This is a genomic window from Aminobacter aganoensis (assembly GCF_014206975.1).
Classification (GTDB): Bacteria; Pseudomonadota; Alphaproteobacteria; order Rhizobiales; family Rhizobiaceae; genus Aminobacter; species Aminobacter aganoensis.
Genome location: NZ_JACHOU010000025.1, coordinates 1 through 55,507, shown reverse-complemented (window position 1 = coordinate 55,507; position 55,507 = coordinate 1). Strand labels below are relative to the sequence as shown.

59 protein-coding genes and 1 pseudogene (1 of these 60 cut by a window edge) are annotated in these 55,507 nt (G+C 62.4%); 29 read left to right on the top strand and 31 right to left on the bottom strand.

What is annotated here, in order from left to right; translation table 11 throughout:
- On the top strand, window positions 1-63 hold the 3' end of the coding sequence (locus GGR00_RS26220; protein ID WP_246441653.1) for an MFS transporter. The gene continues 1,158 nt to the left of window position 1, outside the view; 63 of the gene's 1,221 nt are visible here — the last part of the coding sequence; its start codon lies off the left edge, out of view; the stop codon is at window positions 61-63.
- An 84-nt stretch (window positions 64-147) separates the two neighbouring features.
- On the opposite strand, the gene GGR00_RS26215 is transcribed toward GGR00_RS26220, so the two are convergent.
- The 7 genes from GGR00_RS26215 to GGR00_RS26185 all read right to left on the bottom strand — a co-directional run bounded on the left by GGR00_RS26215 (window position 148) and on the right by GGR00_RS26185 (window position 3,472).
- The gene (locus GGR00_RS26215) at window positions 148-297 is read right to left on the bottom strand and encodes a hypothetical protein (RefSeq protein ID WP_184702288.1); all 150 of its coding nucleotides are present in this window, start codon (window positions 295-297) and stop codon (window positions 148-150) included.
- 76 nt (window positions 298-373) lie between these two features.
- The gene (locus GGR00_RS26210) at window positions 374-664 is read right to left on the bottom strand and encodes a DUF6522 family protein (RefSeq protein ID WP_184702287.1); all 291 of its coding nucleotides are present in this window, start codon (window positions 662-664) and stop codon (window positions 374-376) included.
- A gap of 18 nt (window positions 665-682) precedes the next feature.
- Entirely contained in the window at window positions 683-913 is a 231-nt protein-coding gene (locus tag GGR00_RS26205; protein WP_377865301.1) for a hypothetical protein, read from the bottom strand.
- A complete protein-coding gene (locus GGR00_RS26200; RefSeq protein ID WP_343065650.1) occupies window positions 910-1,245 on the bottom strand; it encodes a metal-sulfur cluster assembly factor in 336 nt (111 codons plus the stop codon). The genes GGR00_RS26205 and GGR00_RS26200 overlap by 4 nt, the downstream gene beginning before the upstream one ends.
- On the bottom strand, window positions 1,242-1,775 hold the full coding sequence (locus GGR00_RS26195) for a DUF2249 domain-containing protein (protein ID WP_184702281.1): 534 nt from the start codon (window positions 1,773-1,775) through the stop codon (window positions 1,242-1,244). The genes GGR00_RS26200 and GGR00_RS26195 overlap by 4 nt, the downstream gene beginning before the upstream one ends.
- A 15-nt stretch (window positions 1,776-1,790) precedes the next feature.
- On the bottom strand, window positions 1,791-3,146 hold the full coding sequence (locus GGR00_RS26190; RefSeq protein WP_184702280.1) for a hypothetical protein: 1,356 nt from the start codon (window positions 3,144-3,146) through the stop codon (window positions 1,791-1,793).
- Window positions 3,147-3,211: 65 nt separating this feature from the next.
- Window positions 3,212-3,472 (bottom strand): DUF2249 domain-containing protein, encoded by a 261-nt coding sequence (locus GGR00_RS26185; RefSeq protein WP_184702278.1) that lies wholly within the window; start codon window positions 3,470-3,472, stop codon window positions 3,212-3,214.
- 283 nt (window positions 3,473-3,755) lie between these two features.
- On the opposite strand from GGR00_RS26185, the gene GGR00_RS26180 reads away from it, so the two are divergent.
- The 16 genes from GGR00_RS26180 to GGR00_RS26105 all read left to right on the top strand — a co-directional run bounded on the left by GGR00_RS26180 (window position 3,756) and on the right by GGR00_RS26105 (window position 17,195).
- Entirely contained in the window at window positions 3,756-4,184 is a 429-nt protein-coding gene (locus GGR00_RS26180) for an Rrf2 family transcriptional regulator (protein WP_184702276.1), read from the top strand.
- Window positions 4,185-4,224: 40 nt separating this feature from the next.
- Entirely contained in the window at window positions 4,225-4,683 is a 459-nt protein-coding gene (locus GGR00_RS28725; protein WP_377865306.1) for a YbaN family protein, read from the top strand.
- A 587-nt stretch (window positions 4,684-5,270) separates the two neighbouring features.
- Window positions 5,271-6,578 carry a bifunctional sulfur transferase/dioxygenase Blh gene (blh, locus tag GGR00_RS26170; RefSeq protein ID WP_184702272.1) on the top strand — a complete coding sequence of 436 codons (1,308 nt, stop codon included), beginning with the start codon at window positions 5,271-5,273 and terminating at the stop codon, window positions 6,576-6,578.
- On the top strand, window positions 6,569-6,919 hold the full coding sequence (locus GGR00_RS26165; RefSeq protein WP_377865297.1) for a metalloregulator ArsR/SmtB family transcription factor: 351 nt from the start codon (window positions 6,569-6,571) through the stop codon (window positions 6,917-6,919). Before blh ends, GGR00_RS26165 begins: the two co-directional genes overlap by 10 nt.
- The gene (locus GGR00_RS26160; protein WP_184702270.1) at window positions 6,916-7,344 is read left to right on the top strand and encodes a YeeE/YedE family protein; all 429 of its coding nucleotides are present in this window, start codon (window positions 6,916-6,918) and stop codon (window positions 7,342-7,344) included. Before GGR00_RS26165 ends, GGR00_RS26160 begins: the two co-directional genes overlap by 4 nt.
- Before the next feature lie 4 nt (window positions 7,345-7,348).
- Entirely contained in the window at window positions 7,349-7,780 is a 432-nt protein-coding gene (locus tag GGR00_RS26155; protein ID WP_184702268.1) for a DUF6691 family protein, read from the top strand.
- A gap of 33 nt (window positions 7,781-7,813) precedes the next feature.
- The gene (locus tag GGR00_RS26150; RefSeq protein WP_184702266.1) at window positions 7,814-9,544 is read left to right on the top strand and encodes a SulP family inorganic anion transporter; all 1,731 of its coding nucleotides are present in this window, start codon (window positions 7,814-7,816) and stop codon (window positions 9,542-9,544) included.
- A 633-nt stretch (window positions 9,545-10,177) separates the two neighbouring features.
- Window positions 10,178-10,510 carry an ArsR/SmtB family transcription factor gene (locus GGR00_RS26145; protein ID WP_184702264.1) on the top strand — a complete coding sequence of 111 codons (333 nt, stop codon included), beginning with the start codon at window positions 10,178-10,180 and terminating at the stop codon, window positions 10,508-10,510.
- 12 nt (window positions 10,511-10,522) lie between these two features.
- Entirely contained in the window at window positions 10,523-11,041 is a 519-nt protein-coding gene (locus tag GGR00_RS26140) for an arsenate reductase ArsC (RefSeq protein ID WP_184702262.1), read from the top strand.
- An 8-nt stretch (window positions 11,042-11,049) separates the two neighbouring features.
- Window positions 11,050-11,469, top strand: coding sequence for an arsenate reductase (glutaredoxin) (gene arsC, locus GGR00_RS26135; protein ID WP_184702260.1), 420 nt, complete (start codon window positions 11,050-11,052; stop codon window positions 11,467-11,469).
- 17 nt (window positions 11,470-11,486) lie between these two features.
- Entirely contained in the window at window positions 11,487-12,581 is a 1,095-nt protein-coding gene (arsB, locus tag GGR00_RS26130; protein ID WP_184702258.1) for an ACR3 family arsenite efflux transporter, read from the top strand.
- 10 nt (window positions 12,582-12,591) lie between these two features.
- Complete coding sequence (gene arsH, locus GGR00_RS26125; protein WP_184702256.1) at window positions 12,592-13,347, top strand: arsenical resistance protein ArsH; 756 nt, start codon at window positions 12,592-12,594, stop codon at window positions 13,345-13,347.
- Window positions 13,344-14,405, top strand: coding sequence for an ArsO family NAD(P)H-dependent flavin-containing monooxygenase (locus GGR00_RS26120; RefSeq protein ID WP_184702254.1), 1,062 nt, complete (start codon window positions 13,344-13,346; stop codon window positions 14,403-14,405). The genes arsH and GGR00_RS26120 overlap by 4 nt, the downstream gene beginning before the upstream one ends.
- Before the next feature lie 537 nt (window positions 14,406-14,942).
- Window positions 14,943-16,196: an MgtC/SapB family protein gene (locus GGR00_RS26115; protein ID WP_184702253.1), complete on the top strand. Its 1,254-nt coding sequence runs from the start codon at window positions 14,943-14,945 to the stop codon at window positions 16,194-16,196.
- A 157-nt stretch (window positions 16,197-16,353) separates the two neighbouring features.
- On the top strand, window positions 16,354-16,503 hold the full coding sequence (locus GGR00_RS26110) for an osmotically inducible protein OsmC (RefSeq protein ID WP_184702252.1): 150 nt from the start codon (window positions 16,354-16,356) through the stop codon (window positions 16,501-16,503).
- A complete protein-coding gene (locus GGR00_RS26105) occupies window positions 16,500-17,195 on the top strand; it encodes a VIT1/CCC1 transporter family protein (RefSeq protein ID WP_184702250.1) in 696 nt (231 codons plus the stop codon). Before GGR00_RS26110 ends, GGR00_RS26105 begins: the two co-directional genes overlap by 4 nt.
- Window positions 17,196-17,283: 88 nt before the next feature.
- On the opposite strand, the gene GGR00_RS26100 is transcribed toward GGR00_RS26105, so the two are convergent.
- Together GGR00_RS26100 and GGR00_RS26095 are read right to left on the bottom strand one after the other, a co-directional pair.
- A complete protein-coding gene (locus tag GGR00_RS26100; protein WP_184702248.1) occupies window positions 17,284-18,042 on the bottom strand; it encodes a universal stress protein in 759 nt (252 codons plus the stop codon).
- 151 nt (window positions 18,043-18,193) lie between these two features.
- Window positions 18,194-18,487, bottom strand: a complete 294-nt coding sequence (locus tag GGR00_RS26095; RefSeq protein WP_184702299.1) for a c-type cytochrome — start codon at window positions 18,485-18,487, stop codon at window positions 18,194-18,196.
- Between the two features lie 321 nt (window positions 18,488-18,808).
- On the opposite strand from GGR00_RS26095, the gene GGR00_RS26090 reads away from it, so the two are divergent.
- On the top strand, window positions 18,809-21,196 hold the full coding sequence (locus tag GGR00_RS26090) for a phosphoketolase family protein (protein ID WP_246441650.1): 2,388 nt from the start codon (window positions 18,809-18,811) through the stop codon (window positions 21,194-21,196).
- Window positions 21,197-21,225: 29 nt separating this feature from the next.
- Here GGR00_RS26090 and GGR00_RS26085 read toward each other — a convergent pair whose 3' ends face one another.
- From GGR00_RS26085 to GGR00_RS28395, 10 genes are all read right to left on the bottom strand, one after another.
- On the bottom strand, window positions 21,226-22,995 hold the full coding sequence (locus GGR00_RS26085) for an acetate/propionate family kinase (RefSeq protein ID WP_184702244.1): 1,770 nt from the start codon (window positions 22,993-22,995) through the stop codon (window positions 21,226-21,228).
- Window positions 22,996-23,114: 119 nt separating this feature from the next.
- Window positions 23,115-23,492 carry a hypothetical protein gene (locus GGR00_RS26080; RefSeq protein WP_160787801.1) on the bottom strand — a complete coding sequence of 126 codons (378 nt, stop codon included), beginning with the start codon at window positions 23,490-23,492 and terminating at the stop codon, window positions 23,115-23,117.
- Window positions 23,493-23,506: 14 nt separating this feature from the next.
- Window positions 23,507-24,199 (bottom strand): ABC transporter ATP-binding protein, encoded by a 693-nt coding sequence (locus GGR00_RS26075; protein WP_009450594.1) that lies wholly within the window; start codon window positions 24,197-24,199, stop codon window positions 23,507-23,509.
- A 1-nt stretch (window position 24,200) separates the two neighbouring features.
- Window positions 24,201-25,169 (bottom strand): ABC transporter permease, encoded by a 969-nt coding sequence (locus GGR00_RS26070; protein WP_343065649.1) that lies wholly within the window; start codon window positions 25,167-25,169, stop codon window positions 24,201-24,203.
- A 119-nt stretch (window positions 25,170-25,288) separates the two neighbouring features.
- Window positions 25,289-26,167, bottom strand: a complete 879-nt coding sequence (locus GGR00_RS26065) for a TniB family NTP-binding protein (RefSeq protein WP_091523759.1) — start codon at window positions 26,165-26,167, stop codon at window positions 25,289-25,291.
- Window positions 26,164-27,363, bottom strand: coding sequence for a Mu transposase C-terminal domain-containing protein (locus GGR00_RS26060; protein ID WP_175556740.1), 1,200 nt, complete (start codon window positions 27,361-27,363; stop codon window positions 26,164-26,166). Before GGR00_RS26060 ends, GGR00_RS26065 begins: the two co-directional genes overlap by 4 nt.
- 548 nt (window positions 27,364-27,911) lie before the next feature.
- The gene (locus GGR00_RS26055) at window positions 27,912-28,646 is read right to left on the bottom strand and encodes an AI-2E family transporter (protein WP_184702240.1); all 735 of its coding nucleotides are present in this window, start codon (window positions 28,644-28,646) and stop codon (window positions 27,912-27,914) included.
- A gap of 258 nt (window positions 28,647-28,904) precedes the next feature.
- Window positions 28,905-30,413, bottom strand: coding sequence for a catalase (locus GGR00_RS26050; protein WP_184702238.1), 1,509 nt, complete (start codon window positions 30,411-30,413; stop codon window positions 28,905-28,907).
- A gap of 47 nt (window positions 30,414-30,460) precedes the next feature.
- Window positions 30,461-30,703: a hypothetical protein gene (locus tag GGR00_RS28400; protein ID WP_246441648.1), complete on the bottom strand. Its 243-nt coding sequence runs from the start codon at window positions 30,701-30,703 to the stop codon at window positions 30,461-30,463.
- Window positions 30,681-30,908, bottom strand: a complete 228-nt coding sequence (locus GGR00_RS28395) for an SDR family NAD(P)-dependent oxidoreductase (RefSeq protein WP_343065648.1) — start codon at window positions 30,906-30,908, stop codon at window positions 30,681-30,683. The genes GGR00_RS28400 and GGR00_RS28395 overlap by 23 nt, the downstream gene beginning before the upstream one ends.
- Before the next feature lie 296 nt (window positions 30,909-31,204).
- Here GGR00_RS28395 and GGR00_RS26040 point away from each other — a divergent pair, with 296 nt between their 5' ends.
- The 5 genes from GGR00_RS26040 (at window position 31,205) to GGR00_RS26015 (ending at window position 36,799) form a co-directional block, all read left to right on the top strand.
- Window positions 31,205-31,777, top strand: coding sequence for an NADPH-dependent FMN reductase (locus GGR00_RS26040; RefSeq protein WP_184702236.1), 573 nt, complete (start codon window positions 31,205-31,207; stop codon window positions 31,775-31,777).
- Window positions 31,778-31,780: 3 nt separating this feature from the next.
- Entirely contained in the window at window positions 31,781-33,160 is a 1,380-nt protein-coding gene (locus tag GGR00_RS26035) for an FAD-dependent oxidoreductase (RefSeq protein ID WP_343065647.1), read from the top strand.
- Between the two features lie 121 nt (window positions 33,161-33,281).
- A complete protein-coding gene (locus GGR00_RS26025) occupies window positions 33,282-34,703 on the top strand; it encodes a dihydrolipoyl dehydrogenase (protein WP_184702234.1) in 1,422 nt (473 codons plus the stop codon).
- Between the two features lie 321 nt (window positions 34,704-35,024).
- Window positions 35,025-36,371: a sulfite oxidase gene (locus GGR00_RS26020; protein ID WP_184702232.1), complete on the top strand. Its 1,347-nt coding sequence runs from the start codon at window positions 35,025-35,027 to the stop codon at window positions 36,369-36,371.
- A gap of 11 nt (window positions 36,372-36,382) precedes the next feature.
- Entirely contained in the window at window positions 36,383-36,799 is a 417-nt protein-coding gene (locus GGR00_RS26015; protein WP_184702230.1) for a hypothetical protein, read from the top strand.
- A gap of 91 nt (window positions 36,800-36,890) precedes the next feature.
- Here the strand turns inward: GGR00_RS26015 and GGR00_RS26010 are convergent, their stop codons facing one another.
- Genes GGR00_RS26010 through GGR00_RS25990 form a run of 5 tightly spaced genes read right to left on the bottom strand, consistent with a single transcriptional unit; the run spans window position 36,891 to window position 40,654 of the window.
- On the bottom strand, window positions 36,891-37,085 hold the full coding sequence (locus tag GGR00_RS26010) for a hypothetical protein (RefSeq protein WP_184702305.1): 195 nt from the start codon (window positions 37,083-37,085) through the stop codon (window positions 36,891-36,893).
- A 14-nt stretch (window positions 37,086-37,099) separates the two neighbouring features.
- Window positions 37,100-37,792, bottom strand: coding sequence for an ABC transporter ATP-binding protein (locus GGR00_RS26005; protein ID WP_184702228.1), 693 nt, complete (start codon window positions 37,790-37,792; stop codon window positions 37,100-37,102).
- 1 nt (window position 37,793) lies between these two features.
- On the bottom strand, window positions 37,794-38,927 hold the full coding sequence (locus GGR00_RS26000; protein WP_184702226.1) for an ABC transporter permease: 1,134 nt from the start codon (window positions 38,925-38,927) through the stop codon (window positions 37,794-37,796).
- On the bottom strand, window positions 38,924-40,057 hold the full coding sequence (locus tag GGR00_RS25995; RefSeq protein WP_084496653.1) for an efflux RND transporter periplasmic adaptor subunit: 1,134 nt from the start codon (window positions 40,055-40,057) through the stop codon (window positions 38,924-38,926). The genes GGR00_RS26000 and GGR00_RS25995 overlap by 4 nt, the downstream gene beginning before the upstream one ends.
- A gap of 18 nt (window positions 40,058-40,075) precedes the next feature.
- Window positions 40,076-40,654, bottom strand: a complete 579-nt coding sequence (locus GGR00_RS25990) for a TetR/AcrR family transcriptional regulator (RefSeq protein WP_184702224.1) — start codon at window positions 40,652-40,654, stop codon at window positions 40,076-40,078.
- Window positions 40,655-40,822: 168 nt separating this feature from the next.
- Here GGR00_RS25990 and GGR00_RS25985 point away from each other — a divergent pair, with 168 nt between their 5' ends.
- The 4 genes from GGR00_RS25985 (at window position 40,823) to GGR00_RS25970 (ending at window position 45,514) form a co-directional block, all read left to right on the top strand.
- Window positions 40,823-41,746: a LysR family transcriptional regulator gene (locus GGR00_RS25985; protein ID WP_009450588.1), complete on the top strand. Its 924-nt coding sequence runs from the start codon at window positions 40,823-40,825 to the stop codon at window positions 41,744-41,746.
- Between the two features lie 185 nt (window positions 41,747-41,931).
- Window positions 41,932-43,167: a chromate efflux transporter gene (chrA, locus tag GGR00_RS25980; protein WP_184702222.1), complete on the top strand. Its 1,236-nt coding sequence runs from the start codon at window positions 41,932-41,934 to the stop codon at window positions 43,165-43,167.
- A gap of 116 nt (window positions 43,168-43,283) precedes the next feature.
- Window positions 43,284-45,245: a heavy metal translocating P-type ATPase gene (locus GGR00_RS25975; protein ID WP_184702220.1), complete on the top strand. Its 1,962-nt coding sequence runs from the start codon at window positions 43,284-43,286 to the stop codon at window positions 45,243-45,245.
- A gap of 35 nt (window positions 45,246-45,280) precedes the next feature.
- Entirely contained in the window at window positions 45,281-45,514 is a 234-nt protein-coding gene (locus tag GGR00_RS25970; protein ID WP_137390480.1) for a hypothetical protein, read from the top strand.
- On the opposite strand, the gene GGR00_RS25965 is transcribed toward GGR00_RS25970, so the two are convergent.
- Window positions 45,505-46,284 (bottom strand): acetoin reductase, encoded by a 780-nt coding sequence (locus tag GGR00_RS25965; RefSeq protein ID WP_184702218.1) that lies wholly within the window; start codon window positions 46,282-46,284, stop codon window positions 45,505-45,507. The two genes, GGR00_RS25970 and GGR00_RS25965, sit on opposite strands and share 10 nt — an antisense overlap.
- A 292-nt stretch (window positions 46,285-46,576) precedes the next feature.
- Here GGR00_RS25965 and GGR00_RS25960 point away from each other — a divergent pair, with 292 nt between their 5' ends.
- Window positions 46,577-47,965: a mercuric reductase gene (locus tag GGR00_RS25960; RefSeq protein WP_184702216.1), complete on the top strand. Its 1,389-nt coding sequence runs from the start codon at window positions 46,577-46,579 to the stop codon at window positions 47,963-47,965.
- Between the two features lie 35 nt (window positions 47,966-48,000).
- Window positions 48,001-50,352, top strand: a complete 2,352-nt coding sequence (locus GGR00_RS25955) for a heavy metal translocating P-type ATPase (RefSeq protein ID WP_184702214.1) — start codon at window positions 48,001-48,003, stop codon at window positions 50,350-50,352.
- 50 nt (window positions 50,353-50,402) lie between these two features.
- On the opposite strand, the gene GGR00_RS25950 is transcribed toward GGR00_RS25955, so the two are convergent.
- The 6 genes and pseudogenes from GGR00_RS25950 to GGR00_RS25925 form a co-directional block, all read right to left on the bottom strand.
- Window positions 50,403-50,633, bottom strand: coding sequence for a hexameric tyrosine-coordinated heme protein (locus GGR00_RS25950; protein ID WP_009450582.1), 231 nt, complete (start codon window positions 50,631-50,633; stop codon window positions 50,403-50,405).
- A 96-nt stretch (window positions 50,634-50,729) separates the two neighbouring features.
- The gene (locus GGR00_RS25945; RefSeq protein ID WP_009450581.1) at window positions 50,730-51,374 is read right to left on the bottom strand and encodes a DUF924 family protein; all 645 of its coding nucleotides are present in this window, start codon (window positions 51,372-51,374) and stop codon (window positions 50,730-50,732) included.
- Between the two features lie 92 nt (window positions 51,375-51,466).
- Entirely contained in the window at window positions 51,467-53,416 is a 1,950-nt protein-coding gene (locus tag GGR00_RS25940) for a heavy metal translocating P-type ATPase (RefSeq protein ID WP_040672527.1), read from the bottom strand.
- Between the two features lie 86 nt (window positions 53,417-53,502).
- Window positions 53,503-53,724 carry a heavy-metal-associated domain-containing protein gene (locus GGR00_RS25935; protein ID WP_009450579.1) on the bottom strand — a complete coding sequence of 74 codons (222 nt, stop codon included), beginning with the start codon at window positions 53,722-53,724 and terminating at the stop codon, window positions 53,503-53,505.
- A 360-nt stretch (window positions 53,725-54,084) separates the two neighbouring features.
- Window positions 54,085-54,789, bottom strand: a complete 705-nt coding sequence (locus GGR00_RS28720; protein WP_425287023.1) for a hypothetical protein — start codon at window positions 54,787-54,789, stop codon at window positions 54,085-54,087.
- Between the two features lie 79 nt (window positions 54,790-54,868).
- Window positions 54,869-55,342, bottom strand: a pseudogene (locus GGR00_RS25925) (Ros/MucR family transcriptional regulator).
- Between the last annotated feature and the right edge of the window lie 165 nt (window positions 55,343-55,507).

Genomic DNA, 55,507 nt, shown 5'->3' with positions numbered 1-55,507 from the left:
TTCCTTACCGAGGTGCGCCGTGCCCCTGTGATGGGCGAGGAAGTAGTGCCTAGAGGCAGGTAACTTCTCTCTGGCTTGTGCAGTGAGAGAAGACGCACGCCGCCCTCTACAGGCGATGCTCCGCAAGATCTCGTTGCCACCAGGATCCTACACAAAGCTCATGACAACGATCGCACCGACGACGATAAGCACGAGACCGGCGATCAGCATGGGCAACAGGGTGCTGTTGGAATTATCGTCTCCGGCTTGATCGCCCGGAGCGTGAGTTCGCTCGTCACCATTTCTATCTTTAGACATGGTCGCTGCTTTCTCGCTTTGTTGGACGGCTGGCTGTCTAATCGACGGCATTGGGTATTTTGCGGTTCGTCCCGCATCACCTCCCAGGAATACGGGCGGATGCGGGCATCGGACGATCCCCGAAATCGACCCCCAGCCGCTGGATGATCCTTCCGGCCTCATTCACCACGAGCCTGAAACGGCGGTTGTCGGTAAAGAACGTCAGACGGAAACAGCCTGCATCCTCGCCTGTTCCCCGCTCGCACAGACTGGTGATGCAACCTTCGCGCATCATCTCCTGAACGGCTTCCGCCTTCAGCTTCAGTCCCTTCGCGATCACGGCCGCGTCGACCAGTACCTCGCCATCGCCGAATTCGATGCTTGTCATATGCTCCACTCCCCGCGGCTACCATTCAAGATGCCTGGTCTGACGATGCAGGAACACGTCGAAACGGCGCGCCATCTGGGGCTCCGCATTGCGCAGCCTCGCGCAGGCGCGCCCTGCCAAGCGACATGCGGATTCGACATTCCCGGTCTTCGCCAGTTCTCCGAGGCTGTCGAGCAGGATTGCGGCGAGCTCAGCGGCGGTTGCTTGCTTGGTCGAAGGTAAGTCCATATCCGCAGCGCGCTCCGTCACCATCCGCCTCCGCCCCTGATTCCGAGATGCTCCTTCGCCTCGTCGGTCATCATTTCAGGCGTCCATGGCGGCTCGTAGGTCAATGCGACATCGACAAATTCGATCCCGGACACGCTCCAGGCACCGTCTCGCGCGCCTTCCTTGAGATAGTTCGTCGCTGGACATCCTTTGGTCGTGGTCGTCATCACGATGTTCGCAACGCCGCCATCCGCGATGCCAACGAAATAGATCAGGCCGAGGTCGACGATGTTGTATCCGAGCTCGGGATCGATCACGAGCCGAAGCGCTTCACGCACCTGTTCGGCAAGCGCGTCGTTGGCCTCGACTGTCACGCCGCCGCCTCCCGACTGGAGCCGACGCGGACGAGGATTCTGTAAGTGGCGCCGTCGCCCTCGAATGCGCCCTGCCATTGATGGCCTCGCTTGGCGAGTTCCGGCATAAGGAATACGGGCTCGCGGCAGAGCAGCGCCGACAGGACCTCGCCCTCGTGCATCTTCTCGAGCGCAGCAAGAATGCGCACCATCGGTTCGGGCGGATCGAGGTCGCGGTTGTCGAGCGTGAGCGCCGAATCGGGCCAGACGCCCTCTGCTGGCGTCGCAACGACATCGGCCTCCGTCGCCGCTTCGGTAGTGGCTTCCGGCGTAAAGAGCACTTCCCATTCGCCGTCTTCCAGCTCTTTCAGCTCATGGGAGAAGCCTTTCGATCCAAGCACATGCAGCAGAGGCACCGGCTTAAAGGTCGCAAACAGGCGAAGGCCCTGTCCCGCCGGCAGAGTCGCCACCGCGGCCGTGATCTGTTCGAAGGGTTCTTCTCCAGCGCGCAGGGCGGGCCGAACGTCGAGATCCACGTATTTGACGGTCATCAGATTTCTCCTCGGCTATCGGGGTTGCGTAAGGGAAAGAAGCAGGCGCGGCCTGCGCACGCCCTCGGGAAAGCGCGCCGGGACAGGGACGTTGTCGAGAAAGCGCGTACGCACGAACTGAATGCAAAGGCCGACTGTTGCGAGCAACATCGCGCCCGCGCAGACGCGGAAGAGTGTCGCCTGGTCGCACAGGAGCGCCACCGTACCGGACCAAACGGCTATAAAGTAGACAAGGAACCACGGAAAGGCGACGCGCTCCGTGACCAGATCCTGGACGCGCGGCGTCGGTCTCTTGCCAAGAACCGGACCGTAGCATTCGAGCCAGGTCATGAACGCGATGATCTTATAAAGCATTGCAAGTGCGAGACCGCTCAGCCATCCGAAAGCAGTGATGAACGCTATGGCTCCGCCATGGCGTGGCAGGACACCCAGCAATGCAAGGATAAGTGTCAGCACCACAGCCGACGCGAGCGACGCGAGCGCAAAGCCGGCCATGCGGCTATTGAGTTCGATTACCCGCCGCTTGCGCGCCCGGTAAAGGTGAATCATGTCTTTCCAGTAAAGCGCCGCACAGGCGAGTCCGAGCGTAGCGGCTGCTATCAGGACGAAATCGAGATTGCCGTCCATCCAGATAGCGCCGACCCCTCCCAGGATCAGCAACGTGAGCGCGGCAGTTCCGAGACAAAATGCCGCTCGCGTGCTCGTGCCGTCGAGTTCAGGCGCGAGCATGAACATGGCCAGCAGGCGATAGCTGACGCCCATGGCGGTAAAAGTGAGCCAGCCGCCAAGTCCTGCAATCGCATGCACCGGCACGCCTTGCGAGGCGATGGCGAGGAGTGCTGGGTTGGAAATGACGCCGCCAAGCGTGAGTGCGAAGATGATGCCGAGCAGCGCGGTGGCGGCGATGCCGGCCAGTCCGACGGTGACGAAACGTGCAGGTACCGGCAGCGGGCGCGCCGCCCAAAGTGTGCGGCCCAGGTTCCAAAGGGCGAGCGAAAAGCCCGCGCCCAAAAGGATGCTGGCGGCTGGGAAACAGCTATGGGGAACGGAAATGACCCCGGCCAGTTGGAGGAAACCTGCAAGCAGCGCCGTCAGCCCAGCCAGCAGTAGCGCCAGTGTGGGCAGCGGCAGCCAATCGCTGTACAGAGGCCGCGCGACGAGTACCGGCACGAACTGGAATAGCGCACCGAGCATCAGCAGACTCAGCCACCCGATCGCAATGAGATGCACCAGCGCCAGCGTCTCCGGCGCATGGATCGGCGCTACGGGAAACCCGAATCCTGCGGTCATCAATCCTTCCGCGACAATCAGCGCGAGGAGCGCGACCGCAAAATAGGACATCGACCATCTCGACAGGGAAGCGCCCACCATCGGGGATTCTCCTTCGCCTGGTGTTGGTGCGTCGCGCCGCCTCCCTCTCGCGACGCACCGTCGCGTCAGGCCGCCTGCTTCTGCTTGCCGATCTCGACGCGCCAGACGTCCGGCCCGCGCTCCAGATAGATCCAGGAGAACTGGCCGGGATATTCAGCCTCGAGTTGGTAGTAGAGCGGCTTGGGATCGTGGTCATTGACGAGGACGAAGGCTTTTCCCGGCTGCAACTCGTCTACCAGCTGGAAGATCTTCTGGTGGCGTTGCGCAGGCACGAGCATGCGCACGTCCACCGTGTTTGCGTCGGATGTTTGAGGGGTGTTCGACATGGGGTCTGGCTCCATGGTCGCGTCTTCCGAACAGCACACCGCGATCGCGACCGCCCCGGAATGCCGAGTGGGGAAACGGCCCGCCTGTCACCCTGACCGTTGTCGACACTCTTGCTTGTGAAAGATATATTGTCAATGTATCTTATGTCGCTGCTCGATCAGGTGGCGGAGCCAATGAGCGCTGAGAAGTCTGTAGACGGACTGCTTGAATCGCATGCTCGTCACAGGCATCTAACCGCACTCGACCGCCAGCGGCCTGGCCGTCGTAACACGGGAAAATTCTATGCGATTGACCAACTTTTCCGATTATGCCTTGCGCGTGCTCATGTATGCCGGCTCGAAAGACAGCCGTCTGATCACGATCGACGAAACGGCGCGCTTCTACGGCATTTCACGGGCGCACCTGATGAAGGTGGTGAACGCTCTCACCCGCGCCGGTTATCTCAAAGCGGTGCGCGGCCGTTCGGGGGGGCTCATGTTGGGTATGGCCGCAGGCGAGATACTGGTCGGGGACGTCATCCGGCGGACCGAACCGGACTTTGCCCTGGTCGAGTGCTTCACTACCGGAAACCGCTGTACCATCACCAATTGCTGCCGCCTGCGACGCGCGCTGCGCGAGGCGCTGGAGGCGTTTGTCACCTCGCTAGATCGCTACACGCTCGCAGACCTGATCCTTAGCTCGGAAGAATTCGGCATTGCGCCGGCGGCCTGAACAAAATGCTGCGCCGCTGGCGCGAAGCGCCGTCCGGATTATGTGGGCGGGACTCGGGCTGCTTTGCGTTTGTTTGGGACTCCTCGGCATCCTTGTGCCGCTGCTGCCATCGACGCCGTTCCTGCTGCTATCGGCTTGCTGTTTCGCCCGCGGATCGCCTCGCCTGCATCGTTGGTTGAACGAGCATCCCCGCCTCGGACCGCCGATTGAACAATGGAGCAGGCACAGAGCGATTTCCGGCCCGACCAAGCGCAACGCGATGATCGTGATTTTCGCAGTACCGCGCGCCTCCCTCCTCATTGGTGCGCCGTTTTATGTGGTGGGCCTCCAATGTCTCGTGCTGGCTTTTCCGGCGATCTTCATCCTGACCCGACCGCTGCCGCCGGAGGGCGACGCAGCTCGGCCGCGGCCACTGTCCGCCTGGGCGGCAAAAGCAGACGCCGATTCCCCCCAATCGGAGCCGCATAGACACAGAACGGCATGGGTTCCCATCGAATAGGACCGCTTCCGGCTCAGCTCAGCCAGTCGGCGGTGGGCGGTTTCTCGAGTGCGCTCCCCTGTTGATCCAGGCCAAAGCGCTCACGATAATCTGACTGATGTCCCCTAAAGGCGCCGTTTCCCGCCTCTCCGATCTCGCCGCAGGCACATCGCCATCCCATTTCCCAATAACACGCCCGGTTTCGTTGCCTGCGGTGCTAACCTGTCACGCGCTTGTCGGCGCGTTGAGATCCCGCCATTGGAATCGCTGATGGAAGCGACACGTCTTCATTATCGTCTCGCGGCTCAGCCCGAATATCCGGGCCGCTCGCGGCGGCTGTTCCCCTCCACGAAAACGAAATGTCGGACGGCGGCATAGACTTCCACGGCAAACATCCCGGCCGACCCCCAAAGGGGCCAACCTAGCCAATGGACGGTTTTTACTCCGCCCGCACAGCCAACATGACGGCGCTCCAATGGCCTAGTTTGTCACCGCCCTGCACAGACCCGGAAGGAACAATAACAACTTATCTATTGCGTTTTATCGCAATCGTTTTTACATGGGCGAAAGTAAATTGGCCGTAGCGGCCGAGTATGCAGGAGAGATACATGAAACAGATTTCCGACAAGCTCTTCATTGCCCCGCAACTCACCGCGGCCGACATCCGGGTGGCCAGGGCGAATGGCATTGCGGCTATCATTAACAACCGCCCGGACGACGAGGAAACGGGCCAGCCGAGCGCGTCCGCGAATCGCCGGACCGCCGAGGCGGCGGGGCTCGGCTACACGCATATCCCGGTCGTGCCTGGCCAGATCAACAAGGACCATGTCATCAATTTCCAGCTGGCGCTGAAAAGGGCGGATGGGCCGGTGCTCGCCCATTGCAAGACCGGCACACGCTCGGCGACACTCCACGCGATCGGCGAAGTGCTCGAAGGGCGTATGGCCCGCAGCGACATCTTGCCGCTCGGCCAGCGCCTCGGCCTGGATCTGTCAGGCGCCGTCAAATGGCTCGATGCCAACCAAGCCCGTCGCGAAAGCACTGTGCCCGACGTGAAGGCGTTCTTCGACAACCGCACCTTCTCGGTGCAATATGTCGTCTCCGATCCGGTCACCAAGCAGTGCGCCATCATCGATCCGGTGCTTGATTTCGACGAAAAGTCGGGCGCGACGGCGACGATCAATGCCGACCGCATTCTCGGCTACATCGAGAGCAAGGGGCTGACGGTCGAGTGGATTCTCGACACTCATCCCCATGCCGACCATTTCTCCGCCGCGCGGTATCTCAAGGACAAGACCGGCGCGCCGACCGCCATTGGCGAGAAAGTCGTCGAAGTGCAGAAGCTCTGGAAGGGTTTTTACAACTGGCCTGACTTCCCGGCAGACGGCTCGCAGTGGGACAAGCGTTTTGCCGAGGGCGAGCGGTTCAAGGTCGGGACGATCGATGCGAAGGTGTTGTTTTCGCCAGGCCATACACTCGCCTCCATCACGTATGTGATCGGCGATGCGGCCTTCGTCCACGACACGCTGTTCATGCCGGACTCAGGGACCGCGCGGGCCGACTTTCCCGGCGGGAGCGCGGCGCGCCTTTGGGATTCGATCCAGCAGATCTTGGCCCTGCCGGACGCAACCCGCATTTTTGTCGGTCACGATTACCAGCCAGAAGGTCGCGCACCGCAATGGGAATCGACCGTCGCGGAGGAGAAGGCAGAGAACACGCACATGTCGAAATGCCGGACGAAAGACGAGTTTGTTGCAGTTCGCGAGAGGCGCGATGCGACCTTGCCCATGCCCAAGCTGATTTTGCACGCTCTGCAGGTGAACATGAATGGCGGTCGCCTGCCCGCGCCTGAGGCGAATGGCAAGCGCTATCTCAAATTCCCGCTCGACGTGCTGGAGGGTGCGGCATGGGACTGACCGCCATGACACGCGAACTGTCGCAAGAGACGGCCGAGATGGTCGAAAATGCCGGCGAGGCGGCGGACTTCCTGAAGAAGCTCGCCCATCCCTCGCGGCTGATGATCGTCTGCGCACTCGTTGATGGCGAGCGCTCGGTACGCGATCTCGAAGACACGCTCGGCATCCGCCAGCCGGGCCTGTCGCAGCAGATCGCTGAACTGCGCGAGGCTGGCTTCATAGTCGGCCGCAAGGAAGCGAAGCATATGTTCTACCGGCTCGAAGACGGCCGGGTCGCTGAATTCGTCTCCATGATGCACGTCATGTTCTGCGCCAAGCCGCGCGAAGGATCCAATCCATGACCGGATTTACCCCACTCGCCTCGCTCATCGGCGGCATGATGATCGGCCTGTCGGCTGTGCTGCTGATGCTGTGGGAAGGCCGCATCGCGGGCATTTCCGGGATAGCAGGACGCCTGCTGCCGCCCTATCGCGACAGCGCGTTCCTGTCGCGTTTCGGCTTCGTTATCGGCCTCGTTACGGCGCCGATTGCCATGATCGCGGTCGGCGATGTCGAGGTGAGCCAGACGGTTTCATCCAACATTCCGCTAATGCTCGGAGCGGGCCTCCTCGTCGGCTTCGGGTCGGTCTGGGGCAATGGCTGCACGTCGGGTCACGGTGTCTGCGGACTCTCGCGACTGTCGACCCGCTCCTTCGTCGCCACCGGCATCTTTATGACGACGGCCATCATCACTGTCTTCCTCATCCGCCACGTCATCGGAGCCTGAGCCCATGTCATTCCTCATCAATCTCGCGCTTGGCCTTCTATTCGGCGTTGGCCTCCTCGTCTCCGGCATGTCGGACCCAGCGAAGGTATTGAATTTCCTCGATCTGGCCGGCACCTGGGACGCCTCCCTTGCCTTCGTCATGGGCGGCGCAGTTCTCGTCGCGTTCGTCGGCTACCGACTGGTTCTCGCCCGCGGCGAACCGATCGCCGGCGACCGTTTCCACCTGCCGACGCGCAACGACATCGACGCGCGCATTCTTGCCGGCCCGGCGCTCTTCGGTATCGGCTGGGGGCTTGGCGGTTTTTGCCCGGGTCCAGCGCTGACCGCGCTTGGGCTCGGCGCGACTGGAACCCTCGCCTTCATCCCCGCCATGATCCTCGGCATGTGGGCCGCTCGCCTTCTTGGCGAAGGCAGCGCGTCACCCCGTACCGTCTGAAACGCGCAAGACAAAAATCGAAAGACCACGACAATGAGCCGGCTGGCAGATTATCTGCCGATCCTTGATTGGGGTCGGCGCTATTCCCGCGCGACCCTGACCAACGACATGGTCGCAGCGATTATCGTTACTATTATGCTGATTCCGCAATCGCTCGCCTATGCGATGCTGGCAGGCCTACCGGCCGAGATCGGGCTCTACGCCTCGATCTTGCCGCTGGTCGCCTATGCAGCGTTCGGCACCAGCCGGACGCTTGCGGTGGGTCCAGTGGCCGTCGTCTCCTTGATGACCGCCTCTGCCATCGGGGAGATCGCAGCTCAGGGCACGCCCGCCTATCTTGCTGCCGCCATGCTGCTGGCCTTCCTGTCCGGCGCTATGCTGATCGCTATGGGCTTGTTCAAGTTGGGCTTTGTCGCGAATTTCCTGAGCCACCCGGTGATTTCCGGCTTCATCACCGCCTCGGGACTGCTGATTGCGGCCGGCCAGCTCAAATATCTGCTTGGCATCCCTGCCGGCGGCCACACCTTGCCGCAGATCGCGACCGGCCTCGTCGAGAATATCGGCTCGATCAATTTGCCGACGCTCGCCATCGGCACGTCGGTGCTGGCATTTCTCTACTTCGTGCGACTGCGCCTCAAGCGCGTCTTAGTCGCGCTCGGCCTTTCGGCGCGCATGGCCGACATCACGACCAAGGCCGGACCGGTTGCGGCCGTTGCCGCGACGATCCTCGCCGCAACGATGCTCGACCTCGGCCCGCAGGGCGTCGCGCTCGTCGGCGCCATCCCGCAAGGCTTGCCCGTCCCTGCTTTGCCTGTCTTCGATCTCGAACTCATCCGCATGCTCGCCGTCCCTGCTCTGCTGATCTCGCTGATAGGCTTCGTGGAATCGGTCTCGGTCGCGCAGACGCTGGCCGCCAAGCGCCGCCAGCGCATCGTGCCGGATCAGGAACTGATCGGGCTTGGCGTGGCCAACATCGCCTCGGCGATCTCGTCGGGCTATCCGGTCACGGGCGGCTTTGCCCGTTCGGTCGTCAATTTCGATGCCGGCGCTGAAACGCCTGCCGCCGGCATCTACACCGCCATCGGCATCGCGCTCGCCACATTGTTCCTCACGCCGCTTCTCGCCAGCCTTCCGCAGGCGACACTGGCTGCAACGATCATCGTCGCTGTCCTATCGTTGGTGAACGTCGCCGCCATCCGTCGTGTCTGGGCATATTCCAAGGTAGACTTCTCGGCCATGGCCGCGACCATTCTCGGCACGCTGTTTGTCGGCGTGGAGATCGGCGTCGTCATGGGCGTTGTGCTATCGCTGCTGCTCCATCTCTACCGCACTTCGCGCCCGCACATGGCCGTCGTCGGCCAATTGTCCGGCACCGAGCACTTCCGCAATGTCGAGCGCCACGTGGTGGAAACATCACCTGAAATCCTGTCCGTGCGGGTTGATGAAAGCCTTTATTTCGCCAATACCCGCTATCTGGAAGATCGTATCGCCGCGCTTGTCGCCGAGCGGCCGCAGCTCAAACATGTCGTGCTCATGTGCTCGGCCGTGAACATAATCGATGCCTCGGCGCTCGAAAGCCTTGAGGAGATCAATCATCGCCTGAAGGACGCGGGCATCACTTTCCATCTGTCCGAAGTCAAGGGGCCAGTGATGGACAGGCTGAAGCGGACCCATTTCCTCGAATGCCTGACTGGCAAGGTATTCCTCAGTCAGTATGACGCGCTGCGATGCCTGGACACAACTGATCGGCCAAGCACGAGATGAACTCAATGCAACCGTGCGGGCACCCCTCACCGCGACCGTCGCAGCCAGCAAGTCAACCGATCCACGAATCCTTAGTATTGACCGTTCGAGCGGTATTTTTGTGTGTCACGAAATGCGTTTTCGGTCCCTTGGAAGTGGAAATGAGCGACAGTCTGGTGAAACGCAGCGGAGGGCGATCAGGCCTTCCGTGTCGAACAGCTCTCGTTGCCGTGCCGATCGGGCGTTGCCCTCGAGGCCTGCGAGATGCGTCTGTGCCTGGGCAGGCAGAAGGTGAGACACTCCTTGTTTGGTGCAGATGAGTTGATCCTGGCTCTTCATCATCGTCCACGCGAAGCGGTGATGGGTGTTGATCTCGATGCGAAACATCAGTGCGCGCAGCGAGCGTGGCGCTCGCCTGTTCAGCGACCCGCGCCACAGTCGCCCGCGCAACACTGAGGAGGAATGCTTTACCCAGCGGTTCGGACGGGCTGCCGTACCTCAGCTAGCCTGCGGGCGATTTCCCCACCGAGGGCATCGCACTGCTGCTGGCCGAAGAGGCGGGGACCTGTCTTTCTTTTGAGGCAAACCAGGCCTTTTCGTCGGCAGCGTCTCATGCTATCTACCGCGTGTCGTTATATCGAGAAGGGCAGATTTATGGACAAGAAAGCGTCTCTGGCCGCCTTAGCCGCGTTGGGGCAGGAAACCCGCCTGGACATTTTCCGCCTCCTTGTGCGAGCGGGGCCAGAAGGGGTTGCAGCGGGAGAGATTGCGACGCGAGTGGGAGCGGTTCAGAACACGACATCCTCCCATCTGAAGATCCTGACGCATGCGGGCCTCATCCGCCCCGAGCGGGATGGCCGGACCGTGCGCTACGTCGCCGACATGACCGGATTCCGTGACCTGCTCGCTTACCTGATGGAAGACTGCTGCAACGGCGCGCCCGAACTCTGCCGTCCAGTCATCAATGCCGTGACCTGCGATTGTTAGGAGCGATTTTCTATGTCCGACAGGCTCTACAACGCACTCTTCCTCTGCACAGGAAACTCCGCCCGCTCGATCCTTGCAGAAGCGATCCTGCGGAATCTCGGCGCTGGGCGCTTCCAGGCCTTCTCGGCCGGATCGCAGCCGAATGGCGAGGTCCATCCGTTTGCCATCGAACTCCTTCGGAACCTGAAGCTGGATACGTCTTTCGCGCGTTCGAAATCCTGGAACGAGTTCGCGGCGCCCGGTGCTCCGAAGATGGATTTTGTCTTTACCGTCTGCGACAACGCGGCAAACGAATCCTGCCCGGTCTGGCCCGGACAGCCGATGACAGCGCATTGGGGCATTCCGGATCCCGCCGCCGCTGAAGGCACGGATGCCGAGAAGCACCTTGCTTTCGCCGATGCCTATCGGCAGCTATCGAACCGCATTTCCGCCTTCCTGGCACTGCCGCTAGCTTCGATCGACCGGATGTCGCTCCAGTCCAGGTTGCGCGAGATCGGAAAGCTCGAAGTCTCGGCGGCCGCAACAGCATGAGACCCGGCATGGACGTGATCATCTACCACAACCCCAAATGCGGGACCTCGCGCAACACGCTTGCGATGATCCGCAATGCAGGAATCGAACCGCATGTTATCGAGTACCTGAAGACACCGCCGACGCGAGAGCTGCTGCGTCAGCTGGTGGAGCGGATGGGCACGTCGCTCCGCAGTATCCTCCGCGAGAAGGACACGCCTTACGGGGAGCTCGGCCTTGGCGATCCCGCCCTGACAGACGAGCAGCTGTTCGATGCGATTGAGAAGCATCCGATTCTGATGAACCGTCCGATCGTCGTCTCGCCGAAAGGCGTGAAGCTTTGCCGCCCGTCCGAGACGGTCCTCGACCTCCTACCTGCCCAGAAGGGCGCCTTCGCCAAGGAAGATGGCGAGCAGGTGACCGATGCGGCAGGCAACAGGCTCGCCTGACAACCACAGGAATTCCGATGTCGAACGCAACACCTCCGGCACGCCGGCTGTCCTTCCTCGATCGCTACCTCACGGTCTGGATCTTCGCGGCGATGGCGCTCGGCGTCTTCCTCGGAACCGCCTTCGAGACCCTTCCGGCCTCGCTCGACGCCATGTCGGTCGGCACGACGAACATCCCGATCGCCATCGGCCTAATCCTGATGATGTATCCGCCGCTCGCCCGGGTGCGTTACGAGGAGCTGCACCGCGTCTTCGCCGACAAGCGTGTGCTGGTCCTGTCGCTGGTCCAGAACTGGATTATCGGTCCAACGCTGATGTTCGGGCTCGCGGTGATCTTCCTGCGCGACCACCCCGAATACATGACGGGCGTGATCCTGATCGGATTGGCGCGCTGCATCGCCATGGTGCTGGTCTGGAACCAGTTGGCCAAGGGCGACAACCAGTATGTCGCTGGCCTCGTCGCGTTCAATTCGATCTTCCAGATCCTGTTCTTCTCGACCTATGCCTGGTTCTTCCTGTCCGTCCTCCCGCCGCTGTTCGGCCTGGAAGGCAGCGTTGTCGACGTCGGCTTCTGGACGATCACCAAGGCCGTCCTGATCTACCTCGGCATCCCCTTCGCAGCCGGATACCTCACGCGGCGCTTCCTGATCTCCAGCAAGGGGAGCGATTGGTACGAGGGCGTGTTCCTGCCCAGGATCAGCCCGATCACGCTCGTCGCGCTGCTCTTCACCATCGTGGCCATGTTCAGCCTCAAGGGCGGCGATGTCGTGCGGCTACCCTCCGATGCGCTTCTGATCGCCGTTCCTCTGGTGATCTACTTCGTCGTGCAGTTCGTCATCAGCTTCCTGATGGGCAAGTTGATCGCGGCTGACTATCCTCGCACGACGGCCATCGCCTTCACGGCCGCAGGCAACAATTTCGAACTGGCGATCGCGGTTGCCATCGCCGCTTTTGGTCTTGCTTCCCCGGTCGCGTTCGCGGCGGTCATCGGACCGTTGGTCGAAGTCCCCGTGCTTGTACTGCTGGTGCACGTGGCGCTCAGGTTGGGCAGGCGCTGGTTCGCCGATACTGCGCCTGATGCAGTGCCGGCGGCCGCGACAGCCAGACCGTAGGAGCCGCACCATGCGTTTGCGTGAACTCAATGATCCCGACCATCTGCCGGCGCTCGATCTCAGGTATGCCGAGGATCGGCCCGGCCTCGGACTGGGGCCGGAGGAGCACGCCCCGCGAATCCTGCTGCTCTACGGCTCGCTGCGGCCGCGTTCCTTCTCGCGGCTTTCCACGGAAGAAGCTGCGCGCCTGCTCCGCTTTTTCGGTGCCGAGGTGCGGATCTTCGATCCGTCCGACATGCCGTTTCCCGACCAGGTGGCGGGCGACGACCATCCGGCGATCCGCGAACTGCGAGAGCACGCGATCTGGTCGGAGGGAATGGTCTGGTGCAGTCCCGAACGGCACGGTCAGATAACCGGGCTGATGAAGGCGCAGATCGACAATCTGCCACTTAACATGGGCGGCATCCGCCCGACACAGGGGCGCACGCTTGCGGTGATGCAGGTTTCCGGCGGCTCGCAGAGCTTCAACGCCGTGAACACGCTGCGCCTGCTCGGCCGCTGGATGCGGATGATCACCATCCCCAACCAGTCGAGCGTCGCCAAGGCCTATCAAGAGTTCGACGGAGACGGACGCATGAAGCCGTCGGCCTATTACGAACGTATCGTCGACGTGATGGAAGAACTGGTCCGGTTCACCATTCTCACCCGTCCACATGCGGCGCGCCTCGTCGACCGCTACTCGGAGAGGAAGGCCGCAGGGCAGACGATCGATCCAACCACCGACCTTTCTGCGATTGCGATCATGCCACAGAAGCGCTCCGCATGAATGAAGCCGATCATGATGTCGTCGTGATCGGAGGCGGTCAGGCAGGCCTCGCTGTCGCCTATTACCTGCGTCGCGCGGGAATCGATTTCCTCGTGCTCGATGCCGAGGACCGCCCCGGCGGCGCGTGGCTTCATGCCTGGGCCTCCCTGCGTCTGTTCTCGCCAGCGACCTACAGCTCGCTTCCCGGCTGGCCGATGCCGCCGAGCCGCTCTGATGGCTTCCCGACCAGAGACGAGGTGATCGACTACCTGACGCGTTACGAGCAACGCTATGCGTTTCCGATCGAGCGGTCATGTCACGTCGAAACCGTGGAACGGGATGGCGAACAGCTCTGTCTCCGGTTGAGTGATGGGCGGACCTTCACCGCGAGGGCCGTCGTCAGCGCAACGGGAACGTGGAGCGCACCCTACATTCCCGATGATCCTGGCCGCGAATTGTTCAGCGGCGTTCAGCTCCATTCGGCAGAATATCGCAGTCCCATCCCCTTCGCTGGCAAGCGGGTGCTGGTTGTTGGCGGCGGCAACTCCGGGGCGCAGATTCTCGCCGAGGTCAGCGCGGTCGCAGAGACGGTCTGGGTCACCATGAAGGACCCTGTATTCCTGCCCGACGACGTCGACGGGCGCGTCCTGTTCGAGCGCGCCAGCGCGCGCGGGGACTTCGACCCGGCTTCAACCACGACCTTGGGCGACATCGTCATGGTTCCTCCGGTGAAAGAAGCGCGAGACCGCGGCGTGCTGAAATCGGTCCGCCCCTTCGTTCGCTTCACGACGGACGGCGTCGTGTGGGCGGACGGAACGGAGACGCATGTCGACGCCGTCCTGTGGTGCACCGGATTCCGTCCGGCGACAGGACACCTTCGGTCGCTTGGCGTGGTCGGTTCCGATGGCCGCATCGAAGTGGTCGATCAACGTGCGGTCGAGGAACCGCGGCTTTGGCTGCAGGGATATGGAAACTGGACGGGTGCCGCGTCAGCAACGTTGATCGGCGCGGGCCGCACGGCCCGGGAACTGGCACCTTGCATCAAGGCTGCCCTTCAGATGCCCGCATCTTTCATCTGAGGAAATAGCGGCGCCCTGCCGGCTCGTACGGGCCGGTGTCTTGCGTGCGCGACGACGAACTGCGGGCTCGAGATTTTTTTGTGTCGCCGCATCGCTGCGACCAAGCGACCGGGAACCGTCGGTCACCAGGGATACGGTGCCTACGGCGTTCCAACCCCACGAAACAGCTTCGGGTGCATGCGAGCATGCTCGTTCACCGCGAGCCACGGAACGCTTGACGACAGGGTCGATACAGTCGAGAGCATTCGTCAACAACCGCACAGAGAGCGAGGTCCGGTGGATGTTCGAATACCTCGCATGCTATTGCACGTGTGACGTGAAGTTGTTCGGGAGCCGCCCTGTACCGGTCGACGCCGACCCACTCGGTCGGCCTGGTTCCGGTGTCCAACGTGAGGTAGTCTCCAAGCTTGGTATCCGCAGTATCCAGACCTTGGATCACCGCGGCTACGAGACTGGGCGCACCTCGGGCTCTGTGTCGTCGGGCCTCATCATGCGCTGGGCACGCGACCAGTTGTCGATTTTCGCCGGCTGACGCAGATGGACCAGTTGATCGCCCAACTCGGCCTCGCACTTGCTATCGGCCTGCTGGTCGGCCTGGAGCGGGGCTGGCGCGAGCGTGACGCGCCCGACCGCAGCCGCACCGCTGGTCTCCGGACGTTTGGGCTGGTTGGTTTGCTCGGTGGAATCTTCGCTGCGCTCTCCGAGGCGCTCGGCTCCGGGGTGCTGATCGCTGGCTTCCTCGGCTTCGCCGCGATCTTCGCGTGGTTCTCGGCGCGCGAAGCCGAGCACGACCAGAACTTCAGCGTGACGGGCGTCGCGGCTGGCCTGATCGTCTTTGCCCTCGGCGCGCTGGCCGTGGTCGGTGAAACGCGCGCTGCCGCTGCCGGCGGCGCGGCACTCGCCGCCGTCCTCGCCAGCCGCGAGGTGCTGCACGATTTGCTGCGGCGCCTGACCTGGATCGAACTCCGCTCGGCAATGATCCTCGCTGTCATGACGGCCATTGTCTTGCCGTTGCTGCCCGATCGGGCGATCGATCCCTGGGGCGGCTTGAACCCGTTCGAAATCTGGTTCTTCACGGTTGTCATCGCGGCAATTTCCTTTGGCGGTTACGTTGCGGTGCGAGTTCTCGGCCAGACACGTGGCCTGCTCGTCGGTACGCTCGCAGGTGCCGTCGTGTCGTCGACTGCCGTGACGGTGGCACTGGCCCGCATGGCAAAGGCAGAGGGCAATGCGTTGCCGCTCGCCGGGGCCGCCGGACTTGCAGCGCTGATCTCGATCCTGCGAGTCTTAGTTATCGTCGCGATCATCGCACCGCAGGTCCTAGGGTGGATCGTGGCACCGGCGCTCGCCGCCGCGATGGTCCTCGCGACAAGCGGAGCTGTGTTGCTGGTTCGCAACGGCGTTCATCCGACAAGGGAGAAAGGAGGCGAGCGCAATCCGTTTGAGCTCGGCTCGTTGCTTCTTTTCGCCGCTTCATTTGCGGTCGTCTCAACCGTGAGTGCGGCTCTCGCCAGCCGCTTCGGGGAGGGGGGACTTCTGATGACCTCGGCGGTGTCGGGCGCATTTGATGTCGATGTCGCCGTGTTGAGCGCACTGCGTCTTGTCGAGCAGACGGCAGCCATCAATACCGTGGGCGGAGCGGTGCTGGTGGCGCTCGCCGCAAATGCAATCGGCAAGCTGTTCCTGTCGATCCTTGCCGGCCCCGTCCGCTTCTCTCTGCCGCTTGCCATCATCACGCTGGCCGCGGCTGCGGCGGCCGGTGTCGCTTTCTGGCTCGGGATGGCCGTCTGACAGGATGGGGCGGGCTCCGGCTCAGTTGAGCAGACAATCAACCTCGGCCGTTGACGCGCGCCATGGGGTGATTCAGATCAACATCTTCGGCTATCTTTTGAAGTACACGATGATCGGCGCGCGTCGCACTTGTCGTGCTTAGGAAAGAGGTTGAGTGATGCTCGAATACAAGGTCGAACCCCGCCGGGTGAATGCCCACGGGTCTATCGCAGGGGCAAAGACCGCGCAGATCCACCTTGAAACGGATCCCGCTGGTCAAACTGATGCCTTCAACCCTGAAGAACTGATCCTGGTATCGCTCGCATGAGCAGGGTGCACACAGAGAAGCATCTCGTCTCGCGGATCGGATGGTTGCGGGCTGCCGTGCTCGGCGCAAATGACGGCATAGTTTCCACGGCGAGCCTCATCGTCGGCGTTGCCGCCGCGGCACAGGGGACTTCGGAGATCCTGGTCGCGGGAATCGCCGGGCTGGTCGCCGGATCAATGTCGATGGCGGCAGGCGAGTATGTGTCGGTGAGTTCGCAGTCGGACACCGAGCATGCCGACCTCGCTCGGGAACGGCTGGAGCTGGAAACACAGCCTGAATTCGAGAAGAAGGAACTCGCGCAGATCTACGTCCAGCGCGGCTTGTCGGATGAACTTGCACACCAAGTCGCGGAACAACTGATGGCGAAGGACGCGCTCGCCGCTCACGCCCAAGATGAGCTTGGAATCTCCGAGACGACAACGGCACGTCCGGCCCAGGCGGCATTGACGTCGGCAGCAACTTTCGCCGTCGGCGCGGCTATGCCGCTGGCCATGGTAATTCTGGCGCCGGCCGCTTCGCTGGTCTGGGCGGTTTCAGCCGCCTCACTGCTGTTCCTGGCGCTTTTGGGAGCGATCGGCGCAAAGGCGGGCGGGGCCAACGTCATGCGGGCCACATGGCGGGTCACTTTCTGGGGGGCATTGGCGATGGGGCTCACCGCAGGAATCGGCGCGCTGGTCGGTCAGGCCGTGTGAGCGATGCTGGCGGCGGGCATCGGACCAACAACTGACCTTTGATCGCGAGCGCTAGTCAGTTGAACGATTAGCTTGAACCGATTCCGACCTAATAGGACATCATCACAGGAACGGGACAGTTTTCGAGTATCGAGCGGGTCATCCCGCCCCATACAATTTGACGCAGACGCGAATGCACGAATGCTCCCATGACCAGAAGTTCCATCTGCTCGCTGGCAAGAAACGAGCGTATCGGCTCGCCCTCGTCGTCGCCCGGCGGGTTCGCGACCACCGCGATTTTGGGCTCAATGCCGTAGAGCCTGAGATAGTTGCCTAGCTCATCGGCTGATTGCAGTCCCTCCGATCCCTTGGTGTCCAGAACCGTCGCGATGCTGACCTGATCGGCCATCATCAACAAGTCGATGCTGTCACGAACCGCGCGCGCGGCTCTTGCACTCCCGTCCCAGGCGATGGCCACCTTGGCTGCTATTGGCCGACGCTCCTTCTGGGTTACAAGCACGGGTCGGCCAGTGTCGAAGATCGCGTGCTCGATCGCCGGACGGGCCCACGAGCGCGATGGCTCGGTCGCCGGAAGGATTGTCAGATCATGAACACGTGCCAATGCGATGAAGCGCTGGTAGCGCCCTTCGAAGGGCGAGTGGGCATGTTCAAGCGCCACAGCCACGTCCTTTTCAGCTGCAAGCTGGCGAACCGACCGCGCGGCCTCTTCAGAGGCCTGTTCGATCCTGTCCTCCTCTTGTTCAATCCAGATCGAGGAGGAGCCAAGCGTCAGCGGGAATGGCTGCAGCAAGTCTGGAGCGAACACGTAGACCGTGAGCGTCGATCGGTAAGCCAAGGCCATGTCCATTGCACGGGTCAACGCCGGAGCTGACGCGGAGCTATCCGCATCTACGCCAACAAGGAGGCTTCGCAGACGGCATGATTCCAAGGCCATGTCCTTCCAGTTCTATCGTTTTGCAGCGCTATCGCTCCTGCATTGAGGCCTGGGCGGCCGAGCTTCAGTCGCCGAGGCTGCTGATATAGGCAAGGATAGCCTGGATCTGTTCCGGTGTTGCAACGAATTCGGGCATGTCGGGATGCCCCGTGGAGATGCCTTCGGCAAATGCTTCCTCGAGCGCATCAATGGGGTAGCGCTGCGAAAGCGTCCTGAATGGTGGGGCGTCGGAATGACTGCTCTCGCTGGTTCGATCCATGGCATGGCAGCGCGCGCAGTTGAGTTCCACCAGCGCCTTTCCCTCGGCAATGTTGTCCGCCCCGGCCGACGTCGCGACAAGACCGACAAGACTTGCCATTCCGACTATTTTGAGCAACCTTTCGGACACTGACCCAGCTCCCTGATCGTGATTTCAGTCTCGTAGCACGAAAGAATGCTACCTGTTCATTGACAATCACCTTGATAAGCTTCCTGTGTTGATTTCGATCAACGCTCGGAGAAATCTCAGCTATATCTCAGACGTCGCACGTCCTTGAGCTGTTGTCCAAGTGATCGATACGCAGCGTATAGGAGGTCGACGGACGTACCCAGCAAGATGAACGTGGGACAAAGCTTACCTTCGGGTCGGGAAGCGTTGGCCTAATCACTGGTCGGAATGCGAGCGCGGAGTGACTTCAGGATGGCAGACGTCAGTGACACCCAACTCGGTCTAATTGATCGCTACTGGCGAGCCGCCAACTACGTATCTGTCGGCCAAATCTACCTGATGGACAATCCCCTACTTCGAGAGCCTCTTGCGGCCGAACACGTTAAGCCACGCCTTCTCGGCCACTGGGGAACGACACCTGGCTTGAATTTCGTCTATGTGCACCTGAACCGCGTCATCAAGGAGCGGGATATGGACGTCCTCTACATCTGCGGGCCCGGCCACGGCGGACCGGCGATGGTGGCGAACATCTATCTTGAGGGCTCCTACAGCGAGATTTATCCGGAGATCACGCAGGACGAGGCCGGATTGCGAAAACTGTTCCGCCAGTTCTCGTTTCCTGGCGGTATACCCAGCCACGTCGCCCCAGAGACGCCGGGTTCGATCCACGAAGGCGGCGAACTCGGCTACGCGCTTGTCCATGCCTTCGGCGCCGCTTTCGACAACCCCGACCTCATCGTGGCCTGTGTCGTCGGCGACGGGGAGGCGGAGACGGGACCGCTGGCGGCAGCCTGGCACTCCAACAAGTTCCTCAACCCAAAGGTGGACGGCGCGGTCCTGCCGATCCTCCACCTCAACGGCTACAAGATCGCCAATCCCACGCTGCTGGCACGCATGGACGATGACGAGCTCCGCAGCCTGTTCATCGGCTATGGCTATGATCCCATCTTCGTCGAGGGCCGTGATCCGGCACCCATGCATAGGGCGATGGCCGAGGCGCTTGATGAGTGCATGGATTGCATCCGCGCGATTCAAGACGGGGCGCGGACAGAAGGCTGGTCAGGCGAGCGGCCGCGCTGGCCCATGATCGTCCTGCGCAGCCCGAAGGGATGGACTGGGCCTAAGGAGGTCGACGGCAAGAAGGTCGAGGACTTCTGGCGGTCGCACCAGGTTCCGGTGTCCAACGCCCGAGGCGATGTCGACCACCGCCAGATCCTCGAGGACTGGCTGCGCAGTTATCGGCCGGAGGAACTGTTCAATGGCGACGGTCGCCTCCTGCCGGAACTCGCTACACTTGCTCCCGATGGTGACAAGCGCATGGGAGCGCTGCCGCATGCCAATGGTGGAGTGTTGAAGAAGGACCTCATCCTGCCGGAGTGGAAGAACCTCGCCGTCGATGTCCGTCGGCCCGGGGAGACGATCGTCGAGACGACCCGCTTCATGGGCGTCTATCTGCGCGAGGTGATAAGCCTCAATGCGGAGGCGAGGAATTTCCGTCTGATGGGACCGGACGAGACCGCCTCGAACAGGCTCGATGCAGTCTTCGAGGTCACGGATCGGGTCTGGATGGAGACGATCGAGCCCTACGACGTGCACCTCGCGCGCGAGGGCCGGGTGATGGAGGTTCTGTCGGAGCATCTTTGCCAAGGGTGGCTGGAGGGTTACCTGCTGACCGGGCGGCATGGCCTATTCTCCTGTTACGAGGCCTTCATCCACATCGTGGATTCTATGGTCAATCAGCATGCCAAATGGCTCAAGGTCTCCGCCGAGTTGCCGTGGCGCAAGCCGATCGCGTCGCTTAACTATCTTCTGACCTCGCATGTCTGGCGCCAGGACCACAATGGCTTCAGCCACCAGGATCCGGGCTTCGCCGACTTCGTCGCCAACAAGAAGGCCGACACCGTCCGCCTCTATTTTCCTCCGGATGCCAACACCCTGCTCTGGGTTACCGACCACTGCCTGAGAACCTGGAACCGGATCAACGTGATCACGGCCGGCAAGCAGCCTCAGCCGCAATGGCTCACCGCCGAGCAGGCGGAACGCCATTGCGAGGCGGGCGCCGGGATTTGGGAATGGGCTTCCACATGCCCGGCTGGCGAGGAGCCCGATGTGGTAATGGCCTGCTGCGGCGACGTGCCGACACTGGAAATTCTCGCCGCCGTCGATCTGCTGCGCCGCGAGCTACCCGATCTCCGGATCAGGATTGTCAATGTCGTCGACCTGATGACGCTGCAATCTCACACCACCCACCCGCACGGGTTCACCGACGATGAATTCGACGCTCTCTTCACAAAGGACAGGCCCGTGATCTTCGCCTATCACGGCTATCCGTACCTCATTCACCGCCTGACCTATAAGCGGACCAACCACGACAATTTCCACGTCCACGGGTTCCAGGAAGAAGGCACGACCACTACCCCCTTCGACATGGCAGTCATGAACGAGCTCGACCGCTTCCATCTGGTCATGGCCGCGGTCAGGCGGCTGCCGAATCCTGGCATGGGCGGCGAACGAGTGGTCGAGCGGTGCGAGCAAGCGCTGGCCGAGCACGCGTCGTATGTCCGGCAATACGGTGAGGACATGCCTGAGATCCGGGAATGGAGCTGGCCCTATAAGACTGCCGCCTATGCGGGAGATTGATGGCGTCTGGCGACAGCCACTCCGTTGCGTCAAACCTGTACCAGTTCGCCCGCTGCAGCCACTTCGATCCCTGCAGCGTTGGCCTCATCGGTGTCGATGTGCACTTCCGTGAAGGTGTCCTTGCCCACCCGTACCAGAGTCCGGCCGAAGGTCAGCGTGCGATCTTCGTCGTTGACGCGCACGTCGACATATTCGCCGTCCTCGATCCCCAGTCGAGCAGCATCGGCGGGATTGGTATGGACGTGCCTTGCCGCGATGATGAGGCCGTCGGTGGTGAAGCTTCCGGCAGGCCCCTCGATCGTGACCTGCGGCGTAGCTTCAAGCCTGCCGCTGTCCCGCACCGGCACGTCGATACCGAGCGCGAAGCTGTCGGTGCGGGAAACTTCGATCTGCGTGCGTTGGCGCAGCGGTCCGAGGATCGCGATACGTTCGAGCCTGCCCTTAGGACCGACGAGCGTGACCCGTTCTTTTGCGGCCCAGTGGCCGGGCTGCCGCAAGGGCGTCGCCTGGTCGAGTACGTAGCCCTTGCCGAACAGGGCATCGACCGCTTCGCGCGCGAGGTGGACGTGCCTGGCCGAGACCGCGATGGGCAGGCGTAGCCCGTCACCGGACTTTCCGGCAGCGAGCGCCGCCGCCGTCTCGCGGGCGATCATGAGCTGCTCAGCGGTCTCAGTCACGAAGACGCGGACACGCGAACCGTAAGCCTGGATCTGCGGCGCCGCGCGGTCTGACAGGTTCACGGCCATGTTGCGGTCGTGGTCAAGCTGCAAACCCATGAAGTCCAGCCCGTCGCAGATGCGCCGGCGCATGGAGGGAGAGTTCTCGCCGATGCCGCCGGTGAAGACGATCGCGTCCAGTCCTCCCATCGCTGCAGCATAAGCCCCGACATACTTTTTGGCGCGGTATGCGTAGATCTCGATCGCGAGTTGGGCCTCGGGGTCGCCCTTAGCCGCCCTGTCTTCAATGTCGCGCATGTCGGACGAGCCTGCCAGCCCCTTCAGCCCGCTCTCGTAATAGAGCGCATCCTCGATCTCCTGCACCGAAAGCTGAAGTTCGCGCGACAGAAAGCCAAACGCGCCTGGGTCCACGTCACCGGAGCGGGTACCCATCACCAGCCCCTCGAGCGGCGTCATGCCCATCGAACTGTCCATGCTGTGCCCGCGGTTGACGGCGCAGATGCTGGCGCCGTTGCCGAGATGAATGCTCACCAGTTGGAGGTCGGAAAACGGCCGGCCGATCTCTTGGGCCGCCCTCTCGGCCACATATTTGTGAGAGGTACCATGAAACCCGTAGCGGCGCAGACCGGCATCCCGCCACCTTGCCGGCACCGCATAGGTGTTTGCGAAGGCTGGGTTGCCGAGGTGGAAGGCCGTGTCGAACACGGCCACTTGGCTTATGTCCGGCCATAGGCCGCGGCAGAGCCTGACTGCTTCCAAGTTCGCCGGGTTGTGCAAAGGAGCCAGCGGTGTCAGGGCTTCGATGGCCTCGACTGTCTCGTCGTCTAACAGTGTCGGCGAGGTAAACCTTGCGCCGCCATGGACGATCCTGTGCCCGACAGCGTCGATTGCGTCGAGCCCGAAACGCTTCAGCGCGGCCGGAACCCCTTTCAGCGCTTCGCTGGGACTATCGAATTCGACCGCACCCCGCTCGTCGGTTTCTCCATGCCGAAAACGGCATTCGCATCCTCCGGCCCGAAAGCGCTCATAAGAACCCTTGAACACTTCGTGTGTTTCAGTCGTCACGCTGAAGATGCCGAACTTGAGGCTGGAACTGCCGGCGTTAAAAACAAGTACCTGCATAGTTGCCCTGTCATTTAGTGGTTAGGTTTGCCAAAGGTTAGTTCGATCCAACTTCGCCATATCGCGATACTGGACGTAGCGAATGCCTGTCGACTCGCCAGCACAGTCGTCGCGCACCACTATCGTGGCCATCGGATCTTTACCGCAACTGTCGAAATGGCAACCCAGATGCCGAGCCGCAGGACCATCGCGGCCATCGTGCGGCTCTCGTAGGCCCCGCCGCGCCAGACGTGCCAAAGGAAGAAAACGAAGACCACGGCCGTTGCCGCCGCGATACCGATGGACAGGGCAGGCGCCCAGGCCGTGCCGCGCCATAGTCCGATCCCTGCCAGCAGATAGGCGAAGCCCGCCACGAAATTGAACCACAGCACGAAGGGAACCACCGCTCCCATATCAGCGCCGCCGAAGAGCGCGCGGCCGCCCGAAATGACGGTAGCCAGGCCAAACACGATCGCCACAACTGCGGTGATAGAATGGGAAAGTGGCCTTGCGGTCATGGTGTCCTCCGGTGTCACGCGTCGGCCAGCCTGCCGTCGCGCAGGTGGACCAGGCGGTCGAAACGGTCAAAAATCTTCTCGTCATGGGTGACGGTGACGATGCAGGCTTCCTGCTCGACGGCAAGCTTGCGCAGAAGGTCCATCACCAGTCCGGCCCGCTTGCCGTCGAGCGCGGCGGTCGGTTCGTCGGCCAGGATGATGCGGGGACGGTTGGCCAGCGCCCGCGCAATGGCCACTCGCTGCGCCTCGCCACCCGACAGGAGCGCTGGCTTGGCCGCGGCGCGGTGGTCGACCTCGAGATAACCGAGCAGATCGCCGGCACGCGCGCGACCCTTCTCAACCGACCAGCCGGCGAGGTCGAGGACCACGGCGACGTTCTCCTCCGCAGTCAGGAAAGGCAAAAGGTTATGGGTCTGGAAGATGAAGCCGATCTTGTCGAGCCTGAGCCTCCTCAGGTCGCGCCGCAGCCATTGCCCGTCGAACACCGTCTCGCCGTCCAGCGTCACCTTGCCCGCCGATGGCGCCAGGATGCAGCCGATGACGTTGAGCAGCGTGGTCTTGCCCGAGCCGGAGGGGCCAAGAAGAGCGATCACCTCGCCGGCGCGAACCTGAAGGTCGACGTCGCGCAGCGCATCGACACGGGTTTCGCCGTCCCCAAAATGCTTGGCCACACCCTTCACGTCGATCAGGATTTCGCCGTCCGTCATGTCAGCTCCCCAGAGCCGTGGCCGGATCGACCTTCATTGCCGCCCGTACGCCAAGACCCGAGGCGGCGATGCAGACGGCGAAGATGATCCCGGCAAGAACCATAGCGTTGAACGGCTCCAGCACCACCCGGCGGGGAAAATAGTCTTTCACGGTCAGGATTAGCACCAGGCCGATCCCCCAGCCCGAAGCGCCGAGGATCAGCGCCTGCTGCACGATCAGCGCGACGATGGTGCGGTCGGGGGCGCCGATCAGCTTCAGCGTGGCGATCTGTTTCAGCTTCTCCATGGTCATCGTGTAGATGATGAGCGCGATCACCACCGCTGAAACGCTGAGCAGGATGCCGAGGAACAGGCCGATCTGGCGGCGCGCCAGATCCACCACCGAGGACAGAAGGATTTCTTCCTGCTCGGCCTGCGTCAGAGCTGCCAGATGCTTCCACTGCCGCACCGTTGCGGCGAGCAGATCGACGTCGGCGCCGGGCGCCATGCGAGCAATGACGGCGGCGACGGATGCGGACTTGACGGAAACGACCCCACGCGCGGCCTGTACCCGCTGGGCGGCCGGGTCGAGTTCGGTCTGGAGCGCCATCGCATCGGAAAGCGTCACATAGACCGCCGGATCACCGCCCGCGTTCATCGCCCCCTCGACCAGCCCGACCACGACGAAGCGGTTGCGTCCGAGACGGATCGTCTCGCCGGTCAGAAGGCCTGTCTTGCGGTCTGCCACCAGTTCGAAATGGCTTGTGCCGATGCCGCGCCCCTCGGCGATGCGCTGCGGGCCGCCGGGATGTTCTGGTTCATAGCCGATGACGTAGAGCCGCAGCGAAGCACCGGCATGGGCAGCCTCGATGTTCTGGAAATTGATCGCGCCGGCTTCGGCCACGCCGGGCATCCGCGCCACGGCATCGCGCGTGGTCAGCGGGATGTTCGAGGCTTCAGCGAACGGCCCCATGGTGCCGCTCTCGACCACCCAGACATCTGCTGTCGATTTACACTTCAATCTGGGGCTCTGGCACTCTGCGCGAGAAAGTTACACTCCAATTGAGACTCAGGGCAGGGGAGTCTCAATTGGAGTGTAACGTCTGGCGGCTATGCGAACGCTGCTTCCTTTTCCAGGGCAGGCCTCCAACATCCAATGCTTTCATCGGTGATGCGCTCGATACCGTCCTTGATCGCCTCGATTGCAAGTTCGTTTAATATCTCGAACACCCGAGCCGTGATGCCGTCACCGAGGCGAGAAAGATGGCGAAGGCTTTGGCTCGATAGACCCGATGGAAGTCTGAGCGGCAGGCTGCGCAGGATCGCGGTTACCAATTCCTGGAACTCCTCATCTGCCTTCCACCTGGGCAGTACGAACTGATCCAGCCGTCGGGCCAGTTGGGTGTCGCCGGCAATAGCGTCTCGCGCTTCCGACACGCCAAGGCAGACAAGCGAGGCTTTGATCTCGTTACTCAGATATCGCAGAAGCTGCAGGATCACGCGCTGTTCCCTCGGAGTCCCAGCGAGAAGGTTATGAACCTCGTCAAACACCAGAACGCGCACATTGTTGCTTTTCAGCAGGAGGACGGTTCTGATCTCAAGTTCCATGAGGGTCAGGCGTTCGTTGATGCTGGCTCCCATTGCCATCAGCAACTGCCCATATATCCGGCGCTCTGTTGGGCGCGACGTCAATGTAATTGCCAGCACCGGCATGCTCTCCACGCCGGTGCTGTGGTTGATGGTGGGCGGATGATCGCGCTTGAACTTCTCCACGAGCATGGTCTTGCCCATGCCGCTATGACCATAAATAGCGAGGCCGGGTGGGCGTGTTGTTGGCGGATGATCGCATAACGCATCAAGATGCCGCAATACCCGACGAGCGCGATCAAAGCCGACCCATCGATCGGACCGAATGGCACGAATCCTTGTATGGTTTGGTCCATTTGCCAGTGCGGCAGCGCCGGGTGCCAGGTGAGGGAGTTCAATCATTGGTCCCAATATTCCGTGTCGTCGTCAGAATGATTATGTTTTGTCAAATCGATAGATTGAACGGTACTGTGTCCTTCACGGCTCGGTTCAGTTGGTCTTCTTGTAACATTCCGGCGTGCTTTTGCGCTTGAGGATGCTGCGATATCCTCGATCTGTCTCTGTTGTGCGATAGCCGCAAATATAACGTCCTCATGCAATTCAAACCGTCCCTGGTCTCGAAGGGCCTTCTTGGCGTGCTTCCACTCCCACCAGGAAACAGGTGGGAATGCGAGATTGCGGTACCGTGCTTCAATAAATCGGCCATCTGATTGGCGAACGAATATTCGGGACAGGTCTCGTGGGTCATATTTGATCTCGAGTTCGCCGCCACGACCGACATCGCGTGATAATGCATCAGACCAGTACCGGATCTTTTCCAGATGGATGCCGTCTTTCAGCAGGCGCCGCCGTTCGCCAGGCAGGAAGCTGGTCCAGAATGCCATTCGATCAGATGGCAGGTTGAAGTCGACTTCACCTTGCCGTTCGCGCCAGACCGCCAGGGGAGGGCGCAACAGCGAGGTATGTATCCGCTGGTGATATTTGCCGACGATCTCCAGCGCGATCCATTTTTCCAACTCGCGCAATGTAAGATTCGCGCGACCCTCTGAATCGTAGCCGCCTCTAATCTTCACATTGCTGAAAGTTGTGCCGGGTAGCAGATGCACTGCCCCCATCATTGTGCCGATCAACCGTTCGATATGTCCGCCGAACCGGGGTGTGGCCGGCGGCCTGAACAGGAGTTTCATGCCGTACTCCCTGCAAGCATCGGCCAGCGCTCGTGACCTGAAATCTGCCCCGTTGTCGCAATGAAGAACCTCGGGCAATCCGGCGACAGGCCAGGGGATGTCAATTCCTCGCTCATCCAGCCAGGCAGTCTTGTCGTATACGGAATGCAGAAGGCATAGGCCGACTGACGTACTCGATGGGGCTTCCAATGATAAATGGAACCCCGCGACCATTCTCGTGCAAACGTCGATGGCGATCGTCAGAACTGGTCGACCGATGGGTTTACGAAACTGTTCGTCGACAACTATGACGTCGACGATGGTATGATCGATCTGCCAAAGGGCGTTCGGCTTTGCCACATTGAACTGACCAGGGCTTGGCGTCGAGGCGGCTTCAATCTCGCGTTCCCCCCGTTTGCGGGCCGCTGCCATAGGAATAAGTTCCGACACTCTACGCTGGACGGTGCTCCGGTGAGGAGGGGACAGACCTTCCGTTAGGCAGACTTGCCCAATACGCCGCAAGAGTGCAGCAAAGCTTGGTTTTTCTTTTTTAAGCCAGAAGCCATCCACTTGCTCGGCAATGACACGCTCGGTTCTCGGGTCCAGCCTGACAGCACCTGCTTGTGTGCCGCGTTTTCTGGGGCAGAGACTGGATGTGCGTTGCGTCTTTCTGAACCGTGCAGCGAGCCGAAACAGCGTTGATCGCGGGATGCCAAATTTTTCACGTGCTGCCGCGACGACCTCAGCAGTGACCTCACCGCCTGTACGGCGGAGAAGATATCGAAGGAATTCCTCCGGGCAATCATCGTGTTCAGGGTAATCTGGGGGTGAGATCATACGCGAGACTACGGTCGATCGACCGGTCGATCAATCTCATTTTGAGTGTAACGTATGCCCGCTGGAGTCTCATTTGAAGCGTAAGGTGTTACACTTCAATCTCACACAAGCAATTGAAATCACTCACTGCGTGAGTCCCAGTTTCAAACATAAATCGACACCCACAGCACCGGGGCGCTGACGCCGAGCAGCCAGAAGATCAGGCCACCGAGAAAGCCTTGCAGCGCCGCCACCAACACAGAGCCTTTTACGGTGGCTCTAACGACGACCGCAAATTTCTCGATCAGCGCATCCCGCTGTGAGGGGCGCAAAGGGATCGCGTCCTTGATCCGGCGCGTCAGGCTGGAGCCGTCCCTAAGCAGAAAAAACGTCAGATAGAGCATCACGCCGAGCGCGACGACGAAGCCGATCGTGCTCTGCCCAACTGTGACCGCGTAGGAAGCTAGCAACTGGAGAAACTGGCTAAACAACTGGGATAGTCGCTCGCGAACGGCTTCAAAGTTCGACATATCGAAGCGTTCGAGCAATCCCTTGACCCAGTCGGGTAGCATATCTCCGACGCTCCTGAGATACTGGTCCAGATCCAGTCGCCCCGACTGGATGTTGTTGTAGAGATTGGTCGCTTCGATCACCAAGGAGGACGCAACCAGCATCAGGGGCACGATGACCAGAAGGAAGACGACTCCGAGGGTGATCATCGCGGAAAGGCCGGCGCGCTTACCGGTCATTCTCAGCAAGCTGCGGTAAAGCGGCGCAAAGACGATCGCCGCCACCACGCCCCAGAGGATCGCACCGAAATAGGGCCATACGATCAATCCGAACGCCAGCGACGTCGCTACGAGGAGCCACAGAAAGGCTTGGTCCTCTATTGTACGCATCCAGATCCTCCAGGATCCCCGCTCAGGGCCGGGAGCATCCCCAGACATATATCCGCAAACCGGCAAGAAGCCTACGGCGTGGCGTCAAGCCTGTGTGGGGGTGCATCGAAGATGATCTCCTACCAGCCCGATTGAAGACAGCGTCGGGGGAGGCCCCATGGAAGATGAACACCCGCACTTTTTCGCGGCCGTACTTGCGGCTGTTCAGGGGCGACGGCAAACGCGCGACACCCTAGATCTACGCAGGCATCTGGAAGTCTAGCCTTCGCCCATGCCCTCGGCCGGCTTGGATGCACTCCCTTCGCGCACCCTCTGCTCGATCCGCTGTCCGACGTCGGCATCGACGCTCTTCCAGTACTGGAAGGCACGTCTCAGGACCGGTTCGCGCACGCCGCCAAGCAGGCTGCCGGCGACCTGGTCCACGAGCGCGGCGCGCTGCTCGTCGTTGAACACCTCGCGCACCAGGATGCCCGGCTGGCCGAAATCGTCGTCATTGCTGCGCAGCGTATAGGCGCTGCGTACCATTTCGCCATCGGTCTCCCAGCTCTCGGCTACCGGGCCTGTTTCGTCGGCCCAGCTGCGGTCACCGCTGTTCGGCGCGTAGACCGGCGCGTTGCCGCTGTGATGGTATGCCATCTGGCCGTCGAACATGTAGGTGTTCACCGGCACCTTGGGCTGGTTGACCGGCAATTGATGGAAGTTGGTGCCGATGCGGTTGCGCTGTGCGTCATTATAGGCGAAGGCGCGGCCGAGCAGCATCTTGTCCGGCGACAGCCCGATGCCGGGCACGGTGTTGCCGGGCGAAAACGCCGCCTGCTCGATCTGGGCGAAGAAGTTTTCCGGATTGCGGTTGAGCGTCATCTTGCCAACCCTGATCAGCGGATAATCCTTGTGCGGCCAGGTCTTGGTCAGGTCGAACGGGTTGATCCGGTAGGTCTTGGCCTCGGCATAGGGCATGACCTGCACCGACAGGACCCAGCTCGGATGCTCGCCGCGCTCGATGGCGTCGAACAGGTCGCGGCGGTGGAAGTCCGCATCGGCGCCGGCCATGGTCGCGGCCTCTTCATTGCTGAAGAACTCCATGCCCTGCTGGGTATGGAAGTGATATTTGACCCAGAATTTCTCGCCCTTGGCATTGATCCACATATAGGTGTGGGAACCATAGCCGTTCATGTTGCGCCAGGTGCGCGGCAGCCCGCGTTCACCCATCAGATAGGTCACCTGATGCGCGCTTTCGGGATTGTTGGTCCAGAAGTCCCACTGCATGTGATTGTCGCGCAGGCCGGAATCGGGGAGCCGCTTCTGACTGCGGATGAAGTGCGGGAACTTCATCGGATCGCGCACGAAGAAGATCGGCGTGTTGTTGCCGACCAGATCGTAATTGCCCTCGGACGTGTAGAATTTCAGCGAGAAGCCGCGCACGTCGCGCCAGGTGTCGGGGCTGCCCATCTCGCCGGCGACGGTGGAGAAGCGCGCCAGCATCTCAGTCGAGGCGCCCTTCTGGAACAGCGCCGCGCGCGTATAGGCCGATACGTCCTCGGTGGTCTCGAACACGCCGAACGCACCGGCGCCCTTGGCGTGGGGCTGCCGCTCCGGCACCTTCTCGCGGTTGAAATGCGCCATCTGCTCAAGGAAATGCACGTCATGAAGCAGGATGGGGCCGTCCGGACCGACGGTCAGCGAGTTACGGTCGCTGGGCGCTGGAGCACCAGCACCAGTGGTCGATCCGTGAGTTCGATTGCTGCGGGCGTCTTGTTGCTTAGACATGGTAACTCCTGCAAAATCCAACAAATCTAACCACAATGGCTCGCAATTCATATGGGCGAATCTGCCTTGCCAGTCCAGTGAACAAACCATCGCCCATGCGAAAATGGCATCGCCAGACGCGGCCTTCTAACGGAGGCGGCCGCTCGTTGAAGGCGCCGAAGCAGTACGCCGACTGCGATCGCGCACGCGTTGATGGTCTTGCCCTTTTGCCCGCGGTCCTTGAATTTCTTGGCGGCCGCCTGGATACCCCAGAGCACGCCGTCGACATTAATGCGGAAGATCAGGTCCATGTCTTCTGGCGTACGTGGACGATCGGCCGAGTTCTTTTTCGGCATGGTCGATGGCGGCGTAGACTTCATCGCGCTTACTCACATCTGCGACGACGGTGGTCGCCTTGCACCCGAAAGCTTCCACTTCCTTGCGGACGGATTCAAGCTTGTCGGCCTTGACATCGGCCAGAGCGAGGTCAGCACCTTCCTTTGCCAGTCTCAGCACCAGTCACCAACATGACATTGTCGCTCAACCGAATAAGGATCTCCTTCGACATTAGGCACCCCCTTGGAAAAAGTGTATGCTCTTTCTGGCGAAACTGACAGCACAAGGATCATATCTCGGTGCCGGTCCGTTTCCTCCGTACCAGGAGGGCGGGCAGATCGACCGGCAAACTTCCGAGAGCAGTCCCCGACCATGGCACGCGAGCACGCGGGGCGGATTTGCAGGAGCGCAGAAAACCCACAGCAGACGGGATCATCGCCGGACACCATGCATACCCTTCTTACAAGGAGCACGTCATGACTACACATAAAGTAGGCTACTTTATTGGAAGTCTCGCCGCCGGATCAATCAACAGAAAGCTGGCCAACGCACTCGTGCGGTTGGTGCCGCCGGAGCTTGCAATGTCGGAGATTACCTTCAAGGACTTGCCGCTTTACAGCTACGATTATGACGCTGACTACCCGCCGGTAGCCCGAAGTTTTAAGGCCGCCATCACCGCCGTGGATGCCGTGCTGTTCGTCACGCCAGAGTATAATCGCTCGATACCAGGCGGATTGAAAAACGCCATTGACTGGGCCAGCCGCCCCTACGGCACCAACGCCTTCACGCGCAAGCCCTCGGCGGTCATTGGCACGTCGCCGGGCGCGATCGGCACGGCCGTCGCCCAGCAGAGCCTGCGCAGCGTACTCAGCTTCTGCAACTCGCCGCAGATGAACGCTCCGGAGGCATACATCCAGTTCACACCGGGCCTCATCACCGATGATGGTGAGGTCACCAATGACAGCACGGCCGAATTCCTGCGCAACTTCATGGCCGAGTTCCACACATTCATCGCGAGGGTTCGCTCTGTACTTCCCAAGGACGCATAGGCAGTGCCCACGGCGGAACGATACGATGCCGTCGTCATAGGCAGTGGCGACGGCGGCAAATACCTCGCCTGGCATATGGCGCAAGCCGGCCGGAAGGTTGCCGTCATCGAGCGGCGCTGGATCGGCGGCTCATGTCCCAATATCAACTGCCTGCCCAGCAAGAATGAAATCTGGAGCGCTGGCGTCGCTCACGCCGTTGCCCATGCCGGTGCGTATGGCGTTGCGACCGGCCCCGTCTCGGTCGACATGAAGACGGTTGTGGCGCGCAAGCGCGCCATGGTCGAAAGTCTCGTTGCGTTTCATCTCGAACGCTATGAGGCGACGGGCGCGGAACTCATCATGGGCAACGCCCGCGTCATCGGACCAGAAACGATTGAAGTTGCACTCAACGACGGCGGGACGCGGCTGCTCGTCGCTGAAAAGCTGTTTCTCAATCTTGGAACACATGCAACCATTCCGCCCGTCCCCGGTCTGGCCGAAGCCAAACCGCTCACCCATATCGAAGCGCTCGAACTGGACCGGTTGCCGGCACATCTGATCGTTCTCGGCGGGGGCCATGTCGGCCTTGAACTCGCACAGGCCTACCGACGTTTCGGCAGCCGCGTCACCATTGTGGACCGTGGGCCACGGCTGCTGAAGCGCGAGGATGAGGATGTTTCCGACGAAATCCGACGGATTCTGGAGGCGGAAGGCATAGAGGTGCTTTTGTCGGCCGAAATCGAGAAGGTGGAGGGGCGGTCAGCCGGAAGCGTGCGCGCCACCATTCGAACGTCGGACGGCTCGAAAGTGATCGAGGGCACGGACATGCTGGTCGCGGCCGGCCGCACGCCCAACACGCGAGGTATCGGCCTCGAAGAGGCAGGCGTTGCGCTGACGGATCGCGGTTACATTCAAGTGAACGAGCGCCTGGAGACGACTGCAAGGGACGTCTGGGCCATTGGCGAGTGCGCCGGAGCAACGCGGACCTTTTGGGACAAAATCGTCATCGCGTACGGTCTGCGTCGTTGGTATGAGCGGCGGGGCGTTCTGCGCCAGGAAGGCCAGCGCGTCTCGCGGCACTATTATGAACTGCATTGCCTTCTCCAGTCCGAGGTCGGGCAAATTGCGATCGCTGATCTCGACTTGGGCACCGACTGCGTTCGGCACGCCCGGATGTTCTTCGACCGTCCGGACTACGACCTCGCCTCGGCGTTGCCGGGAAGCTTTGCCATCGAGCCGATCACGGGCATGGTGCGAGGCACTCGGGGCGGACTATGTCAACACGACAGCGATGATCTTCGGTGCTGCGCCAGCGTTCGACGATGTGCTCGCCTCAGCTCAACGCATCGAGAGACTATTGAAGGTTCCCGAGGCCGAAGGTGGTGGAGCCCGCAACGCAGATAGCAAGGATTGAGCAGGTCATCGCAGGCGCGGTGAAGGCACGCTGAGCGACGGCCACCTTGCCAAACCACGCAGATGGCTCGGATCCCAAAGCCAGTAAGCATTGAGATAGAGGTTGGCCGCAATGAGTGATATCGAACGGGTGGATGTAGCCATTGTCGGCGCGGGTACCGCCGGGCTTGCCGCGTTGCGCGAGGTTCGCAAGCGTACGGAGAACTTCGTCCTCATCAATGCCGGGCACTATGGCACGACCTGCGCCCGCGTCGGCTGCATGCCGTCCAAGGCGCTCATCGCCGCAGCTAACGCCTTCCATGCGAGGACGAAGCTCGACGAATTTGGAATCCGTGGCGCAGATGCGCTTGCAGCCGACATTCCGGCCATTGTTCATCGCGTGCGGGTGCTGCGGGATCACTTCGTTTCCGGCGTTCTGAAGGCGACGGAGAATTTGGGTCCGCGCAACATAGCCGCGCACGCGCGCCTCGTCGGCCCGAACCGGCTGATCGTGGATGACTGGATCGTCGAAGCCAGGCAGATCGTGCTGGCGCCCGGTTCAAGCCCAATCGTGCCGGAGCCATGGCGCGCGTTCGGCGACAGGATCATCACCTCAGACACGCTTTTCGAGCAGCAGGACCTGCCCCGCCGGATAGGGGTGGTCGGCCTCGGCGTGCTCGGCGTCGAGATCGCACAGGCGCTGGCGCGGCTCGGGATCGAGGTCCACGGCTTCGATGGCGGTGACCGGATTGCCGGCATCTCGGACGAGAAGATCGCGCAGGTTGCGAAAGACCTGCTCGGGCAGGAATTTGCCATTCATCTTGAGGCGCAGGTCGAGCTTGCGCAAGCCGATGGCGGGATCGAGATGCGCTGGGATGGCGGCAGCGTCGTCGTCGACAAGGTCATCGCTGCCGTTGGCCGGCGGCCAAACCTGAAAGGGCTGGGGCTCGAGACACTGGGCGTGCCACTCGACGAAAAGGGCATGCCGGACGTCGATCCCTACACGATGCGGATCGGCGACACGTCGGTCCTGCTTGCCGGTGACGCCAACGGGCAAAGGCCGCTGCTGCATGAAGGGGCCGATGATGGCCACATCGCCGGGCTCAACGCCACCAGCGAAAACCCGATCCGTCTTTCCCGGCGCACCCCGCTGAGTATCGTGTTTTCCGATCCGCAAATCGTCGCAGTCGGTCAAAGAGCGAGCGACCTGGAGTCGGCGACGACCCTCGTCGGCGAGGTGAACTTCGCCGCCCAGGGGCGGGCGCGCACGATGCTGGAAAACCACGGGCTGCTTCGGGTTTATGCCGCGCGTGAGGATGGACGCCTGCTGGCAGCCGAGATGGTTGCGCCTGCGGCCGAGCATATGGGCCATCTTCTTGCGTTGGCGATCGGCCGGAAGCTGACGGTTCACGATCTGCTTCGCATGCCGTTCTACCATCCGACGCTGGAAGAGGGCCTGCGCACCGCGCTGCGCATGGTCGCGCGCGAACTGCCGCCATGCAGCATATCCGATCTTGCCGGCTGCGGGCCGATGGGCGCCGAGGCACTGGAATAACGGGAACGAATAGAGTCGACGGTCGTTCTATCGGGGGTGGGCAGCGCGGTACGGAATCGCTGTCTGACGGTCGCCGAGAGCGATGCCGGTTGCGACGGCAGAAAGCAGATGAAAGGCACCCGCATTGAGGGGCGTCCGGTCACAGCGCCCGGTTGTCGACGTTTTCTCCCCTGCGGGTCACGATAAAAAACCTCAGATGCGGCGAGTTGATTACAAGAGTGGTCTATCCGGGGCTTGTCGCTTACACTGATAAGAGAATTGACCGAGGATTTATTGTTCATGGCCTAACCGGTTGTTTTATGCACAGGGAGGAAAGAAACTATGACATTTCTACTCGACAGGGATGAAGGCAAGGAGCGTTTGGCGGCGTCCGCACATGAAGTCGTCGATCAGGATCGTTCGCCGCATGCAACGAGAACGGTTTTCGACCGGCTGTCCTCTTCGGATCGACGCGGCTTCCTGAAAAGTACCGGGCTGACTGCCCTTGGCGCAGCGCTCGGCATGGCGGTACCCTTCGGACGCCACTTCCCCGATGGCCTTGTTCCTGCGGCGTTTGCGCAGGACACTGGCTCTGACCTCATGTCGGAAAAGGATGGCCTGACGATCCATAACGATCGGCCGCTCAATGCCGAGACGCCGGCCAATCTGCTCGATGACGACATCACGCCCTATTCGCGGCTGTTCGTGCGCGCCAACGGCCTCGTTCCGCAATCTGCGCTCGACAAGGATGCGAGCGATTGGACGCTCACCATCGATGGCGAGGTGGAGAACGAGCTTTCGCTCACCGTCGATGACCTTAAGAACGATTTCGAGCATGTCACTTTGGCGCTGGTGCTCGAATGCGGCGGCAACGGCAGGGCGTTCTTCCAGCCCGGCGCTTCCGGCAACCAGTGGACGGTGGGAGCGGTCGGCTGTCCGCAATGGACCGGCGTGCGGCTGCGCGACGTGCTTGAAAAGGCCGGCGTGAAATCCTCTGCCGTCTATACCGGCCATTACGGGAACGATGTCGACATCTCAGGCGACCCGGACAAGGTCGTGATTTCGCGCGGTGTGCCTATCGAAAAGGCCTTGGAGCCAGAGGCGTTGATCGCATGGGAGATGAATGGCGAGGACATTCCAGCACTGCACGGCTTCCCGCTGCGTCTGGTCATTCCCGGCTATCCGGGCTCGGTTTCGCAAAAATACCTGACCCGGATCTGGATTCGCGACAAGGAGCATGATGGGCCGAAGATGGGCGGCTATTCCTATCGCATGCCGAAATATCCGGTGGCGCCCGGCACCGAGGTGCCGGAAGAAGATATGGAAATCCTCACCGTCATGCCGGTGAAATCGATCATCACCGCGCCGACGACAGGCACGGAAGTAACGCAAGGACAGGCCGTGGAAGTGCGTGGCCACGCCTGGGCAGGCGACGGTGACGTGAAGGCTATGCATGTCTCGCTCGACTTCGGCCAGACCTGGCAGGAAGCGACGCTGGAGCCGGCGCCGAACAAATATGCCTGGCAGCGCTGGCGTGCCGAAGTGACCCCGCCCGAACAGGGCTATTATGAGGTATGGGCACGCGCGACGGACATGAACGACGTCTCGCAGCCGGCAGTTACCCCCGGATGGAACCCGCGCGGCTACGGCAACAACATGATCCATCGCCTCGCGCTGTTCGCCAGCTGATCGGAGCAGCCGTGTATTCCCGTCTTCTTCTGAGTGCAGCCATTGCTTTCGCTGCGGCAACAGGAATTTCGCTGTCTGCCGCAGCGCAAGGAAGCGACTCACGGGCTGCGGCGGATGAAATCCTGCTCGCCCAGGCAATGCGCTATGACCCGATGCGCCCTGCAATGCCATCACCAGGCGCTGCTCCGCGGCCTGAAGGCAATCCGGAATTCGACGGCCTGATCGACGGTCCGGGCGCGGAAGAGACCTTCTATATGTGTTCGGCGTGCCACTCCATCGCTCTGGTCAAGCAGCAACGTCTTTCGGATGCAAGGTGGGATTATCTGTGGAAGTGGATGATCGAGGAACAGGGCATGGCCGATGGTGGTGAGGAGCTGCGTGAGACGATTCTCAACTACCTGAAGGAACATTATTCGTCGCAGCGGTAGCCAGAGTCCCGAGCCGGCAAGGGCTCTTGCCATCTCGAGCGGGCCGATTTCGTCGCCTATGCGAAGGAATAATCGCGGTCTTCGCTGACCTTCAAAGCAAAGGCCGGCAGCCGCCTGACAGAACATAGGCAAAGCCAGCAAGGAAGTTGAACCACAGCACGAAGGACACCACCGCGCCCATGTCCACGTCGCCGAAGAGCGCGCGGCCGCCTGAGAGGACGGTAGCCAGCCCGAACGCCACCGCCACGCCGGCAGCGATGGAAACAGACAGGTGTCTTGCGGTCATGGCATCCTCCGGGGTCAGGCGTCGGCGAGGCGGCCGTCGCGCAGGTGGATCAGGCGGTCGAAACGGTCAAAAATCTTCTCGTCATGGGTGACGGTGACGATGCAGGCTTCCTGCTCGACGGCAAGCTTGCGCAGAAGGTCCATCACCAGTCCGGCCCGCTTGCCGTCGAGCGCGGCGGTCGGTTCGTCGGCCAGGATGATGCGGGGACGGTTGGCCAGCGCCCGCGCAATGGCCACTCGCTGCGCCTCGCCACCCGACAGGAGCGCTGGCTTGGCCGCGGCGCGGTGGTCGACCTCGAGATAACCGAGCAGATCGCCGGCACGCGCGCGACCCTTCTCAACCGACCAGCCGGCGAGGTCGAGGACCACGGCGACGTTCTCCTCCGCAGTCAGGAAAGGCAAAAGGTTATGGGTCTGGAAGATGAAGCCGATCTTGTCGAGCCTGAGCCTCCTCAGGTCGCGCCGCAGCCATTGCCCGTCGAACACCGTCTCGCCGTCCAGCGTCACCTTGCCCGCCGATGGCGCCAGGATGCAGCCGATGACGTTGAGCAGCGTGGTCTTGCCCGAGCCGGAGGGGCCAAGAAGAGCGATCACCTCGCCGGCGCGAACCTGAAGGTCGACGTCGCGCAGCGCATCGACACGGGTTTCGCCGTCCCCAAAATGCTTGGCCACACCCTTCACGTCGATCAGGATTTCGCCGTCCGTCATGTCAGCTCCCCAGAGCCGTGGCCGGATCGACCTTCATTGCCGCCCGTACGCCAAGACCCGAGGCGGCGATGCAGACGGCGAAGATGATCCCGGCAAGAACCATAGCGTTGAACGGCTCCAGCACCACCCGGCGGGGAAAATAGTCTTTCACGGTCAGGATTAGCACCAGGCCGATCCCCCAGCCCGAAGCGCCGAGGATCAGCGCCTGCTGCACGATCAGCGCGACGATGGTGCGGTCGGGGGCGCCGATCAGCTTCAGCGTGGCGATCTGTTTCAGCTTCTCCATGGTCATCGTGTAGATGATGAGCGCGATCACCACCGCTGAAACGCTGAGCAGGATGCCGAGGAACAGGCCGATCTGGCGGCGCGCCAGATCCACCACCGAGGACAGAAGGATTTCTTCCTGCTCGGCCTGCGTCAGAGCTGCCAGATGCTTCCACTGCCGCACCGTTGCGGCGAGCAGATCGACGTCGGCGCCGGGCGCCATGCGAGCAATGACGGCGGCGACGGATGCGGACTTGACGGAAACGACCCCACGCGCGGCCTGTACCCGCTGGGCGGCCGGGTCGAGTTCGGTCTGGAGCGCCATCGCATCGGAAAGCGTCACATAGACCGCCGGATCACCGCCCGCGTTCATCGCCCCCTCGACCAGCCCGACCACGACGAAGCGGTTGCGTCCGAGACGGATCGTCTCGCCGGTCAGAAGGCCTGTCTTGCGGTCTGCCACCAGTTCGAAATGGCTTGTGCCGATGCCGCGCCCCTCGGCGATGCGCTGCGGGCCGCCGGGATGTTCTGGTTCATAGCCGATGACGTAGAGCCGCAGCGAAGCACCGGCATGGGCAGCCTCGATGTTCTGGAAATTGATCGCGCCGGCTTCGGCCACGCCGGGCATCCGCGCCACGGCATCGCGCGTGGTCAGCGGGATGTTCGAGGCTTCAGCGAACGGCCCCATGGTGCCGCTCTCGACCACCCAGACATCTGCTGCCGGCGCCTTCACGACCGCCAGCGCATCGGCGACAAGGCCGTTATAGATGCCGATCATCGACAGCACGACTGTCATCAAGAGCCCCAGCCCGAAACAGGTGAGGACGAAGCGGAACAGTCCGTGGCGTATATCCTTGAGGGCAAGGTTCATGGCGTGGTCCTGGTCCGCGCCCGCCGCCCCTCGGTCGCGCCTTGCGGTATCCGGGCGACGATGGCGGCATCGTCCGGCAGGCTGCCCGTGACTTCGACCCGGCCCCGATCGTCGCGCGCGCCGAAGGACAGTTCGACCTGCTCCAGCCGTCCGTCCCGCACCAGCCAGACCCGGCCGCGATGCCCGTCGAAACCGGTGATCGCCACCTCCGGCACCATCAGCGCACTGTTGCGGTTGCCGGTGGTGATGCGCACCTCGGCCTGCTCGCCGAGATACAGCGGTTGGGGGCAGTCTGTGCAGGTCAGCCAGATTCGGCGTTCCTCATTCACCCGGTCGCTTTCAAGCCCGATGCGGGCGATACTGCCTTGGAACTCAGCCTGCGGCTGCGAGCGCAGCCGGATCGTGCCGGGCTGGCCAAGCGCAAGCTGGCCGGCGCGCTCCTCATCGACATAGGCCTGTATCCAGACGGTTTCCGGGGCGATCAGGGTGAAGATCGGATCGCCGGCCCGTACCACCGTTCCCGCTTCGGCATGGCGCGTGACGATCACCGCGTCATAGGGTGCGCTCAGCCGATGACGGGCGAGAAGGACATTCTCCTGTTGCAGGGCTGCCGCAGCGTCCGCGCCCTGAGCACGGATCACTGCCACATCCGCCTCGGCAACCGCAAGATCGGCACGGGCCACATCCTCGTCGCGCTGCGCTTCCTCGGCGCGCTGGATCGAGGTCACATCGCGCTGCGCCAATCCCTGCTGACGCTGATTTGCCGCCTGGCGCTGCGCCAGAACGGTACTGGCACGCGCCACCGTTGCCTCGGCGCGGGCGAGGGCGGCGACATTGGCCTCGACCGCGGCGCGGGCGCGGGCGGTGCGCGCTTCCTGCTCGGCTGGATCGAGGGTCGCCAGTTCCTGCCCCCTGACTACCCGGTCCCCGACGTCGGCGGCCAGCCCGGTCAGGGCAGCCCCGACCTCGAATCCCACCCGGCTGAGAATCCGCGCCTCGACCGAACCGAGGCCGTAGATGCGCAGGGCCACATCCTGCTCGGCCTGCACCACGTTGACCGTGAGCGGCCGCTCGGTGAGGAACAGCACACCCACGCCGAACAAGAGAACCACTGCCGCTGCACCGAACATCCACCGACGCCGCATGGCCTAATCCTCCTTCACGGTCAAAAGCCGAAGTTGTATTTCAAGTACCCGCTTTCCTTCCCCGATCAGCGAGAAGTTGCGCGCCCCGAGCGACCAGCGGATCGCCATGCCCTGCACCAGCGACGTCAGCAGAACGGCGGCATCCTCCGGGGCGACTTCGCGGCGCAGGCAGCCGGCGTCCTGACCGCGAGCCAGTTCGGCTACAATCAGCGCCTGAAACTTCATCAACAGGCCTCGAAAGGCCGCGCGCAGATCCTCATTGCCGACATTCAGCTCGCGCGAGAACAGCAGCATGGGCAGCGTCGGTGTGGCTGCAATCTGTCCCAGTTGCGCGGCCATGAGCGCTGTGACCCGGTCGAGGGGGTTATCAGTCCCAGCCAGTGCCCGCTGCCATTCCATAGCCAGTTCCCCGGCCACATGATCCGCCACGGCAAGCCACATCGCGGCCTTTGTCGGGAAATGCCGGAACAGGGCAGCCTGACTTACGCCCACCGCCGACGCCGCAGCGCCTGTCGTCACCCGGTCCGGTCCGATCTGGTCGGCCAGGTCGAGGACGGCCGCGACGATTTCGGCCTTGCGCAATTCCGCGGATTTTCGCATAAAACACCTAGTAAGTGAGCAGTCACATACTTAATGGAGCGATGATCGTGGTCAAGCTTTTCTGACGAGGCAATGCGAACGCGCGGTGTTGCGGGCAAGATGGGGGCAGCCTGCCGGCAATCGGAGCAGGCTTGCAAGGGGTGATCCTTCATGGATGCACAGAACCAGAACTGGGACGATCTGCGCTTTTTCCTCGCTGTGGCCCGGGCGGGCACGCTGTCTGGAGCAGCACGCAGCCTTGGCGTAACGCACTCGACCGTGTTTCGCCGTCTCGGCGCCTTCGAGGAACGTCTGGGTGTCCGGCTCTTTGAGCGGTTGCCGGATGGCTATGCGCTGACGGGCGCCGGAGAGGCCATGCACGAGACCGCCATCCGGATCGATGAGGAGATTATCGCCCTGTCGCGTCAGGTGACCGGACAGGACCAGCGCCTGAGCGGGCTTATCCGCATCACAGCCATCGATATGCTGGCGATCGGGTTATTGCCGCCGCATCTGGCGGCCTTCCATGCAGCGCAGCCAGGGATCGAATTGGAAGTGATCGTTTCGGACACTCCCCTGGACCTGACCCGACGCGAGGCCGATGTCGCACTGCGCATCGGCAACACCCCGCAGGAAACATTGGTCGGCCGGCGCGTCGGCCGACTGGCATTCGGAGCCTATGTCTCGGCGGAACGCGCCGCTCACGGACTCGATGACGATCTTGCCGGCAATGACTGGATCGGCTTCGGCCGGTCACATGGAGCGATTGGCCATCAGTTGGCGGATTGGCTGCCGACGGTGCGGCCGATTTACCGGACCAATTCGATCTCGGCTGCGATTGCCGCGGCAAGGGCCGGAATCGGCCTTGCGCCACTGCCTTGCGCCGTGGCCGACCGCACGCCCGACCTCGTCCGCATCGCCATGTTTCCGGAAGATTTCCGGCTCGATCTGTGGCTGCTGACCCATGAGGATCTGCGCAACACTGCCCGCATCCGCGCGTTCATGGATTTCATGGCCGACGCGCTCGCTGCTGACGCCGATCTTCTGGAGGGTCGCCGGCCACAGGCGGGTCCTCCCCGGACAACCACGGCATGATTCATCCGTTATCTCTCTTGCGGGGTGCGGTCCTGTGGACACCGCTTGCGATGCTGATGGAGCAACAAGGCGCGCGCTTCGGCAGTCACCAGTCTGTTCCATTGCTCCAATACAGGGACAATGTCGGATGCGTCTTCTCATAGCGCCTCGCAAGCCCCTGAAATCGCGAGCATCACGGAGACATCATGCCCGCCAATGACACGCTGAATGTTATGCCTCAGCGCCAACGACAAGGAACGCCCGGCGAGGTTCTGGCCGCCTTCCTGAAACTGGGCCTCACCTCCTTCGGTGGACCGATCGCGCATCTGGGCTATTTCCGCGAGGAATTCGTCGCCCGGCGCGGCTGGATCGAGGATCGTGGCTATGCCGGTCTGGTCGCGCTATGCCAATTCCTTCCGGGACCAGCATCCAGCCAGGTCGGCTTTGCATTGGGCTTGCAGCGTGCCGGACCGGTGGGTGCGCTGGCTGCCTGGGTGGCGTTTACCTTGCCTTCCGCCCTGCTGCTGCTGTTGTTCGCGCTCGGAGCGGGGGCGTTTTCAGGCCCGCTTGGCATCGGGGTGCTCCACGGGTTGAAACTGGTGGCGGTGGCCATCGTGGCGCAGGCGGTCTGGGGGATGGCGCGCACGCTCTGCCCCGACCGCTCACGCCAGACGATCGCGCTCGCCGCCGTCCTGATGGTGGTGCTGATCGGGGGCGCGACGGGCCAGGTGGGTGCAATTCTGCTCGGTGGACTTGCCGGGCTCTGGCTTTGCCGGGACACGGCGGGAGAGACGGGTGAAGCGCTGCCCTTCCCGGTCTCGCGACAGGCGGGGATAGTCGCGCTGGCCCTGTTCTTCATCCTGATCTTCGGCCTACCGCTGGCGGCGGCGCTGTTTCCCGCGCAGGGGTTGGCGGTGATCGACGCGTTCTATCGCGCCGGTGCTCTGGTATTCGGTGGCGGCCATGTGGTCCTGCCTTTGCTGGAAGCCGAAGTGGTTCGCCCGGGCTGGGTCACGCCCGATGCGTTCCTGGCCGGCTATGGCGCGGCCCAGGCGGTGCCGGGGCCGCTATTCACCTTCGCCGCCTATCTCGGCATGCTGCTCGAACCCGGCCCGAACGGGATCGCCGGCGCGACGCTCGCCCTTCTTGCGATCTTCCTGCCGGGCTTCCTGCTGCTTGTCGGCGCGCTGCCGTTCTGGAACACACTGCGCGCACGCTCCGGCGTGCGGGCGCCGATGGCAGGCGCGAACGCTGCGGTGGTCGGCATTCTGGGCGCTGCGCTCTACGATCCGCTCTGGATCAGCGCGATCGGTTCGCCCCGCGACTTTGCGCTGGCGCTGACCTGTTTCGTGGCCTTGATGAGCTGGAGATTCCCGCCCTGGCTCGTGGTGCTGATCGCGGCTGCCGGCGGCGCGATTCTGGAGGTAAGCTCAATGTCATAATGGAAAGGAATAGCGACCAGGAACCTGATCGACCGGACAGATCGCCAGCCCATCCGGCGCATCATCGCCGGTCTCCCCAGCCACTGCCGCCGTCGCGGCACAGCCAGGAACACAAATTGCAAATCGATCTTTCTTCCGACCGCTTCATGACAGCATTGACCGGCATCACGCTTGCCGGGATGGCGCTTGCAACTGTCGATGCCTTTTTGAGCCCCGGTCTATGGGGACCGGTCGGCCTCGTGCTGGTCTATCTGGCCGGTGGTGTGCCGACGGCGGTTCGGGCCCTGACCACGCTCTGGCGTGAGCGGATCCTCGACATCGATCTTCTAATGATCGTGGCCGCCCTCGCCGCCGCGGCGGTGGGTGCTGCGCTCGAAGGGGCGGTGCTGCTGACGCTGTTCAGCCTCTCGACCACGTTGGAGCAGCGGGCGATGGGCCGGGCGCGCCATGCGGTCGAGGCGCTGATGGCGCTGCGTCCCGACACCGCGCTCAGGCGCGATTCGGATGGAACAGTCACGGAAGTTCCGGTGGACGATCTCGTGGCCGGCGATCTGGTGGTGCTGCGCCCCGGCGCGCGGGTGCCGGCTGATGGCGAGGTGGCGGAAGGGGAAGGCTCGCTCGACGAAGCGACGATCACAGGCGAATCGATGCCGGTCGGCAAAAGCCCCGGTGCAAAGGTGTTTGAGGCCACGGTGAACCTCAACGCCGTGCTGGTGGTCCGCGTCACCCGCCCGGTCGCGGAAAGCACGGTGGCGCGGATGATCGAACTGGTGACAGAGGCACAGGCCGCACGCGCTCCGTCCGAACGGTTCAGCGCCTGGTTCGGCCAGCGCTACACCATCGCGGTGCTGGTGGGTGCGGTGCTTGCTTTGGCGATATTCCTCGCGCTTGGCTGGACGATGCAGGATGCGCTTTATCGCGCCGCGACGCTGCTTGTCGCGGCCAGCCCCTGCGCGGTGGTGATATCGGTCCCGGCCGCGATCCTCTCGGCATTGGCGGCGGCCGCGCGCGGCGGCGTGCTGTTCAAGGGCGGCGCGGCGCTGGAGACGCTGGCCGATGTCGATATCTTCGCCTTCGACAAGACCGGTACGCTGACAACAGGCAAGGCCGAGGTGACACAGGTGGTGGCGTCGGAAACGGGAGCACAGGCCGAAGAGCGGTTCCTGTCATTGATCGCGGGTCTCGAGGCGCATTCCGAACATCCAATTGCCGATGCGATCCGCCGCCACATCGACGAAAAAGGCATAACCGCCGCCGTGGTGCGCGATGTGGAAACCGTGCCCAGTGAGGGGATTACGGGGGAGGATGCCGTGGGCCCGCTCTGGGCCGGCAATCCGCGCATGGCCGCGCGCATGGGCGCATCGCTCGACGCACCCGAATTTGCGCAGCTGACGGACGGCAGCCAGACCGTGGTGTGGCTGGGGCGGGGAGATCGGGTCTATGGCGCGCTCACCGTCGCCGACCGTCCGCGCGCGACCTCGGCCGCGGGGTTGGCTGCGCTCAGAGCGGCTGGGGTGGGCACCATCGCCATGATGACCGGCGACCGGCGCTCTGTCGGCTTGCGGATCGCCGCGGAGCTCGGACTGGAAGCAAAACATGTCCATGCCGATCTGCTGCCTGAAGACAAGGTCCGGCTGGTGGGCGAACTGGCGAGGAATGGGAAAGTCGCCTTTGTCGGCGACGGGGTGAACGACGCCGCCGCGCTGGCGCGCGCCGATGTCGGCATCGCCATGGGCGCGGCGGGCAGCGATGTCGCGTTGCAGGCGGCCGATGTCGCGCTGTTGTCGGAGGACATGGCCCGGCTTGCCGCCGCGCATCGGCTGGCGCGGCGCACCCACCGGATTATCCGCCAGAATCTGATTTTCGCCATCGGCATGATGCTGCTTCTGGTCGCCTCGAGCCTGTTCTTCGCCCTGCCTCTGCCGCTCGCGGTCGTCGGACACGAAGGCGGCACGGTGCTGGTGGTGCTGAACGGCCTCAGGCTACTCGCCGACCCGATCCGGGTGCGCAGTGCAACCTCACTGCGACGCCAATCCAACGCCGGCCCTGTAGAGCCTTCATACCAGTCAGGGGTTTGACCGGATGACGGCAATCCCGCTCGAAACGCGCGTAGATGAGGAAACCGATCGATCTTCAGCAGGTGTCGATTGCCGGTCAAGAACCTGTAGTGCGAATGGCGACCGAAGGCGGCGATGACCATGCCAAGCAACAAGAGAACAATTCTCTCCGACAAAACGCGGTTCTTCCAGACGGAACCATTCCGCTGGAGAGAAAAATTCTCACAAGGCCGTTTCCCGGTGTGGGCGCTTCTGAACGTTCGCGATTTGGCAGGCGGCTTTATCGATAGACGATACCGCCATCGGTCAGGATCGACTGTCCCGTGATGTAGTCGGAATCGGCGCCCGCGAGGAAGGCGACCAACGCTGCCACGTCCTCCGGTGTCTGCGCGCGGCCCAAAGCGATGCCCTCGACGTATTTCTTGTAGGTTTCGCCCTTCGGCGTTCCGGTGATCTCGGAAAAGCGCTCGTCGATCTCCACCCACATGTCGGTGCCGACGATGCCGGGGCAGTAGGCGTTCACCGTGATGCCCGCGCTGGCATATTCCTTGGCGGCGGCTTGCGTCAGCGCACGCACGGCGAACTTGGTTGCCGAATAGACGCCGAGCATGGCGAAGCCGTCATGTCCGGCAATCGAGCAGGCATTGATGATCTTGCCCTTCTGACCTCGATCCTTGAATTTCTTCGCAGCCGCCTGGATGCCCCAGAGCACGCCGTCGACATTGATCCGGAAGATCAGGTCCATGTCCTCGGGCGTGACGTCGGCGATCGGCTTGACCTGGGCGATGCCGGCATTGTTGACCATGACGTCGAACCCGCCGAGTTGCTTCTCTGCATGGTCGATGGCGGCGTAGACTTCGTCGCGCTTGCTGACATCGGCGACGACGGTGGTGGCCTTGCGTCCGAGCGCTTCGACTTCCTTGCGAACGGAGTCGAGCTTATCGGCCTTGACGTCGGCCAGCGCGAGATCAGCGCCTTCCTTTGCAAGCCGCAGCGCAATACCGCGTCCGATCCCCTGGCCAGCGCCGGTTACCAAAATGACTTTGCCATTCAACGACATGATTTTCTCCTACAGAAAGTCGGCCAATCCTGTGCAGCCAGCATGTTCCCTTTCCGGGCAATACAGCCGGAGCAGAACCCACTCCACTCCATGATCCCGGCCCATTTTAAGGCCGTGGCCTGGAAATGATGCGACGGCACGGATACTGGCAGTAAGGCCACCTCAAGGGGCCGCCCGCAAAAGCAACAGTAATTGTTCGACCCCGCAAGAGTATGACATGATTCCGCATATATGTCCGAGCGCCATATTTTCATCGTGCGGTGAGTCGCTGTTGCAGAAGGATACGTAGTTGATGACGGAAGCGGAGCGCTACGACGCTGTCGTGATCGGCAGTGGCGAGGGCGGCAAATACCTCGCCTGGGATATGGCGCAAGCCGGCCAGAAGGTAGCCGTCATGGAGCGGCGCTGGATCGGCGGTTCGTGTCCCAACATCAACTGCCTGCCCAGCAAGAACGAGATCTGGAGCGCGGGTGTCGCTCATACCGTTGCCCATGCCGGGGAGTATGGCGTTGTCGCCGGCCCCGTCTCGGTCGACATGAAGACGGTTGTGGCGCGCAAGCGCGCCATGGTCGAGAGCCTCGTGGCGTTTCATCTCGAGCGCTACGAGGCGACCGGCGCGGAACTCGTCATGGGCAATGCACGCCTCGTCGCGCCTGGGACGATTCAAGTTGCCTTGAACGACGGCGGGATGCGGCGGCTCGCCACTGAAAAGCTGTTCCTCAATCTTGGGACGCATGCAACCATTCCGCCTGTTCCCGGCCTCGCCGAGACCAGGCCGCTCACTCATATCGAGGCGCTCGAACTGGACCGGTTGCCTGCCCACCTGATCGTGCTCGGCGGCGGCTATGTCGGCCTTGAACTTGCCCAGGCGTATCGACGTTTCGGCAGTCGCGTCACAGTTGTGGACCGTGGCCCGCGGCTGCTGAAGCGCGAGGATGAGGATGTTTCCGACGAGGTCCGACTGATCCTGGAGGCGGAGGGCGTCGAGGTGCTTTTGTCGGCTGAAGTTGCGAACGTGGAGGGCCGATCAGCCGGAAGCGTGCGCGTCACCGTTCGGACGCCGGATGGTTCGAGAATGATCGAAGGCACAGACATTCTGGTTGCAGCCGGCCGCACGCCCAACACGCGAGGCATCGGCCTTGAAGAGGCAGGGGTTGCGCTGACGGATCCCGGCACCATCAAGGTGAACGATCGCCTGGAGACGACCGCAAAGGACGTTTGGGCCATCGGCGAATGCGCGGGAAGTCCGCAATTCACCCACGCTTCGCTCGATGATTTCCGGGTCATTCGGGACAATCTCGGCGGTGGCGACAGGACCACTACCGGCCGGCTGATGCCGTATTGCATGTTCATCGATCCGCCGCTTGCCCGCATCGGCATGAGCGAAGCGGAAGCGCGGGCCAATGGAATGGATATGCGCGTTGCGAAACTGCCGATGAAGGCGGTGCTGCGGACGCGGACCACCTCGCAGACAGCCGGCTTCATGAAGGCGCTGGTCGATCCGCAGGACCGGATCGCAGGCTTTACCATGATCGGTTCGGAGGCTGGAGAAGTGATGGCCGTGGTGCAGGCGGCCATGCTCGGCGGCTTGCCGTACAGCGTCCTGCGTGACGCCATTCTCGCGCATCCGACGATGGCCGAGGGACTGAATGCGCTGTTTGGCAACGTCGCGAAAAGATGAGTTTTTCAGGTTCAGGTGAGGCGGCGGGTTAGAGAATGAACGGACACGGTGAGCATCGGCACCATTCGCATGATCATGACCATTCGGGTCATGCGCAGCTTGTGACGGATCCCGTCTGCGGCATGGAGGTCGACCCGCAGACTGCGGAACATCACCTGACCCATGAGGGTCACACCCACTATTTCTGCTCGGCTTCCTGCAAGGCGAAGTTCGAGGCGAACCCGGCCCGATATCTGGCAGGAGATGCGGCACCTGCTCCGGATGCGGCCGAGGGCGCGATCTGGACCTGTCCGATGCACCCCGAGATCCGGCAGGAGGGGCCGGGAAGCTGCCCGATCTGCGGCATGGCGCTGGAGCCGCTGGTGGTGACGGCCGACAGCGGCCCCAGCCCCGAACTCGCCGACATGACACGGCGTTTCTGGATCGGGCTGGTTCTCGCCGCTCCGGTCTTCGTGCTCGAAATGGGCGGTCATCTTTTCCCGGCCCTGCACCATCTGGTGCCAATGCGGATATCGATCTGGATTCAGCTCGTTCTGGCGACGCCGGTGGTTTTGTGGTGCGGATGGCCGTTTTTCGAGCGCGCCTGGGCCTCGCTGATCAATCGCAGCCTCAACATGTTCACTTTGATCGCCATGGGCACCGGCGTCGCCTGGGCCTACAGCATCGTCGCCGCCCTTGCGCCGGGAATTTTCCCCGCCGCTTTCCGCGCGGAAGATGGCACGGTCGCGGTCTATTTCGAGGCGGCGGCGGTCATCACCGTTCTGGTGCTGCTTGGCCAAGTGCTGGAACTGCGCGCCCGCGAACAGACCTCGGGCGCGATCAGGGCGCTTCTCGATCTGGCGCCGAAGACGGCGCGTCGCGTCGGTGACGATGGCGTGGAGGAAGACGTTCCGGTCGAGCACGTTATCCTCGGCGACAGACTGCGTGTGCGGCCCGGCGAGACCGTGCCGGTCGATGGCGTGGTGGAGGACGGACGCTCCTCGCTTGATGAAGCGATGGTCACCGGCGAATCCATGCCAGTCACTCGCACTGTGGGCGATCAGGTTATCGGCGGCACGCTGAACCAGACCGGCGCCCTGGTGATCCGCGCCGAGAAGGTCGGCCGCGATACCATGCTGTCGCGCATCGTCCAGATGGTGGCCGATGCGCAGCGCTCGCGCGCGCCGATCCAGCGCATGGCCGATCAGGTCTCGGGCTGGTTCGTGCCGCTGGTCATCATCATCGCAATTCTCGCCTTCATCGTCTGGGGCATCTGGGGGCCGGAGCCGCGCCTCGCCTATGGGCTGGTCGTGGCCGTTTCCGTGCTGATCATCGCCTGTCCCTGCGCACTTGGGCTGGCGACGCCAATGTCGATCATGGTCGGCGTCGGCAAGGGCGCCAGCGCCGGCGTCCTGATCAAGAACGCCGAGGCGCTCGAACATATGGAAAAGGTCGACACGCTGGTGGTCGACAAGACCGGCACGCTCACCGAGGGCAGGCCGTCGGTGACGGCAATCGTTGCGGCAGGCGGTTTTGACGAAACGGAAATCCTGCGGCTGGCCGCTGGCGTCGAGAAAGCGTCAGAACACCCGCTTGCTCTGGCGATCGTGGAAGCGGCGGAGAAGAAGGGCATCGCCATTCCGTCCGTCGTGGATTTCGACTCTCCGCTTGGCAAGGGGGCGCTCGGCACCGTCGAGGGCAAGGCGATCGCACTCGGCAATGCGGCGTTCCTCGAAGAACACGGCGTCGACGTTACCTTACTTGCTGAACAGGCAGACGCCTTGCGCCATGACGGCGCGACGGCGATCTACTTCGGCATCGATGGCAAGGGGGGCGGCATCTTCGCCATCGCCGATCCGGTCAAGGCGACGACGCAGGAGGCGCTGAACGCGCTGCATGGCGAGGGCATCCGCATCGTCATGCTGACCGGCGACAATAAAACAACGGCCGAAGCAGTGGCCCGCCAGCTGGGCATCGACGAGGTCGAGGCCGACGTGCTGCCGGATGCGAAGAGCGCAGTCATAAGCCGGCTCAAGGCGGAAGGCCGGGTGGTGGCGATGGCGGGTGACGGCGTCAACGACGCGCCGGCGCTGGCGGCCGCCGATGTCGGCATCGCCATGGGCTCGGGCACCGATGTCGCCATCGAAAGCGCCGGCGTCACCCTGCTCAAGGGAGACCTGATGGGGATCGTCAAGGCGCGGCGGTTGTCCGAGGCGACGATGGCGAATATCCGCCAGAACCTGTTCTTCGCCTTCATCTACAATGCCGCCGGCATCCCGGTTGCCGCAGGCGTGCTTTACCCTTCTTTCGGCCTGCTCCTGTCACCGATCATCGCAGCAGCCGCCATGTCGCTGTCGTCGGTCAGCGTCATCGCCAACGCGCTGCGGTTGCGGGGACTGAAACTGTGACTGAAACGCTGACGCGACTGACGCCCTGGCGTCAGTCGTAGGCGAGGGCGTCAGTCGCGCCAGTAATTGTTGGCGGCCGCCACCGTCTGGAAATGGATGGCGATCACCTGTGAGGAGGCGATCAGTTGCGCGGTGTCCTGATCGTAGGCCGCGCGCAGCTTGTCGCGAATTTCTGCGGACGGTTGGGTGACCTTGACGCCGACCCGCGCCATTTTGGTGGCAAGGTCGAACCCCTCCTGCGGGGTCGCTGTCTTGAGTGAGGGAAGCCAGATGTCAGCCATGTTTTTTCCTTCCAGAGAATATGAATACGCAACAACCGTAATCTACCCGAGCAGCCGACGAAAGCATCAACCCGCGATGCGCTTCGCCTCCAGGCGTCACGCCTGAAACGCCCTTTCGTGCGGGAAATCCCTTCCGGCGATGTAAGCTTCTTCCGCCGGCGTCGATTCTCGGCCGAGGACGTTATTGCGGTGCGGATGACGGTCGAAAGCGGCGATGACCTTGCGTACGTCGCCAGCCTGATCCACCAGCGACTGGTATATCGGTTGAAGGGAAGCGGACGCTTCCGCCGCTATCTCTTCGCGAAGCCTGATGAGCAGGTCGATGCGCGCGAGGTGATCCGGGCCTTCGCAATGGCCAAGGGGCTGACTGTAGACGATTCTGAACCAGGGCATGTCCAGCGATGCGTAGTGGCCGTTCGAAAACCCCTCCATCGCCAGCGACAGCGCGGCAGGGTCCTGCGCGAATGCGCGCTGTGTGTTGCGCCAGAGCGAGCGCGAGAACTGGTCGAGCACGATGATTAGCGCCAGCCTGCCTTCGGGGTCGCTGGTCCAGTCGTCGAGATCGCCTGAAGCTGCGCTTCTCGTGAGGTCGGCGAAGCGCTCGACGATCATGTCATCCGCTCCGCCGTGCAGCCGCCACGACCAGTGATCGCGGTGAGTTTCAGCCTTTATCTGTGAGGAGCGGCCTTCGGGAAACCAGAAGTCGAAAACGTCGTTCCATGGGGCGGTCCTGGCATTCATGTCGATCCTTTCCGACAAATGCGAGCGATGAGACAGGGTTGACGTCGCAAAAACAACAGACTCCGCATCGCTGCGGGGTCTGCGAGGAGGCTTCAGCCTCGCGCGGCCACAGTTGCGGGCCGGGCGGTGGCGACCTTTGAGGCCCTCCCGCCGGGTGCGGTCGTCTTCGGCATGCGCAGAAGGCGCATGCCGTTGGCGATGACGATCAGCACCGAAAGTTGGTGGACCAGCATGCCGCCGGCCATATGGACATTGCCGGAGAACACGCCCGCCAGCAGTCCGGCCACCGTCACCAGTGCGATGACGAGGTTCTGGCGCATATTGCCCAGCGTTGCGCGCGAGATCGCCATCGCCTCGGGGATCTTGCCGAGATCGTCTTTCAGGAGCGCGATGTCGGCGGTCTCGATGGCGACGTCGCTGCCGGCCGCGCCCATGGCGATCGAGGTGTCGGCGGCGGCAAGAGCGGGGGCATCGTTGATGCCGTCGCCGACCATGGCGACATGCGCGCCATCCGCCTTCATCTTCCGGATCAGTTCCAGCTTGTCCTCGGGCATCAGCCCGGCATGGACCTCGTCGATACCGACCTCGCGGGCGATGGCTTCGGCTGCGCCATGCTGGTCGCCGGTCAGCATGACCACACGGCCTATGCCGATGTTACGCAGCCGGGTGATGGCTTCCGCCGCGCCTTCACGGGCCATGTCGGACATGCCCAGCATCCCGATCAACTGCCCGTCACGCGCCACCAGGATCGGCGTCTGGCCATTGGACAGCAGACGGTCCAGAGCGGCTTCGCCCTCCTGGCCCAGCGCAATGCCGAGCGTGTCCATGAGGCGCCGGTTGCCGGCGGCGATGATGCGGCCGTCGATGCGGGCGCTCAGGCCCATGCCGGCATGTTCCTCCAGCGATTCGAGCGTGGAAAGCGGCCCCTGCTTGCGGCCGGCCTCGACGATCGGACGGCCGAGCGGATGGGTCGATCCGGTCTCGGCGGTCGCAGCCAGATGCAGCAACTCGGCCTCGGCAATGCCGCCGAGCGCGACGATAGAGGCGAGCTGCGGCTTGCCTTCCGTCAGCGTGCCGGTCTTGTCGAGCGCCAGCGTATCGATGCGGCCCGCACTTTCCAGATGCTGGCCGCCCTTGATCAGGATGCCGCTGCGCGCCGCCCGGCCGATGCCGGCGACGATGGAGACCGGCGTCGAGATGACCAGCGCGCCGGGGCAACCGACGACCAGCAGCGTCAGCGCCAGGCGGATGTCCTGCGTCACCGCGAAGGCGGCGACCGCGAGCCCGATGATCGACGGCGTATACCATTGCGCAAAGCGCTCGATCATGCGCTGGCTCGGGGCCTTTTCCTCCTGCGCTTCCTCGACGCGCTGAATAATGCGGGCAAGGGTGGTGTCGGCGCCGACATTGGTGGCGCGGATGCGCAGCAACCCGTTCTCGGCGATCGTTCCTGCATGGACGTGGCTGCCAGGCGCTTTCTCGGCCGGCATCGGCTCACCGGTAATCGCCGCCTCGCTGACGGCGGCGGTGCCTTCGGTTACTTCACCATCCACCGGGATGCGTTGACCGGCCCTGACCAGCACGGTCTCGCCAAGCTGGACCATATGCGCCGGCACCTCGACGGGATCGCCGTCGCGCAGCACGGTCGCGGTGGCGGGCGCGGCATCAAGCAATGCCTTCAGCGCGCCACGGGTCTGCCCCATGGTGCGCGCCTCCAGCCAGCCGCCGAACATGAACAGGAAGGTGACGGCCGCCGACTCCCAGACTTCGCCAATAATGAGCGCGCCGACCGCCGCGACGGTGACGAGCAATTCGATGCTGAAATGCTTTACACGCAGCGAGCGCCAGGCACGGATCGCGATGTCGGAGCCGGCAAGAAATGCGGCCGCGACCATCAGCGCGGTCCATGCCTCGACCATGCCGAAGCCGTAGCGCGCCAGAAGACCGGCCGCGATCAACCCGCCGCTGCCGACCGTCAGCCAGAAACGCCGCCGTGCCGGATGCACGAAGGCGCTCTTGATCCTGCTGACAAGATTGCTCATCTCCTCGCTCCTTTCATCTTCATCCATGTCGGAAAAGCGTGCCTGCCGCGCCGGCACGCGGCGCGGCGAAAAAGGCGGAGTGCCGATCAAAAGGCGGCAGGCCGCGCCTCGTAGCCGGTTCCACGCACTGCCTCGACCAGCGCTTCAACGCTCGATTGCGCGGGGTCGTGCTCGACCTCGATCTTGCCGGTGTTGAAGCGCACCTCGGCCTTTGCCACACCGGGAAGGGCGTTGAGCGCCTTCTCGATCTTGGGTACGCAGGAGGGGCAGGAAAGCTCATCGCTGCGAAGGATGGTTTTCTGGGTCATGATCGGGTTCCTTTCGATAGTGGGGAAGGGGTGTCCCCTGCCTCATTGATCTAAGGGTTTGACCCCGCATTGCGATTGGTGAAACCGGCAAGCCAGGCTTGCATGAATGCACAGGCCGCTGCCTTGGTTCTGGTTCGTCGGGCGACCACATGGGGAGCTGTGGTGGAATTGCCGCCTAAACCAAAGGGATTTCCGTGCGTAAATGCACAGGTCGACAAGTCTCGATTCCCTGGCGGATGCTTTGATGTGGACGCGCCGCTGCTGGAAGGACAGCTTGAGGATACTCTTACCAAAGTCGCATCGGCGACACGACCATATGCGAAAGTCTTATGGGGAGACTTGAGTGAGATCAACGACGAGCTAACATTTTTGCAATAAACCAATGAAATGGAGCATATCATGCGTGGATTTGTTGATGACATCGAGGAACTGACCGAAGGAAACACGGATTTTCGCCGTGTTCTTTATACGGCAAGAAATATGCAGCTCGTGCTGATGGCGCTTCAGCCCGGCGAGGAGATCGGCGAAGAGGTTCACGACGACGGCGATCAGTTCTTCCGTGTCGAGGACGGCGAAGGCGAAATCCTGATCGACGGCAATGTGAGCAGGATCAGGGCCGATATGGCCATGATCGTACCGGCCGGTGCGCGGCATAACGTCAAAAACACCGGGAATGAGCCGCTGAAGCTTTATACGATCTACAGCCCTCCCGAGCACGTCGACGGTGTCGTTCATCCAACCAAGGCTGAAGCCGACGCCGCGCATGAACACTTCGACGGCAAGACCACCGAATAACGCCGTTGCGCAAGCAGTGACTTGCGGCGACAACATCCATGAACGGTGTTCCTGCTTGCCCTCCCGCACCGAACCGCGAGAGGGCAGCTCTTTACTAGGAGATGACGTGAAGACCCCGATGCGCACCGGCCTTCCTGCCGCACGGCTGGGATTGCCCTTCAGAATCTGACATTCGTCATCGGTGCCGTAGTGGTGCGGGTCATCGGTGGTCTGTTCTTCGAACTGCCGTTGACCCTGCTCACCGTTCGCGATGGAGAAGCGCCGGTGCATTCAGGACGGCATCTATTGAATCGCGCAAATGGGGCGGCGAGTTGTTCCGGTGCAACCTGGGGAACGGTCGAAAGAGGCCCTATGAGAATTTGAGGCCGAGTCTCTTCCGTCTGGCAGGAGCCGCTGGCGGTTCTTCGACGGGCTTTGGCTTGCGTCCTAATCCCATCGATTTTGCCAGTGCGGAACGCGCTGCGGCGTAGTTTGGCGCGACCAGCGGATAGTCTGCCGGCAGGCCCCATTTCACACGATATTCGTCCGGGGTGAGGCCATGGTGGGTCGACAAGTGGCGCTTCAGGGATTTGAACTGTTTTCCGTCCTCGAGACAGACGATGTAGTCCGGCGTCACCGACTTCTTGATTGGGACTGCGGGCTTTTTGGATTCTGATACGACTTCCGTGGGGACATCGGTCTGCTGCAGCAGGCTCGTATACACCCTGGAGATCAAGCCGGGCAATTCGGCGACAGGTACAGGATTGTTCGACACTTAGGCCGAAACGACATCTGCGGTCAGCTCGATTAGCCTGTCAGATCCATCGATGGGGGTTTCGCTCACGTTTAATGCCTCTTTTCACCAACACGATTGCTGCATGGCCACTTAATGGATTGCAGCTTTGCAACACAATTGTCGCTTGGCATTTAAATGCAAGAATGCGGTGGTTTTGCCCGGGTTAGGCACTTAATCGTGAGAATTCCTGCAGCCAGATTCTCAAATTAACTG

Excerpts from the sequence above, each read along its gene's own strand:
- GGR00_RS26165 (WP_377865297.1), top strand. The coding sequence starts at position 6,569 with ATGGGACTGACCGCCATGACACGCGAACTGTCGCAAGAGACGGCCGAG.
- GGR00_RS28720 (WP_425287023.1), bottom strand. The coding sequence starts at position 54,789 with ATGCACCGGCGCTTCTCCATCGCGAACGGTGAGCAGGGTCAACGGCAG.
- GGR00_RS26075 (WP_009450594.1), bottom strand. The coding sequence starts at position 24,199 with ATGACGGACGGCGAAATCCTGATCGACGTGAAGGGTGTGGCCAAGCAT.
- GGR00_RS26025 (WP_184702234.1), top strand. The coding sequence starts at position 33,282 with ATGAGTGATATCGAACGGGTGGATGTAGCCATTGTCGGCGCGGGTACC.
- GGR00_RS26150 (WP_184702266.1), top strand. The coding sequence starts at position 7,814 with ATGAGCCGGCTGGCAGATTATCTGCCGATCCTTGATTGGGGTCGGCGC.
- GGR00_RS26145 (WP_184702264.1), top strand. The coding sequence starts at position 10,178 with ATGGACAAGAAAGCGTCTCTGGCCGCCTTAGCCGCGTTGGGGCAGGAA.
- GGR00_RS26055 (WP_184702240.1), bottom strand. The coding sequence starts at position 28,646 with ATGCGTACAATAGAGGACCAAGCCTTTCTGTGGCTCCTCGTAGCGACG.
- GGR00_RS26180 (WP_184702276.1), top strand. The coding sequence starts at position 3,756 with ATGCGATTGACCAACTTTTCCGATTATGCCTTGCGCGTGCTCATGTAT.
- GGR00_RS26210 (WP_184702287.1), bottom strand. The coding sequence starts at position 664 with ATGACAAGCATCGAATTCGGCGATGGCGAGGTACTGGTCGACGCGGCC.
- GGR00_RS26085 (WP_184702244.1), bottom strand. The coding sequence starts at position 22,995 with ATGCAGGTACTTGTTTTTAACGCCGGCAGTTCCAGCCTCAAGTTCGGC.
- GGR00_RS26195 (WP_184702281.1), bottom strand. The coding sequence starts at position 1,775 with ATGACCGTCAAATACGTGGATCTCGACGTTCGGCCCGCCCTGCGCGCT.
- GGR00_RS26065 (WP_091523759.1), bottom strand. The coding sequence starts at position 26,167 with ATGATTGAACTCCCTCACCTGGCACCCGGCGCTGCCGCACTGGCAAAT.
- GGR00_RS26190 (WP_184702280.1), bottom strand. The coding sequence starts at position 3,146 with ATGGTGGGCGCTTCCCTGTCGAGATGGTCGATGTCCTATTTTGCGGTC.
- GGR00_RS26050 (WP_184702238.1), bottom strand. The coding sequence starts at position 30,413 with ATGTCTAAGCAACAAGACGCCCGCAGCAATCGAACTCACGGATCGACC.
- GGR00_RS26095 (WP_184702299.1), bottom strand. The coding sequence starts at position 18,487 with ATGGCAAGTCTTGTCGGTCTTGTCGCGACGTCGGCCGGGGCGGACAAC.
- GGR00_RS25970 (WP_137390480.1), top strand. The coding sequence starts at position 45,281 with ATGAGGAAACCGATCGATCTTCAGCAGGTGTCGATTGCCGGTCAAGAA.
- GGR00_RS26140 (WP_184702262.1), top strand. The coding sequence starts at position 10,523 with ATGTCCGACAGGCTCTACAACGCACTCTTCCTCTGCACAGGAAACTCC.
- GGR00_RS25985 (WP_009450588.1), top strand. The coding sequence starts at position 40,823 with ATGGATGCACAGAACCAGAACTGGGACGATCTGCGCTTTTTCCTCGCT.
- GGR00_RS25965 (WP_184702218.1), bottom strand. The coding sequence starts at position 46,284 with ATGTCGTTGAATGGCAAAGTCATTTTGGTAACCGGCGCTGGCCAGGGG.
- chrA (WP_184702222.1), top strand. The coding sequence starts at position 41,932 with ATGCCCGCCAATGACACGCTGAATGTTATGCCTCAGCGCCAACGACAA.
- GGR00_RS26020 (WP_184702232.1), top strand. The coding sequence starts at position 35,025 with ATGACATTTCTACTCGACAGGGATGAAGGCAAGGAGCGTTTGGCGGCG.
- GGR00_RS25940 (WP_040672527.1), bottom strand. The coding sequence starts at position 53,416 with ATGAGCAATCTTGTCAGCAGGATCAAGAGCGCCTTCGTGCATCCGGCA.
- GGR00_RS26005 (WP_184702228.1), bottom strand. The coding sequence starts at position 37,792 with ATGACGGACGGCGAAATCCTGATCGACGTGAAGGGTGTGGCCAAGCAT.
- GGR00_RS28725 (WP_377865306.1), top strand. The coding sequence starts at position 4,225 with ATGTGGGCGGGACTCGGGCTGCTTTGCGTTTGTTTGGGACTCCTCGGC.
- arsB (WP_184702258.1), top strand. The coding sequence starts at position 11,487 with ATGTCGAACGCAACACCTCCGGCACGCCGGCTGTCCTTCCTCGATCGC.
- GGR00_RS25955 (WP_184702214.1), top strand. The coding sequence starts at position 48,001 with ATGAACGGACACGGTGAGCATCGGCACCATTCGCATGATCATGACCAT.
- GGR00_RS26185 (WP_184702278.1), bottom strand. The coding sequence starts at position 3,472 with ATGTCGAACACCCCTCAAACATCCGACGCAAACACGGTGGACGTGCGC.
- GGR00_RS25950 (WP_009450582.1), bottom strand. The coding sequence starts at position 50,633 with ATGGCTGACATCTGGCTTCCCTCACTCAAGACAGCGACCCCGCAGGAG.
- GGR00_RS26000 (WP_184702226.1), bottom strand. The coding sequence starts at position 38,927 with ATGAACCTTGCCCTCAAGGATATACGCCACGGACTGTTCCGCTTCGTC.
- GGR00_RS26115 (WP_184702253.1), top strand. The coding sequence starts at position 14,943 with ATGGACCAGTTGATCGCCCAACTCGGCCTCGCACTTGCTATCGGCCTG.
- GGR00_RS26060 (WP_175556740.1), bottom strand. The coding sequence starts at position 27,363 with ATGGCAGCGGCCCGCAAACGGGGGGAACGCGAGATTGAAGCCGCCTCG.
- GGR00_RS26215 (WP_184702288.1), bottom strand. The coding sequence starts at position 297 with ATGTCTAAAGATAGAAATGGTGACGAGCGAACTCACGCTCCGGGCGAT.
- GGR00_RS26080 (WP_160787801.1), bottom strand. The coding sequence starts at position 23,492 with ATGACCGCAAGGCCACTTTCCCATTCTATCACCGCAGTTGTGGCGATC.
- GGR00_RS25935 (WP_009450579.1), bottom strand. The coding sequence starts at position 53,724 with ATGACCCAGAAAACCATCCTTCGCAGCGATGAGCTTTCCTGCCCCTCC.
- GGR00_RS26090 (WP_246441650.1), top strand. The coding sequence starts at position 18,809 with ATGGCAGACGTCAGTGACACCCAACTCGGTCTAATTGATCGCTACTGG.
- GGR00_RS26155 (WP_184702268.1), top strand. The coding sequence starts at position 7,349 with ATGTCATTCCTCATCAATCTCGCGCTTGGCCTTCTATTCGGCGTTGGC.
- GGR00_RS25995 (WP_084496653.1), bottom strand. The coding sequence starts at position 40,057 with ATGTTCGGTGCAGCGGCAGTGGTTCTCTTGTTCGGCGTGGGTGTGCTG.
- GGR00_RS26100 (WP_184702248.1), bottom strand. The coding sequence starts at position 18,042 with ATGGACATGGCCTTGGCTTACCGATCGACGCTCACGGTCTACGTGTTC.
- GGR00_RS25945 (WP_009450581.1), bottom strand. The coding sequence starts at position 51,374 with ATGAATGCCAGGACCGCCCCATGGAACGACGTTTTCGACTTCTGGTTT.
- GGR00_RS26110 (WP_184702252.1), top strand. The coding sequence starts at position 16,354 with ATGCTCGAATACAAGGTCGAACCCCGCCGGGTGAATGCCCACGGGTCT.
- GGR00_RS26160 (WP_184702270.1), top strand. The coding sequence starts at position 6,916 with ATGACCGGATTTACCCCACTCGCCTCGCTCATCGGCGGCATGATGATC.
- arsC (WP_184702260.1), top strand. The coding sequence starts at position 11,050 with ATGGACGTGATCATCTACCACAACCCCAAATGCGGGACCTCGCGCAAC.
- GGR00_RS26120 (WP_184702254.1), top strand. The coding sequence starts at position 13,344 with ATGAATGAAGCCGATCATGATGTCGTCGTGATCGGAGGCGGTCAGGCA.
- GGR00_RS26105 (WP_184702250.1), top strand. The coding sequence starts at position 16,500 with ATGAGCAGGGTGCACACAGAGAAGCATCTCGTCTCGCGGATCGGATGG.
- blh (WP_184702272.1), top strand. The coding sequence starts at position 5,271 with ATGAAACAGATTTCCGACAAGCTCTTCATTGCCCCGCAACTCACCGCG.
- GGR00_RS28400 (WP_246441648.1), bottom strand. The coding sequence starts at position 30,703 with ATGGACCTGATCTTCCGCATTAATGTCGACGGCGTGCTCTGGGGTATC.
- GGR00_RS25960 (WP_184702216.1), top strand. The coding sequence starts at position 46,577 with ATGACGGAAGCGGAGCGCTACGACGCTGTCGTGATCGGCAGTGGCGAG.
- GGR00_RS26040 (WP_184702236.1), top strand. The coding sequence starts at position 31,205 with ATGACTACACATAAAGTAGGCTACTTTATTGGAAGTCTCGCCGCCGGA.
- arsH (WP_184702256.1), top strand. The coding sequence starts at position 12,592 with ATGCGTTTGCGTGAACTCAATGATCCCGACCATCTGCCGGCGCTCGAT.
- GGR00_RS26010 (WP_184702305.1), bottom strand. The coding sequence starts at position 37,085 with ATGACCGCAAGACACCTGTCTGTTTCCATCGCTGCCGGCGTGGCGGTG.